The organism is Actinoallomurus iriomotensis (assembly GCF_030269445.1).
In the GTDB taxonomy this organism is placed as follows: Bacteria; Actinomycetota; Actinomycetes; order Streptosporangiales; family Streptosporangiaceae; genus Actinoallomurus; species Actinoallomurus iriomotensis.
In genome coordinates this window covers 453,237-509,855 of sequence record NZ_BSTJ01000008.1, presented here as the reverse complement: position 1 = coordinate 509,855, position 56,619 = coordinate 453,237, and the positions used below count along the sequence as shown (strand labels likewise).

General features: G+C 71.5%; 53 protein-coding genes (2 of these 53 running past the window's edge). 18 read left to right on the top strand and 35 right to left on the bottom strand.

The features are described from left to right. Together QSK37_RS31960 and QSK37_RS31955 are read left to right on the top strand one after the other, a co-directional pair. On the top strand, nt 1-505 hold the end of the coding sequence (locus QSK37_RS31960; protein WP_285628716.1) for a class I SAM-dependent RNA methyltransferase. Its footprint begins 749 nt before the window's first position; only the last 505 of its 1,254 coding nucleotides appear in the window; its start codon lies beyond the left edge, outside the window; its stop codon occupies nt 503-505. 193 nt (nt 506-698) lie between these two features. Continuing rightward, complete coding sequence (locus tag QSK37_RS31955; RefSeq protein ID WP_285628713.1) at nt 699-1,277, top strand: hypothetical protein; 579 nt, start codon at nt 699-701, stop codon at nt 1,275-1,277. 16 nt (nt 1,278-1,293) lie between these two features. Here QSK37_RS31955 and QSK37_RS31950 read toward each other — a convergent pair whose 3' ends face one another. The 11 genes from QSK37_RS31950 to QSK37_RS31900 form a co-directional block, all read right to left on the bottom strand. Then, the gene (locus tag QSK37_RS31950; RefSeq protein ID WP_285628710.1) at nt 1,294-2,046 is read right to left on the bottom strand and encodes a cellulase family glycosylhydrolase; all 753 of its coding nucleotides are present in this window, start codon (nt 2,044-2,046) and stop codon (nt 1,294-1,296) included. Nucleotides 2,047-2,178: 132 nt separating this feature from the next. After that, nucleotides 2,179-2,637, bottom strand: a complete 459-nt coding sequence (locus tag QSK37_RS31945) for a type II toxin-antitoxin system VapC family toxin (protein WP_285628707.1) — start codon at nt 2,635-2,637, stop codon at nt 2,179-2,181. Continuing rightward, nucleotides 2,627-2,896: a type II toxin-antitoxin system Phd/YefM family antitoxin gene (locus QSK37_RS31940; RefSeq protein ID WP_285628704.1), complete on the bottom strand. Its 270-nt coding sequence runs from the start codon at nt 2,894-2,896 to the stop codon at nt 2,627-2,629. The genes QSK37_RS31945 and QSK37_RS31940 overlap by 11 nt, the downstream gene beginning before the upstream one ends. A gap of 219 nt (nt 2,897-3,115) precedes the next feature. After that, on the bottom strand, nt 3,116-4,063 hold the full coding sequence (locus QSK37_RS31935; protein WP_285628701.1) for a glycoside hydrolase family 5 protein: 948 nt from the start codon (nt 4,061-4,063) through the stop codon (nt 3,116-3,118). 30 nt (nt 4,064-4,093) lie between these two features. Further along, on the bottom strand, nt 4,094-5,020 hold the full coding sequence (locus QSK37_RS31930) for an aldo/keto reductase (protein ID WP_285628698.1): 927 nt from the start codon (nt 5,018-5,020) through the stop codon (nt 4,094-4,096). Between the two features lie 149 nt (nt 5,021-5,169). Beyond that, a complete protein-coding gene (locus QSK37_RS31925; RefSeq protein WP_285628695.1) occupies nt 5,170-5,766 on the bottom strand; it encodes a superoxide dismutase family protein in 597 nt (198 codons plus the stop codon). 66 nt (nt 5,767-5,832) lie between these two features. Next, a complete protein-coding gene (locus QSK37_RS31920) occupies nt 5,833-6,543 on the bottom strand; it encodes a DUF3159 domain-containing protein (protein ID WP_432705620.1) in 711 nt (236 codons plus the stop codon). 32 nt (nt 6,544-6,575) lie between these two features. After that, the gene (locus tag QSK37_RS31915; protein WP_285628693.1) at nt 6,576-6,977 is read right to left on the bottom strand and encodes an OB-fold nucleic acid binding domain-containing protein; all 402 of its coding nucleotides are present in this window, start codon (nt 6,975-6,977) and stop codon (nt 6,576-6,578) included. A 54-nt stretch (nt 6,978-7,031) separates the two neighbouring features. Then, the gene (locus QSK37_RS31910) at nt 7,032-9,020 is read right to left on the bottom strand and encodes an APC family permease (protein WP_285628690.1); all 1,989 of its coding nucleotides are present in this window, start codon (nt 9,018-9,020) and stop codon (nt 7,032-7,034) included. Between the two features lie 120 nt (nt 9,021-9,140). Next, nucleotides 9,141-9,809, bottom strand: coding sequence for a response regulator (locus tag QSK37_RS31905; protein WP_285628688.1), 669 nt, complete (start codon nt 9,807-9,809; stop codon nt 9,141-9,143). After that, entirely contained in the window at nt 9,806-10,954 is a 1,149-nt protein-coding gene (locus tag QSK37_RS31900; protein WP_285628685.1) for a sensor histidine kinase, read from the bottom strand. Before QSK37_RS31900 ends, QSK37_RS31905 begins: the two co-directional genes overlap by 4 nt. 22 nt (nt 10,955-10,976) lie before the next feature. Between QSK37_RS31900 and QSK37_RS31895 the strand changes: the two genes are divergently transcribed. Beyond that, nucleotides 10,977-11,663 carry a hypothetical protein gene (locus tag QSK37_RS31895; protein WP_285628682.1) on the top strand — a complete coding sequence of 229 codons (687 nt, stop codon included), beginning with the start codon at nt 10,977-10,979 and terminating at the stop codon, nt 11,661-11,663. Here the strand turns inward: QSK37_RS31895 and QSK37_RS31890 are convergent. From QSK37_RS31890 to QSK37_RS31845, 10 genes are all read right to left on the bottom strand, one after another. Continuing rightward, on the bottom strand, nt 11,626-12,300 hold the full coding sequence (locus QSK37_RS31890) for a response regulator (protein ID WP_285581695.1): 675 nt from the start codon (nt 12,298-12,300) through the stop codon (nt 11,626-11,628). The two genes, QSK37_RS31895 and QSK37_RS31890, sit on opposite strands and share 38 nt — an antisense overlap. Continuing rightward, nucleotides 12,297-14,795: an ATP-binding protein gene (locus tag QSK37_RS31885; RefSeq protein WP_285628681.1), complete on the bottom strand. Its 2,499-nt coding sequence runs from the start codon at nt 14,793-14,795 to the stop codon at nt 12,297-12,299. The genes QSK37_RS31890 and QSK37_RS31885 overlap by 4 nt, the downstream gene beginning before the upstream one ends. Before the next feature lie 18 nt (nt 14,796-14,813). After that, on the bottom strand, nt 14,814-16,646 hold the full coding sequence (locus QSK37_RS31880) for an APC family permease (protein WP_285628679.1): 1,833 nt from the start codon (nt 16,644-16,646) through the stop codon (nt 14,814-14,816). Beyond that, nucleotides 16,643-17,308, bottom strand: coding sequence for a response regulator (locus QSK37_RS31875; protein WP_285628673.1), 666 nt, complete (start codon nt 17,306-17,308; stop codon nt 16,643-16,645). The genes QSK37_RS31880 and QSK37_RS31875 overlap by 4 nt, the downstream gene beginning before the upstream one ends. After that, on the bottom strand, nt 17,305-19,893 hold the full coding sequence (locus QSK37_RS31870; RefSeq protein WP_285628670.1) for a sensor histidine kinase: 2,589 nt from the start codon (nt 19,891-19,893) through the stop codon (nt 17,305-17,307). Before QSK37_RS31870 ends, QSK37_RS31875 begins: the two co-directional genes overlap by 4 nt. 61 nt (nt 19,894-19,954) lie before the next feature. Continuing rightward, the gene (locus QSK37_RS31865; protein ID WP_285628667.1) at nt 19,955-20,875 is read right to left on the bottom strand and encodes a potassium-transporting ATPase subunit C; all 921 of its coding nucleotides are present in this window, start codon (nt 20,873-20,875) and stop codon (nt 19,955-19,957) included. A gap of 2 nt (nt 20,876-20,877) precedes the next feature. Continuing rightward, nucleotides 20,878-23,052 carry a potassium-transporting ATPase subunit KdpB gene (gene kdpB / locus QSK37_RS31860; protein WP_285628660.1) on the bottom strand — a complete coding sequence of 725 codons (2,175 nt, stop codon included), beginning with the start codon at nt 23,050-23,052 and terminating at the stop codon, nt 20,878-20,880. Then, nucleotides 23,052-24,713, bottom strand: coding sequence for a potassium-transporting ATPase subunit KdpA (gene kdpA / locus QSK37_RS31855; RefSeq protein ID WP_285628657.1), 1,662 nt, complete (start codon nt 24,711-24,713; stop codon nt 23,052-23,054). Before kdpA ends, kdpB begins: the two co-directional genes overlap by 1 nt. After that, entirely contained in the window at nt 24,714-24,803 is a 90-nt protein-coding gene (gene kdpF, locus QSK37_RS31850; RefSeq protein ID WP_285581680.1) for a K(+)-transporting ATPase subunit F, read from the bottom strand. Nucleotides 24,804-24,941: 138 nt separating this feature from the next. Then, nucleotides 24,942-25,409 carry a hypothetical protein gene (locus QSK37_RS31845; protein ID WP_285628651.1) on the bottom strand — a complete coding sequence of 156 codons (468 nt, stop codon included), beginning with the start codon at nt 25,407-25,409 and terminating at the stop codon, nt 24,942-24,944. A 299-nt stretch (nt 25,410-25,708) separates the two neighbouring features. Between QSK37_RS31845 and QSK37_RS31840 the strand changes: the two genes are divergently transcribed. Together QSK37_RS31840 and QSK37_RS31835 are read left to right on the top strand one after the other, a co-directional pair. After that, complete coding sequence (locus QSK37_RS31840; protein ID WP_285628648.1) at nt 25,709-26,983, top strand: outer membrane protein assembly factor BamB family protein; 1,275 nt, start codon at nt 25,709-25,711, stop codon at nt 26,981-26,983. A 65-nt stretch (nt 26,984-27,048) separates the two neighbouring features. Beyond that, nucleotides 27,049-27,264: a hypothetical protein gene (locus QSK37_RS31835; protein WP_285628646.1), complete on the top strand. Its 216-nt coding sequence runs from the start codon at nt 27,049-27,051 to the stop codon at nt 27,262-27,264. A gap of 314 nt (nt 27,265-27,578) precedes the next feature. Here the strand turns inward: QSK37_RS31835 and QSK37_RS31830 are convergent, their stop codons facing one another. Next, the gene (locus QSK37_RS31830) at nt 27,579-30,704 is read right to left on the bottom strand and encodes a GH116 family glycosyl hydrolase (protein ID WP_285628643.1); all 3,126 of its coding nucleotides are present in this window, start codon (nt 30,702-30,704) and stop codon (nt 27,579-27,581) included. A 175-nt stretch (nt 30,705-30,879) separates the two neighbouring features. On the opposite strand from QSK37_RS31830, the gene QSK37_RS31825 reads away from it, so the two are divergent. Further along, a complete protein-coding gene (locus tag QSK37_RS31825) occupies nt 30,880-31,977 on the top strand; it encodes a GTP-binding protein (protein ID WP_285628639.1) in 1,098 nt (365 codons plus the stop codon). A 139-nt stretch (nt 31,978-32,116) separates the two neighbouring features. On the opposite strand, the gene QSK37_RS31820 is transcribed toward QSK37_RS31825, so the two are convergent. Beyond that, complete coding sequence (locus tag QSK37_RS31820) at nt 32,117-33,013, bottom strand: LysR family transcriptional regulator (protein WP_285628636.1); 897 nt, start codon at nt 33,011-33,013, stop codon at nt 32,117-32,119. Between the two features lie 71 nt (nt 33,014-33,084). On the opposite strand from QSK37_RS31820, the gene QSK37_RS31815 reads away from it, so the two are divergent. Beyond that, the gene (locus QSK37_RS31815; protein WP_285628634.1) at nt 33,085-34,137 is read left to right on the top strand and encodes a YeiH family protein; all 1,053 of its coding nucleotides are present in this window, start codon (nt 33,085-33,087) and stop codon (nt 34,135-34,137) included. Here QSK37_RS31815 and QSK37_RS31810 read toward each other — a convergent pair. The 4 genes from QSK37_RS31810 to QSK37_RS31795 form a co-directional block, all read right to left on the bottom strand. Then, nucleotides 34,126-34,707, bottom strand: a complete 582-nt coding sequence (locus QSK37_RS31810; protein ID WP_285628632.1) for a Uma2 family endonuclease — start codon at nt 34,705-34,707, stop codon at nt 34,126-34,128. The genes QSK37_RS31815 and QSK37_RS31810 overlap by 12 nt on opposite strands. Nucleotides 34,708-34,844: 137 nt before the next feature. Continuing rightward, nucleotides 34,845-35,648 (bottom strand): DUF3710 domain-containing protein, encoded by an 804-nt coding sequence (locus QSK37_RS31805; RefSeq protein ID WP_285628629.1) that lies wholly within the window; start codon nt 35,646-35,648, stop codon nt 34,845-34,847. 3 nt (nt 35,649-35,651) lie between these two features. Further along, nucleotides 35,652-36,152, bottom strand: a complete 501-nt coding sequence (dut, locus tag QSK37_RS31800) for a dUTP diphosphatase (RefSeq protein WP_432705619.1) — start codon at nt 36,150-36,152, stop codon at nt 35,652-35,654. A 123-nt stretch (nt 36,153-36,275) separates the two neighbouring features. Continuing rightward, nucleotides 36,276-37,499: an AI-2E family transporter gene (locus QSK37_RS31795; RefSeq protein ID WP_285628626.1), complete on the bottom strand. Its 1,224-nt coding sequence runs from the start codon at nt 37,497-37,499 to the stop codon at nt 36,276-36,278. Nucleotides 37,500-37,735: 236 nt separating this feature from the next. On the opposite strand from QSK37_RS31795, the gene QSK37_RS31790 reads away from it, so the two are divergent. From QSK37_RS31790 to QSK37_RS31765, 6 genes are read left to right on the top strand one after another with little or no spacing between them, the layout of a single operon-like run. Continuing rightward, entirely contained in the window at nt 37,736-38,443 is a 708-nt protein-coding gene (locus tag QSK37_RS31790; protein ID WP_285628623.1) for a hypothetical protein, read from the top strand. Beyond that, nucleotides 38,443-38,979 carry a MauE/DoxX family redox-associated membrane protein gene (locus QSK37_RS31785; protein WP_285628620.1) on the top strand — a complete coding sequence of 179 codons (537 nt, stop codon included), beginning with the start codon at nt 38,443-38,445 and terminating at the stop codon, nt 38,977-38,979. Before QSK37_RS31790 ends, QSK37_RS31785 begins: the two co-directional genes overlap by 1 nt. After that, the gene (locus QSK37_RS31780; RefSeq protein WP_285628617.1) at nt 38,976-39,491 is read left to right on the top strand and encodes a thioredoxin domain-containing protein; all 516 of its coding nucleotides are present in this window, start codon (nt 38,976-38,978) and stop codon (nt 39,489-39,491) included. The genes QSK37_RS31785 and QSK37_RS31780 overlap by 4 nt, the downstream gene beginning before the upstream one ends. Nucleotides 39,492-39,545: 54 nt before the next feature. Beyond that, a complete protein-coding gene (locus tag QSK37_RS31775) occupies nt 39,546-40,133 on the top strand; it encodes a hypothetical protein (protein ID WP_285581653.1) in 588 nt (195 codons plus the stop codon). Beyond that, the gene (locus QSK37_RS31770) at nt 40,120-40,296 is read left to right on the top strand and encodes a hypothetical protein (protein ID WP_285581651.1); all 177 of its coding nucleotides are present in this window, start codon (nt 40,120-40,122) and stop codon (nt 40,294-40,296) included. Before QSK37_RS31775 ends, QSK37_RS31770 begins: the two co-directional genes overlap by 14 nt. 18 nt (nt 40,297-40,314) lie before the next feature. Beyond that, nucleotides 40,315-40,878, top strand: coding sequence for a hypothetical protein (locus QSK37_RS31765; RefSeq protein WP_285628614.1), 564 nt, complete (start codon nt 40,315-40,317; stop codon nt 40,876-40,878). A gap of 21 nt (nt 40,879-40,899) precedes the next feature. Here QSK37_RS31765 and QSK37_RS31760 read toward each other — a convergent pair whose 3' ends face one another. Continuing rightward, nucleotides 40,900-42,105 (bottom strand): serine hydrolase domain-containing protein, encoded by a 1,206-nt coding sequence (locus tag QSK37_RS31760; protein ID WP_285628611.1) that lies wholly within the window; start codon nt 42,103-42,105, stop codon nt 40,900-40,902. Nucleotides 42,106-42,179: 74 nt separating this feature from the next. Further along, the gene (valS, locus tag QSK37_RS31755; protein WP_285628609.1) at nt 42,180-44,705 is read right to left on the bottom strand and encodes a valine--tRNA ligase; all 2,526 of its coding nucleotides are present in this window, start codon (nt 44,703-44,705) and stop codon (nt 42,180-42,182) included. 107 nt (nt 44,706-44,812) lie between these two features. On the opposite strand from valS, the gene QSK37_RS31750 reads away from it, so the two are divergent. Further along, nucleotides 44,813-45,124, top strand: coding sequence for a DUF4235 domain-containing protein (locus QSK37_RS31750; RefSeq protein ID WP_285581644.1), 312 nt, complete (start codon nt 44,813-44,815; stop codon nt 45,122-45,124). A gap of 62 nt (nt 45,125-45,186) precedes the next feature. Here QSK37_RS31750 and QSK37_RS31745 read toward each other — a convergent pair whose 3' ends face one another. Together QSK37_RS31745 and QSK37_RS31740 are read right to left on the bottom strand one after the other, a co-directional pair. Then, nucleotides 45,187-45,999 carry a hypothetical protein gene (locus QSK37_RS31745; protein WP_432705618.1) on the bottom strand — a complete coding sequence of 271 codons (813 nt, stop codon included), beginning with the start codon at nt 45,997-45,999 and terminating at the stop codon, nt 45,187-45,189. A gap of 14 nt (nt 46,000-46,013) precedes the next feature. Continuing rightward, the gene (locus tag QSK37_RS31740) at nt 46,014-46,310 is read right to left on the bottom strand and encodes a DUF4193 domain-containing protein (protein ID WP_252778476.1); all 297 of its coding nucleotides are present in this window, start codon (nt 46,308-46,310) and stop codon (nt 46,014-46,016) included. A 333-nt stretch (nt 46,311-46,643) separates the two neighbouring features. On the opposite strand from QSK37_RS31740, the gene QSK37_RS31735 reads away from it, so the two are divergent. The 3 genes from QSK37_RS31735 (at nt 46,644) to QSK37_RS31725 (ending at nt 52,877) form a co-directional block, all read left to right on the top strand. After that, on the top strand, nt 46,644-48,206 hold the full coding sequence (locus QSK37_RS31735; protein ID WP_285628605.1) for a serine/threonine protein kinase: 1,563 nt from the start codon (nt 46,644-46,646) through the stop codon (nt 48,204-48,206). Between the two features lie 18 nt (nt 48,207-48,224). Continuing rightward, nucleotides 48,225-51,041 carry an ABC transporter substrate-binding protein gene (locus QSK37_RS31730; RefSeq protein ID WP_285628602.1) on the top strand — a complete coding sequence of 939 codons (2,817 nt, stop codon included), beginning with the start codon at nt 48,225-48,227 and terminating at the stop codon, nt 51,039-51,041. A gap of 741 nt (nt 51,042-51,782) precedes the next feature. Then, nucleotides 51,783-52,877 carry a chitinase gene (locus QSK37_RS31725; RefSeq protein ID WP_285628599.1) on the top strand — a complete coding sequence of 365 codons (1,095 nt, stop codon included), beginning with the start codon at nt 51,783-51,785 and terminating at the stop codon, nt 52,875-52,877. A 77-nt stretch (nt 52,878-52,954) separates the two neighbouring features. Here the strand turns inward: QSK37_RS31725 and QSK37_RS31720 are convergent, their stop codons facing one another. Next, the gene (locus QSK37_RS31720; protein ID WP_285628596.1) at nt 52,955-54,052 is read right to left on the bottom strand and encodes a sensor histidine kinase; all 1,098 of its coding nucleotides are present in this window, start codon (nt 54,050-54,052) and stop codon (nt 52,955-52,957) included. A 29-nt stretch (nt 54,053-54,081) separates the two neighbouring features. Further along, nucleotides 54,082-54,735 (bottom strand): response regulator transcription factor, encoded by a 654-nt coding sequence (locus QSK37_RS31715; protein ID WP_285628594.1) that lies wholly within the window; start codon nt 54,733-54,735, stop codon nt 54,082-54,084. A 161-nt stretch (nt 54,736-54,896) separates the two neighbouring features. Here QSK37_RS31715 and QSK37_RS31710 point away from each other — a divergent pair, with 161 nt between their 5' ends. Next, complete coding sequence (locus QSK37_RS31710; protein ID WP_285581632.1) at nt 54,897-55,067, top strand: hypothetical protein; 171 nt, start codon at nt 54,897-54,899, stop codon at nt 55,065-55,067. A gap of 151 nt (nt 55,068-55,218) precedes the next feature. Here the strand turns inward: QSK37_RS31710 and QSK37_RS31705 are convergent, their stop codons facing one another. Together QSK37_RS31705 and QSK37_RS31700 are read right to left on the bottom strand one after the other, a co-directional pair. Beyond that, nucleotides 55,219-56,019, bottom strand: coding sequence for an inositol monophosphatase family protein (locus QSK37_RS31705; RefSeq protein ID WP_285628592.1), 801 nt, complete (start codon nt 56,017-56,019; stop codon nt 55,219-55,221). Nucleotides 56,020-56,060: 41 nt separating this feature from the next. Then, nucleotides 56,061-56,619: the 3' portion of a ferrochelatase gene (locus QSK37_RS31700; protein WP_285628590.1), read on the bottom strand. It continues 437 nt past the right edge of the window; 559 of the gene's 996 nt are visible here — the last part of the coding sequence; its start codon lies beyond the right edge, outside the window — the gene reads right to left on this strand; it ends in the stop codon at nt 56,061-56,063.

The window sequence follows — 56,619 nt, the reverse complement described above, 5'->3', positions numbered from 1 at the left end:
GACGCTGGCCGACGCGGTCGTGGACACCCTGGAGCCCCGCCGCGGCGAGATCGCCGTCGACCTGTACTGCGGCGCGGGCCTGTTCGCGGGCGTCCTGGGCGAACGCGTCGGCTCCGACGGCCTGGTCGTCGGCATCGAGTCGGACGCCCAGTCCGTCCGCGACGCACGCTTCAACCTGCGGGACATGCCCCACGTGGCGGTGGAGCGCGGCGAGGTCGAGACCGTCCTGGACGAGATCAGTTTCGGCCGCGGCAAGAACCGGCTGAACCGCGCCGACCTGGTCGTCCTGGACCCACCCCGTACGGGCGCCGGCCCGGACGTGGTCAAGCGGGTCGCGACACTGGCCGGCCGCCGCATCGCGTACGTCTCGTGCGATCCGGCCACCCTGGCCCGCGACCTGGCCCTGTTCGGCGAACAGGGCTGGACGCTGTCCGCCCTGCGCGCCTTCGACGCCTTCCCGATGACCCAGCACGTGGAGCTCGTGGCCACGTTGGTCCGGGGGTAGTTCATCCCGGTCCGCGGCCGATTCGATCACGGCCGCGGCCGCTGGCGTTGATGTCCGCCCTGACTCGTTCTCGGCCCGTTGATGGCAGGAAAATAGGATAGGCATGGAATTCCCGTACGGCCGGGGTTGACCTCGGCGCATAATGCGTCGATTATCCGCTCCAGACCGGAATGCATCGAGCGGGAGTCGAGTCATGCCCAAGTTCCTCACGCGCCGTCCTCTGTTACCGGCGACCATCGCCGGGATCGCCGTCGCGGCGCCGGTCGCGAGCCTCCTGGTGTTCGGTTCCGGCTCCGCGCCGGCGGCCGTCGCCGAGACCGCCCGGTACAGCCCTATCGGCACCACCGCCAACGGCGTGACCGGTCCGGCCACGGCGAAATTCACCGCCGGGCCCTATTCCGGTCCGAGTACCGCGGTCGTTCTGACGCCCACTTCCGTGTCCACCGACAGCGACTCCCAATGGGCGTACCTCTCACTTCCGTGGGACAACACCTCGGTCAGTTCGGTCCAGGTCTGTTACTCCATCACCACAACGGTCGTCGGCCGCACGTACATCAGCGGGACGCGGATCAGCGACATGACGACACCGGACGCGGCGCTGGTCCGGCTCGACGACGGAACGGACCGGACCGCGGTCGGACCGACCTGCTACACGGTGCCGGCCGCGTTCACGCCCACCGGCTCGATGTCCTTGGAGTTGAAGGTGGTCTTCGGCAGCACCAGCGACCGCATCCTCCTCGGCATGACCGCCCTCAGCGGCCAATCGGCCTAGGCCGCCGAGGACGCGCCTACGGGATCAGGCCGACCCAGGACCGCCAGGCGTCATTCGCGTCGACCATGCTGAACGGGCCGTCGCCGCCGTCGGAGTAGTACTCCCACCAGGCGTAGTCGATGCTCTTGGACTTGTAGAGCGCGACCTTGTCCTTGACGTACTGGTCGTGGCCGGTGGCGCCGTTGCCGATGCCGAACTCCCCGATCCAGACCGGCATGCCCTGCGCCGAGGCCGTGTCGATCTGTACCCGCAGGTGCGTGGCGAGCGCGGCCTTGTCCGCCGCGTTGTAACCGGCGGTCCCGTCGGAGGGGTTCGGGTCCATGCCCAGACCGGTGCCGTCGTCGTAGCCAGCCGTGTAGCCGCTCTTCGAGGCGCCGTTGAAGTAGTCGTGGACCGACCAGATGAGGTTGGCACGGCTCATCGGAGTGAGGGAGGAGAACGACGAGGCGGGCACCTTCGCGTCACCGTACGACGACTCCAGCATGATGCTGGTGACGCCGTCCTCGGCACGGATCGCGTTCACGATCCGCGTGTAGTCCGACAGCGGAACCATCACCTGCGAGATCGACGTCGATGGCAAGAAGGTCAAGGCCGCGAAATCCGCGGGTGCGTACGCGATCGCGTCCTGCGACCACACGCTCGGATTCTGACGCTCCGGCCGGTCCTCCGGCGGGGTGACGTACGTTACGCGCTGCGGCACGGTGTAGACGAGCTCAAGCTCCCGCAGGTGCTCCCCACTCGTGGCCACCCTGGTCCGGGGGTAGTTCATCCCGGTCCGCGGCCGGTTCGATCACGGCCGCGGCCGCTGGCGTTGATGTTCGCCCTGGTGCCAGTGCCGCCTACGCGCGGTGGCGGATCACCCGCGACCCCCGTCCAGGCCCTCCCCCGGCAGGGCCGGCCATCACCGATCGTGGGGCGTTCTCGGCCGGGTGACGGGGACAACGGTCAGGATGTCCTCAAGGCCCTTGAAGTCATCAGGGTTGGTGGTGAACAAGGGCAGCTCTTCGGCGATCGCGATGGCAGCGATCATCAAGTCGGCCACCCGGCGTCTCGGCTTCCGGCCAGCGCCGATCACGGCTGCGCAGACCCTGCCATAACTACGCGCCGCCTCCACGTCGAACGGGATGGGATCGAACTCGTTCTCGGCCCGTTGAAGCACATCCAGCCGCCGGGCGCGCTCAGCGTGTTCGTCGTAGCCCGCTTGATCCTGGTCTCTACGAACCTCATGCGGTCCCGCGGAAAGCTCCGCCAGCGTGATGGCGCTGATGGCCACCTCCGCAGGAAGCTCTTCGGGGTTCACCCACTTACGCAGGATCATGATGTTGGTGTCGAGCAGCCCCCGCTCGTGTTCAACGGTCATAGGGGTCGCTCAGCTCCTGATCGGCCGTGGCGTCCTGGTCGGCGCGGAAGGCGTCGAGGGAGATATCGGGTGCGCCGCGGGACATCGCCGCGAACTCGCCTCGAGGGACGAACCGCCTCCGTCGCCGCAAAGGAATCAGCTCACCGATCTCATGTCCGTCCCGGGTGACCGTGAACGCCTGCCCGCCCTGGACAGCATCCATGATCTCTTTGGACCGATTACGCAGATCGCGTTGTGTGATCTCGGGCTGTGCCGCCATGGATCTATCGTATCTGGACGGTGCACGCCGTGCTACTGGGTAGCACATCATGCGCGATTATCCGTTCCAGACCGGAATGCAACACGGTGCCGGCCGCGTTCACGCCCACCGGCTCGATGTCCTTGGAGTTGAAGGTGGTCTTCGGCAGCACCAGCGACCGCATCCTCCTCGGCATGACCGCACTCAGCGGCCAATCGGCCTAGGCCGCCGAGGACGCGCCTACGGGATCAGGCCGACCCAGGACCGCCAGGCGTCATTCGCGTCGACCATGCTGAACGGGCCGTCGCCGCCGTCGGAGTAGTACTCCCACCAGGCGTAGTCGATGCTCTTGGACTTGTAGAGCGCGACCTTGTCCTTGACGTACTGGTCGTGGCCGGTGGCGCCGTTGCCGATGCCGAACTCCCCGATCCAGACCGGCATGCCCTGCGCCGAGGCCGTGTCGATCTGTACCCGCAGGTGCGTGGCGAGCGCGGCCTTGTCCGCCGCGTTGTAACCGGTGGTCCCGTCGGAGGGGTTCGGGTCCATGCCCAGACCGGTGCCGTCGTCGTAGCCGGCCGTGTAGCCGCTCTTCGAGGCGCCGTTGAAGTAGTCGTGGACCGACCAGATGAGGTTGGCGCGGCTCGTCGGAGTGAGGGAGGAGAACGACGAGGCGGGCACCTTCGCGTCACCGTACGACGGCTCCAGCATGATGCTGGTGACGCCGTCCTCGGCACGGATCGCGTTCACGATCCGCGTGTAGTCCGACATCAGCCGCGCCGACCGGGTGGAGGTGCGGAACGGCTCGTTGACCGGGTCGTACGCCGCGATCGCCGGTTCGTCCTTGTACCGGTCGGCGATGGTCTGCAGGAAGCCCAGGCCGTTCTCCACGACCGCGTCCAGGCCCTCGGTCGTGGCGTCCGGGTCCACCCGCGCCCAGGCCGGGACGTGCTCCTGGCCATCCGGGTCACCGGACATGTGGACGCAGTCGAGGATGACGTACAGGCCGGCGGCCTTCGCCCGCTCGACCGCCGTGGACAGAGTGTCGAACGCCGTCTCGTTCCACTCCTCCTCGGTCGGCTGGAACATGTCCCAGAACAGGACCATGCGGACCGCGGCCTGCGCGGGCGTCGCGGAGGCACCGATCGTCAGGAGAAGTGCGGCGAGGGCGAGTCCGGCAGATCGGCGCATGAACGTCTTTCCCGTCCGGAGAGACCAAGATCAGCAGGATCCTAGATCAGCTCCGGACCGCCGGTGGTGGGACGAGAGGCGCGCCATTTCGTCGTCGGAGAGGCGCAGTGCGCCCGCGGCCACGTTCTCGGCGAGGTGGCCCGGATCGCGGGTCCCCGGAATGACCAGCACGTGCGCCCCCTGCCGCAGCGTCCACGCCAGTCGCACCTGGGCGGCCGTCGCGCCGTGCGCCCGCGCGACCGAGAGGATTTGCGAGCCGTCACCGGCGCCGGCGCCGGCTTCGCGTCCTTCACCGGCGATGGTGAAGAAGGGCACGAACGCCACGTCCTGCTCGCCGCAGGCGCGCAGGACGGCCCCCGCCTCGGGCGGCGCGCCGATGCCGTAGGGGTTCTGAACGCAGGCCACCGGCGCGATGGACCGCGCCTCGGCGAGGTGTTCGAGGGTGGCGTTGGAGACGCCCAGGTGCCGGATGAGGCCGGCGTCGCGCAGCTCGGCCAGCGCCCCGAAGTGCTCGGCGATCGAGCTCGCCTGCCGGCTCGGAGGGATGCGCAGGTTCACCAGGTCGAGGTGGTCACGGCCGAGCTGCCGAAGGTTCTCCTCGACCTGGCCGCGCAGCTGCCCGGGTGTGGCCCACCACCACTCGCCCGAGGGATCCCGGCCCGGCCAGACCTTGGTGGCGATCAGCAGGTCGTCGGGGTACGGCGCCAACGCCCGGTTGATCAGCTCGTTGGCCGAGCGGAGCGAGGAGAAGTAGAAGGCGGCCGTGTCGATGTGGTTGACGCCCAGCTCGACCGCGCGCCGGAGCACCCTGATCGACCGTTCGCGGTCGCTCGGCGTGCCGAGGTCGAAGGGGGCGCTGCCCGTGAGGCGCATCGCGCCGAAGCCGATGCGGTTGACCGTCAGGTCACCGAGCCTCCAGGTACCCGCGCCCGCCGCGCCGCCGGTGTGCAAGGTCATGATCAGCAGTCCTCTCTCGCCGGAACGGCGAACGAAGTGCGGTCCCGGGCATGAAAAAAGCCTTCCCGACGGATCGGGAAGGCCTAAGCGATGACGAGATCATAGCGGGCCTCGGCACTGAGGCCTGAGCTCGGACCGGCGACCCGGCCCTACCCGCGCCCGGACTGACGCTTCGTGATGACGCCGCAGGCGATGCGGGCGCCGGAGTCGCCGGTCTTGAGGGTCTCGGCGTCCGGGCCGGACGCCGCGTAGCGCTTGGGGATGTTGGCCTGGTTGTCCGGTGCCGCGTGGATGACGATCGCGCTGCCGTCCCGATCGAACAGCTGCGCGGACTGGAAGCGGTCGGTCTTCACCGTCGCGCTGCCCGTGCCGTCCCCGTTGACCAGCAGAGGCGGCAGGTCGCCCGAGTGCGCCGGGTGGGAGTGGGCGTCCAGGTCGAAGTGGGGGCCCGCGCTGAAGAACGGGCTGCCCGTCGCCGGATCCTTCGACCTCGGGTCGCAGACGCCCTTCGCGTGGATGTGGAAGCCGTGGTAGCCCGGCGGCAGGTCCTGCGCCGTGATGGTGATCTTGGTCTTGCCGCCCGAGGTCGCGACGCGCAGCATGCCGACCTGTTTGCCGGTGGCGTCCTTGATGACGGCGCTCCCCGACTCGGCGGCGCCGGTCATGCGTTCGGCCACCGCGGCGCCGAGCGCGGTGGCACCCGCGCCCAGGGCGACGACCGCGAACAGGTGGTACTTGCCGGGCATGCGAAGTCCCCCGAATGAGACGACAAGGCTTCCGTCCGCCTCATACCCGGTGACGACCACGGACAGTCACGAAGCCGGGCGGTCCAGGGGCGTACGGCCGCGGGCCAGCAGCCAGACCATCGCCGCCAGTCCGGCGACCTGCAGCGGCCAGCCCATGACGACCTTCGCCGCCCCCAGCCACGCCACGTGACCGGCCAGGTAGAGCGGGTACTGCACCGCGACGCGCACCAGGCACGGGATCAGCAGCAGCCAGGTGAGCCGGGAGCAGAGCCGGACGATCTCGCGGTCGCGGTGCCAGGCGGTCGGGTCGCCCGTGACCGAGCCGATGATGAAGCCGACGAGCGGCCAGCGCACGACGATCGACAGGAGCAGCGCGGCGGCGTAGCCGGCGTTGTAGATGATGCCCGGCAGGAACGCGTCCTGCGCCTTGCCGGACCGCAGCGCGAACAGGGCCGCGATCGCGATGCCGAAGATGCTGTTGAGCACGAACTGCACGGTGGAGCGCTGCGCGAGGCGTACGAGCAGCAGGACCACGGCGAGTGCCGCGCCGATGCCGAGGGAGAGCTTCAGCTCCTTGGTCACGATCCAGGAGACGGTGAAGCCGATCGTCGGGATGGCCGCCTCGACGACACCGCGCGCACCGCCGAGGGCCTTGGAGAGCTGGGCCCGGACGGCCTCTTCGACCGTGTCGTACGCGGCCTTCTCCGGCACCTCGGGTGCCGTCTCCTCGGGCGCCGGGTCCGCGGACCCCGAGTCGCGCCGGGCCGGGTCGTTCACCTGACCTCCTCGGGGGGCGCCCGCGTCATCGATCACGCGCTGCCCCGCAGCTCGTATCGCGGGTTGAACATGACCTTACGGCCGTCCTGGACGCTGACGAGACCCTCGGCGCGTACGAGACGGCCCGGCTCGATGCCGGCGATGCGCCGGCGGCCGAGCCAGACGAGGTCGATCACGTCGGACCCGTCGTAGAGCTCGGCCTCCAGCGCGGGGGCTCCGCCCCGCGGCCGCAGTGTCACAGTCCGTAGCGTACCCGCTACGCAGGCACGCCGACGAGCGGCGCACGCCTTGATGGGAGTGGCGCCCTCGGATCCGCTGGTCTTCTGGAGTTCCTGGGCCTCGAGTTCGGCCTTGCTCGACGTCAGCCGGCGCAGGAACCCGCGCAGACCCCGTGACCCTGAGTCCTCGTCGCCCGTGTCGGGCACGTCATCCATGTTTGGCAAGACTAAGCCATCCATCCGAGATTCAAAGCGGGGGAAAAGGTGACATCACGCCGCACCTGAGCGCACCCTCCGCCGGGCCGCGAAACCCGTGTCCTCCGGGCGCCGGGCCAGGGCCGCCTTGGCCGATCCGAGCTGCCACGGCACGCTCGTGACCATGACGCCCGGCCGGAACAGCAGCCGCGCCTTCAGCCGGAACGCGCTCTGGTTGTGCAGCAGTTGCTCCCACCAGCGCCCGACGACGTACTCCGGGATGAACACGCACACCACGTCGCGCGGGCTCTTGGTCCGTACCCGCCCGACGTAGTCGAGCACCGGCCCGGTGATGTCCCGGTACGGGGAGTCGAGGATCTTCAACGGCACCGGAAGGTCGCGTTCGCTCCACTCGCGTTCCAGCGTCGCCGCCTCCTCCTCGCTCGTCGCCACCGACAGGGCGGTCAGCGTGCTCGGCCGGGTCGCGCGCGCGAACGCCAGCGCCCGCAGCGTCGGCGTGTGCAGCTTGGAGACCAGCACGATCGCGTGGATGCGGCTGGGCAGCGGCACGCCCTCCTCCTTCGGCTCGAGTTCGGCGGCCACCCGCCGGTAGTGCCGGTTGATCGCCTTCATCATCAGGAAGACCAGCGGCAGCGTGACGACCACGATCCAGGCGCCGTGCAGGAACTTGGTGAGCAGCACGATCACCAGGACCAGGCCGGTGAGGACCGCGCCGACGAGGTTGATCGCCCGGGACCGGTGGATCGCGCGTCTCCCCGCCGGATCGGTCGTACGGCGCAGCTCGTCGCCCCAGTGCTTGACCATCCCGCTCTGGCTCAGCGTGAACGACACGAACACGCCGATGATGTAGAGCTGGATGAGGCGCGTGGTGCTGGCGTCGAACGCCCAGATCAGCGCGCCGGCGAGCAGCGACAGGATCACGATGCCGTTGCTGAAGACCAGCCGGTCGCCGCGCCGGGCGAACTGGCGCGGCAGGTACCCGTCGCCGCCGAGGATCGAGGCCAGGATCGGGAAGCCGTTGAAAGCCGTGTTGGCCGCCAGCACCAGGATCGCGGCGGTGAACGCCTGGATCAGGAAGAACGGCAACGACCCGTGGCCGAACACCGCGCCGCTGAGCTGGGCGACCACCGTCTTCTGCTCGTAGCCGCGCGGCGCGCCGACGAGCTGCGCCGGGTCCTCGGCGATGTGCACGTGGGCGATGGAGGCGAGCGCGGTGATGCCGCCGAACATCGTCACGGCGAGCAGGCCCATGATCGTCAGAGTGGTGGCGGCGTTCCTGCTCTTGGGCGGCTTGAAGTTCGGCACGCCGTTGCTGACCGCCTCGACGCCGGTCAGCGCCGTACAGCCCTGGGCGAAGGCGCGCAGCGCCAGCAGCACCGCGGCGGCCCCGGCCGTCCCGTGCGAGGCGTGGACGGTCAGCGACGCCGACTCGGCGGACGGCGCGTGCCCGAACGCCGCGCGTACGAACCCGGCGGCCACCATGACGAACACGCTGGCCACGAAGCCGTACGTGGGGATCGCGAAGGCGCGGCCGGACTCCTTGACGCCGCGCAGGTTCATCACCGCGATGATCGCGATGAGGCTGAGCGCGATGCCCACCGCGTGCGGCCCCAGCGCCGGGATGGCCGACACGACGTTGGCGACGCCCGCGGCGACCGACACGGCGACGGTCATCACGTAGTCGATGAGCAGCGCGCTCGCCGCGATCAGCGAGGCGTTCTCGCCCAGGTTGGCCCGGCTGACCGCGTACGCCCCGCCGCCGCCCGGGTAGGCGTGGCACGTCTGCCGGTACGACGCCACGACGACGAGCAGCAGGAAGACGACGCCGGCGCCCACCCACCAGGACAGGGTGAGCATGGCGAGCCCGCCGAGGCTGAGCGCGAGCAGGATCTCCTCCGTCGCGTACGCCACGGACGACAGGGGGTCGCTGCAGAAGACCGGCAGGGCCAGCTTCTTGGGCAGGAGTGTCTCCCCCATCTGCCCGGTCCGGAGCGGACGGCCGACGAGGACACGCTTGGGGGCGTGGAGGACGGCTTGCTTCACAATCGCCAGCAAATACGGCGAAGGGGCCCTGTCCGGGCGTCGCTAACGGTGCCTTAACGCCGCCTCGGGCGTTCTTAACGCGTTCCTAACGCACGCCTTTTTAACGCCCGGCTTGGTGGCTCAGCCGGCGGTCTCGCCGGGCCGGACGAAGCCGTGGTCGTACGCGTAGCGGACGGCGGCGGCGCGGTCGGGCGAGCGGGTCTTGGCGAAGATGTGGTTGATGTGCGTCTTCACCGTCGCCTCGCTGATGAACAACCTCCGGGCGATGGCGCGGTTGGAGCCGCCCGTGGCCAGCAGCCGCAGCACCTCGATCTCGCGGGCGGTGAGCTCGCCGGAGTCCGCGGGCCGCGACGCACGGGAGGCGGCCGCGACGAGCCGCCGCTGCACCGCGGGATCCAGCACCGCCTGGCCGTGCGCGGCGGCGTGCAGGGCGTGGCGGATCTCCTCCCGGCCGGCGTCCTTGGTGAGGTAGCCCAGCGCGCCGGCCCGCAGCGCGCCCAGGATGCTGTCGTCGTCGGCGTAGGTGGTCAGCACCACGACCTGGGTCGCCGGGTGCCGCTCCCGGATGCGGCGAGTGGCCTCGATGCCGTCACAGCCGGGCATGTGCAGGTCGAGGAGGGCGACGTCGGGCTCGGTACGGGCCACCGCCTCCACCGCGGCGTCGCCGTCCGCCGCTGCCGCCGCCACGGCGATGCCGGGCAGCGTCTCCAGCAGCAACTCCAGCCCTTCACGCACGGCCGCCTGGTCGTCGGCCAGGACGACGCGGACCGGCGCGTCCACGCCGCTCACGGGGAGATCCTCAGGCAGACGCGCCAGCCACCGTCATCCTCCACACCCGCCTCCAAGACGCCGCCGGCCACGGCGGCGCGTTCGGCCAGCCCGGTCAGGCCGTGGCCGGTGCCGGAGTCGGCGAGCGGCCGGGCCACGCCGGCCTCGGGCGGGGCGTTGCGCACGGTCAGCTCGATGACGTCGGCGCGGTGGTCCAGCCGGATGCGCACCGCGGCGCCCGGAGCGTGCTTGCGCGCGTTGGTCAGCGCCTCCTGCGCGGTACGGAACGCCACCAGGCCGGCGGCCGGGGACGGCTCCACCGGTGAGCCGGTGACCTCCACGGCGGCGCCGTGGGTCTCGGCGAGTTCGGCCAGCGCCTCGGTCAGCGGACGGAGGTCCTCGCGCAGCGCCAGTACGGCCTGGCGGGTCTCGGCCATTCCCTCCCGGGCGAGGCGACCGGCGCGGCGTACGCACTCCTGGGCCTTGACCAGTTCGCGCTGTCCGGCGGGGAGCCGTTCGTCGGCCAGGAACCCCTCGGCGGCACTGAGGTTCACCGAGAGAGCGGACAGCGAGTGCGCCAGGATGTCGTGGATCTCCCGGGCGATGCGGGCGCGCTCCTCCAGCGCCGCGGCGTGCTTCTCGGCGGCGACGGCACGGCGCTCCTGGGCGAGGGCGTGCTCGGCCTCTTCGGCCCGCAGCCCGTACGAACGCCGCACGCCGCCGATGACCCAGCAGCCCAGGAACGTCCCGGCGCAGCCCAGCCACGTCGCCGGGGGCGTACCGGCGGCGACGGCGGCGATCACGGTGCCCAGGATCGCGACCCCCAGCACCGCGAGCGAGGACTCCGGCCGCCGTCCGGTGGCCGCGATCGCGAGCGCCGTCGCACCCGCCGCGGTGCCCGGACCGCTGGTGGCGACCATGGCGAGCACCCCACCGGAGACGGCGAAGAGCACCAGCGCGCCGAGCTGCCCGGCGGGCCGCCGGGACGACCACACCCAGACGCACCAGCCGAGTACCAGCAGCGCCACACAGACATCGGCCGCCGGCGGCCGGCCGTGCCGGCTGAGGCTCTCGTCCAGCAGCGCCCACACCAGCGCGGCCGTCAGGACCAGCGGCTGCGTGCTCTCGAGCACACGGCGTGGCGTCGGCATCACACGCGGAGACACGCGGCAATCCTAAGAGGACCGCGTGGCATCCACCCGCCGACGCCGGGTGGAGATCGGGTGGAGAACCCGCGTCTCCACCCTGCTCGGCCTCGGGGTCGACGACGGGCGGGCGGCCGCGTTCCTAGGTTCTTCGCCGTCGGAACGCGTCTGCAGGAAGGCCACGGCCATGGATGCCAGTGTCTGGATCGTCAATCTCGCCGTACTCGCGGTGGTGCTGGAGTCGGACCTCGGACGCCGGAGGGTCCGCCGGTTCCGGGTGCTGCGTCCGGTGATCACCGCTGCCGCGGTGGTGCCGTTCTTCCTCGGAAATGCCGCGAGCGGCGGCTACGGCCTGATGCTGGAGATCGGCGGGGCGGCCGCGGGCCTGCTGTTCGGCCTGGTGGTCAGCGCTCTCATGCCGGTGTACGCCGAGGTCGTCGAGGAGCGGCGCCGCGCGATGACTCGTGCGGGTGTGCCGTACGCGCTGGCCTGGATCGGCGTGGTCGCCGCGCGGATGTTCTTCTCCTACGGCAGCGCGCACCTCTGGAGCGCCCGGCTGGGCGAGTGGATGGCCGCCCACCGGGTGTCGGAGGGCGCGCTCACCGATGCGCTGATCTTCATGGCCATGGCGATGACGCTCACCCGGTCGGGGCTCCTGTACGCACGGGCGCGCGCCGTGCTGACCGCGCCGGTCAGCGCTCGAAGCGGTAGCCCATCCCCGGCTCGGTGATCAGGTGCCGGGGGCGGGACGGGTCGGCCTCCAGCTTGCGGCGCAGCTGGGCGAGGTACACCCGCAGGTACCCGGTCTCGTTCGCGTACGACGGACCCCACACCTCGCGGAGAAGCTGCTGCTGGCTCACCAGGCGGCCCGCGTTGCGGACCAGCACCTCCAGGACGTGCCACTCGGTCGGCGTCAGGCGTACGTCCGAGCCGTCGCGGGTGGCCTTCTTGGCCGCCAGGTCGACGGTGAAGTCGTCGGTGACGACCACGGCGTCCTCCTCGGGCGGCTGCGATCGGCGTACGGCGGCGCGCAGCCGGGCCAGCAGCTCGTCCATGCCGAACGGCTTGGTCACGTAGTCGTCCGCGCCGACGTCGAGGATCTCGACCTTCTCCTCCGAGGCGTGCCGCGCGGTCAGCACGATGATCGGCACGCTGGTCCAGCCGCGCAGGCCCTTGATCACCTCGGCCCCCTCCATGTCGGGCAGTCCGAGGTCCAGCACGATCACGTCGGGGTGCCGGCGCGCGGCCAGGTCCAGGGCGGTGCGGCCGTCCGGCGCGGCGTCCACCTCGTAGCCGCGGGCGCGCAGGTTGATGCGCAGCGCACGCACGATCTGCGGCTCGTCGTCGACCACCAGCACCCTCGTCACAGGCCCTCCTCGGAGTCACGCGCCTCCACCGGGAGGGTGAAGATCATGGTCAGCCCGCCGCCGGGGGTGTCCTCGGCGTGCAGGTCGCCGCCGATCGCCTCGGCGAAGCCACGCGCCACGGCGAGGCCCAGGCCGACGCCGTCGCCGCGCGGGCGGTCGCCGAGCCGCTGGAACGGCTCGAACATCTGGATCTTGGCCGAGTCGGGCACGCCCGGCCCGCGGTCGGTGACCCGCAGCTCCACCACGCCGCCGTGTTCACTCGCCGAGATCCGCACGGGTTCGTCGCCGCCGTGCCGTACGGCGTTCTCCACGACGTTGGCCAGGGCCCGCTCCAGCAGGCCCGGGTCGGTCAGGACCGGCGAGAGGTCCTCGGGGACCTCGATCTTCACCTGGTCGCCCGGCACGTTGGCCAGTGAGGGCGCGAGGACCTCGTCGATCGACATCGGGCGGGTGAGCGGGTTCACCGCGCCGGTCTGCAGGCGGCTCATGTCGAGCAGGTTGGCGACCAGCCGGTCGAGCCGGTCGGCCGACTCCTCGATCGTGGCGAGCAGCTCGGCCTCGTCGGCGGGGTCCCACTGGACCTCATCCGAGCGCAGGCTGCCGACACTGGCCTTGATCGAGGCGAGCGGCGTGCGCAGGTCGTGGGAGACCGCGGCGAGCAGGGCCGTACGGATCTTGTTGCCCTCGGCGAGGCTACGGGCCTGGCGCGCCTGCTCGGCGAGCCGCTGCCGGTCCAGCGCCGCGGCGGCCTGGTAGGCGAAGGCGGCCAGTACGCGGCGGTCCGCGGCGGGCAGCACCCGGCCGCGCAGCGCCAGCGTCAGGGTGTCGCTGACCTGCACGCGGACGTCGGCGTCGTCCGGCCGTCCGCACGGGTCGGCGCCGGCGGAGGCGATCCGCTCCCAGGTGTCGCCGGTCCGCTCCAGGAGGGACACCGAGGCCAGCCCGAACGTCTCCCGTACGCGTTCGAGCAGCTCGGGCAGGGCGTCCTCGCCCCGCAGGACGCTCGTCGCGAGCAGGCTGAGCGTGGTCGCCTCCGAGCGCGCCCGCGCGGCCTGCGAGCTGCGGCGCGCGGCGAGGTCGACCACGGTGGCCACCGCGACGGCCACCGCCACGAAGACGAACAGCGCGAAGCCGTTCTCCAGCTCGGCGACCGTCAGGGTGTGCAGCGGCGGGGTGAAGTACCAGTTGAGGAGCAGGAAGCCCGCCACGGCCGCCACGACGGCCGGCCACAGCCCGCCGACCAGGGCCACCCCGACGGTCAGGGCGAGGAAGAACAGCAGTTCGGTGGGCAGGCCCAGCCGCGCCCCCGGGATCGACAGGACCCCGGTGAGGGCCGGCGGGCCGCACACGGCGAGCAGCCAGCCGGCGGTCAGCCGCCGGTGCCCCAGCGAGGTGCGGGCGACCGTCGCCAGGCCACGGCCCTTGCCGGCGTAGTCGTGCGTGACGATGTGCACGTCGACGTCGCCGGACCGGCCGGCGACGGTCGCGCCCACGCCGGGACCGGAGAGGTACTGGTGCCATCGGCCGCGGCGGCTGGATCCGAGCACGATCTGGGTGGCGTTCACCGCCTGCGCGAACTCGATCAGCGCCCCGGACACGTCGTCCCCGGTCACCTGGTGGTACGAACCGCCCATGCCCTCGACCAGGGCGCGCTGGCGCGCCAGGGCCTCGGGCGAGCCGTCGGCGAGCCGGGCCGGCCGGCCGGTCAGCCGGGCGACGTGCACCGCGACCAGGTCACCGCGGCCGGCGCGGGCGGCGATCCGCGCGGCGCGCCGGATCAACGTGTCGCCCTCCGGACCGCCGGTCAGCGCGACGACGATCCGCTCACGCGCCTCCCAGGTGCGGGTGATGCCCTTCTCGTCGCGGTAGCGCGCGAGGGCGTCGTCGACGCGGTCGGCGACCCACAGCAGGGCCAGCTCGCGCAGCGCGGTCAGGTTGCCGACGCGGAAGTAGTCCGCCAGCGCCGCGTCGACCCGCTCGGACGGGTAGACGTCGCCGTGCGCGAGACGGCGGCGCAGCGACTCCGGCGACATGTCGACCAGCTCGATCTGGTCGGCCCGGCGGACGACCTCGTCGGGCACCGTCTCGCGCCGGCGCACGCCCGTGATCCGCTCGACCACGTCGGCCAGCGACTCCAGGTGCTCGACGTTGACGGTCGAGACGACATCGATGCCGGCGGCGAGGATCTCCTCGACGTCCTGCCAGCGCTTGTCGTTGCGGGCGCCGGGCGCGTTGGTGTGCGCGATCTCGTCGACGAAGGCGACCTGCGGAGCCCGCGCGATCACCGCGTCGACGTCCATCTCGCCGTGCCGTGGCGGCACGGTCTCCAGGCCGTCCAGCAGCGCGGCGGTGCGGGGGCGGCCGTGGGGGTCGGCGAAGCCGACGACCAGGTCGGTGCCGCGCTCACGGCGCCGTGCCGCCTCGCCGAGCATCGCGTACGTCTTGCCGACGCCCGGCGCCGAACCGAAGTAGATCTTCAGCCTGCCTCGCGGCATCCTCACATCACCCCCCCACTACGCATTGTGTCCCGGCGCGCGGACCGGGCGCTCATCGAGGCGGAAGCGCAGGCGGCAGACCACGGCGTCGGTGTCGCGGCGGAGGGCGTGGGCGAGCAGGGCCCCGCGCTGGTTCTGCAGGATCCGCTGCCAGACGTGAGCGGGTTCGACCTCCGGGATCAGCACGAAGACGTGCGGCTCGCCGACGCCTCGCACGTACTCCACGATCGGGTCCACGAGCCGGCGGTGCCGGTCGTTCACCAGGGCGAGGCTGACGTCCGGGGCCCAGCGCTCCCAGGCACGGATGAAGCCCGTGGTCTCCTCCGGATCGTCCGGGTGGACCACCCGCAGCGCGACGACCCGGTCACCGAGGGACAGCGCGGTCGAGATCGCCTCCTGGGTCAGCCGGTTCACGTCGCCGACCGGGACGATCGCCAGGGACCTGCGGGGCCGTGGGTGTGCGGGGACCCGGTCCAGCTCCAGCCGCCGCCCGATCCGCCCGTACGCCCGGTTCACCACCGACATCAGGCACACCAGGAGCGGCATGGCCACCACGATCAACCAGCCGCCCTCGGGGAACTTGGTCACGGAGATGACGATCGCGGCGACGCCGGTCATCAGCGCGCCGAGACCGTTGAGGGCCGCACGCGGGCGCCAGCCGGGCGGCCGCCCGGTCCACCAGTGCCGCACCATGCCCGCCTGGGAGAGGGTGAAGCCGACGAACACCCCGATGGCGAACAACGGCACGAGGGTGTTCATGGCGCCACGCGTGCCGACGAGCAGAAGGGCGGCGGTGGCGGTCAGGAAGAAGATGCCGTAGCGGTGCACCTGGCGTTCGCCCCGCAGCGCGAACAGGTGCGGCAGGTTGTGGTCCTTGGCGAGCAGGTGCGTCAGGACCGGCATGCCGCCGAAGGAGGTGTTGGCGGCCAGCGCCAGCAGCACGACGGTGGCGAACTGGACGACGTAGTAGCCGATCCCGTGCCCGAGCGAGCCCTCGGTGACCTGCGAGAGCACCGTGACACCCCGCACCGGCCGGATGTGGAAGCGGACGATCAGCACCGAGATGCCGATCAGCATGACACCGAGCAGCGCGCCGAGCGCGACCTCCGCCCGCTGCGCCCGCCGTACGCGGGGCCGCCGGAAGGAGGGCACCGCGTTGGCGATCGCCTCGACGCCGGTCAGCGCCGCGCACCCGTTCGCGAAGGCCCGCAGCAGCAGGAGCACGCCGACCGCCCGCAGATCCTGCGCCTGCGCGACCGGATGGGCGATGACGACGGGCCGGTCGCGCGGCAGGCCGACGGCGATGACGGCGAGGACGGACAGCACGAAGATCGCGGTCGGCACGATGAACATCCGGGCGCTGTGCGCGATGCCGCGCAGGTTCACCGCGGTGACCAGGCCGAGCACCGCGATACACAGCCAGACCGTGTACGGCAGCAGGCCCGGCACCGCCGAGGTGAGCGCGGCTACGCCCGCCGCGATCGACACCGCGACGTTGAGCACGTAGTCGACGACCAGCGACGCGGCGGCGACCAGGGAGGCACGCCGGCCGAGGTAGGCCTTGGCCACCCCGTACGCGCCGCCGCCCTGCGGGAAGGCGGCGATCACCTGCCGGTACGACAGCGTGAGCACGCCGAGCAGCGCCGCGATGGCGAGTGTGACCGGGACCGTGTAGCCGAGGGCCGCTCCCCCACCGGCGGCCAGCACGATGACGACGGCCTCCGGACCGTACGCGACGGAGGCCATGGCGTCGAGGGAGAGCGCGGCGAGGCCGCCCGGGACCGACAGGCGGTGCCGTTCCCCGGTCTCCTCTCCCGCCTTCGCGAACCGTGCGGGCAGGACCCGCGTCATGGCTGGAACCGGTAGCCCATGCCGGGCTCGGTCAGCAGGTGGCGTGGATGACCGGGGTCGGCCTCCAGCTTGCGGCGGAGCTGGGCCATGTACTGGCGCAGGTAGTGCGACTGCCGCGCGTACGAGGGCCCCCAGACCTCGGTGAGCAGGCGCCGCTGGCTCACGAGCCGGCCGGGGTTGGCCAGCAGGATCTCCAGCATCCGCCACTGGGTCGGCGTGAGGTGCACCGGCGGGGTCACCCGTTTGTCCTCCAGGTCCACGACGTGATCGCCGATCTTGACCACCGGCGCCGGGCCGGGCCCGGGGGCGCGGCGGCCGGCGGCGCGGATGCGGGCGAGCAGCTCGCCGAGGCCGTAGGGCTTGGTCACGTAGTCGTCGGCGCCGGCGTCCAGCGCGGCGATCTTGTCCTCGGCGCGGGTACGGCCGGACAGCACGATGATCGGCACCTGGCTCCAGCCGCGCAGCCCGTGGATCACCTCGACGCCGTCGATGTCGGGCAGGCCGAGGTCCAGGACGACGACGTCCGGATGCCAGTCCACGGCCCGCCGGAGGGCCTCGTTCCCGTCGCGCGCGACGCTGACCTCGTACCGGCGGGCCCGCAGGTTGAGGCCCAGTGTCCGCGCGGTGAGGGGCTCGTCGTCGACCACCAGGACCCGGGTCACCGTCCTCGCCTCTCTCGTACGGCGTCCAGGTGGGACGTCAGGACCGGGTCGGCGAGGTCCGGCGTGTACACGGGCAGGGTGACGATCATGGTCAGGCCGCCGCCCGGCGTGTCGTCGGGATCGAGCGTGCCGCCCATGGCCTCCACCAGGCCGCGCGACAGGGCCAGGCCCAGTCCGACGCCGGTGGCGTTGTCGTGGTCGCCGAGGCGCTGGAAGGGCAGGAAGACCCGGTCGCGGTCGGCCTCGGGAATGCCCGGCCCGCGGTCGATCACCCGCAGCTCGACGCGGTCGGCGAGCGCGCTGGCCGTGACGAGGACGGGTTCTTCCGCCGATCCGTACCGGATCGCGTTGGAGACCAGGTTCGTCAGGACCCGTTCGAGCAGCGCGGGGTCGGCGAGAACGTCGGGCAGCCCGGCGGGGATCCGCACCCGTACGCCGTCGCCGGCCGGGCCCAGGTCGGCGACGACGCGCGGCACGACCTCCTCGGCGGCGAGCGGCTGGGCCGTGACGTCGAGCAGGCCGGCCTGCAGGCGGCTCATGTCGAGCAGGTTGGCCACGAGCCGGGCGAGGCGTTCCAGTGACTCGTCCGCGGTGGCGAGCAGTTCGTCGCGTTCCCCCGCGGTCCAGGCCACGTCGCCGGTGCGCAGGCTCTCCACCGCGGCCTTGGCCGACGACAGGGGCGAGCGCAGGTCGTGGCTGACGGCGGCCAGCAGGGCGGTGCGCATCCGGTCGGCGGCGGCGAGCGGGCGCGCCTGCTCGGCCTCCTCGGCGAGCCGGTGCTGGCGCAGCGCGAGCCCGGCCTGCGCCGCGAACGCCTCCAGCACGCGCTGGTCGGCGGCCGACGGCGTACGGCCGCGCAGCACGAGCGTGAGGTCGTCGTCCACGGCGATCTCCGCGGCGCCCTCGTCGGGGCTGCAGCAGGGTTCGCCGCCGACGGTCGCCGCGATCCGCCAGCAGCCCGGATCGCCCTGGCGGCCCGGCGTCAGCGGGGCGTCGGGACGGCGTTCGAGCAGCGTCACCGAGTCCAGCCCGAACGCCACGCGTAGACGTTCGAGCAGGTCACCCGGGGTACTCTCGCCGCGCAGCACGCTACCCGCGAGGTTGGAGACCATCTCGGCGTCCGCGCTGGCGCGGGCGGCCTCGCGGGTGCGCCGGGCGGCGGAGTCCACCACCACGCTCACCGCGGCCCCCACGACGACGAACGCGGCGAGCGCGAGCGCGTTCTCCCACTCGCTGATGGTGAACTCATGGATCGGCGGGGTGAAGAAGTAGTTGAGCAGCAGGGAGCCGGCGACGGCGGCGAACAGCGCCGCGTACAGGCCGCCGGCCAGGGCGACCGCGACCACCGCCACGAGGAACAGCAGGATGTCGCTGGCGAGGGAGAGCTGTCCGCGCAGGTTCGCCAGCAGCAGGGTGAGCAGCGGCAGCCCGGCCACGGCCAGCCCGAACCCGACGCCCCGCCGGGTCCACGTCAGGCCGCCGGCGCGCGCGGACCGGCGCCCACGGCTGGCCTCCTCGTGCGTGACCATGTGCACGTCGATCGCGCCGGACATCGCGGTCGTGGTCATCCCGACACCGCGCGAGAAGATCTGCGCGAACCGGCCCCGCCGGGAGGCGCCGAGCACGAGCTGGGTCGCGTTCACGCCGCGCGCGAAGTCGAGCAGCGCCTGCGGGATGTCGTCGCCGACGACCTGGTGGTACGTGCCGCCCAGGCTCTCCACCAGGGCACGCTGGCGGGCGAGTTCGGCCGGGCGGGCACCGGTGAGCCCGTCCGCGGCGGTCACGTGCACGGCGAACAGGTCTGAGCCCTTGGCGCGGTCGGCGATCCGCGCCGCGCGGCGGATGAGCGTGTCGCCCTCCGGCCCGCCGGTCAGCGCGACGACGACGCGCTCGCGGGCCTCCCAGGTCTGGCTGATGCGGTGGTCGGCGCGGTAGCGGTCGAGCTGGTCGTCGACCTTGTCGGCCAGCCAGAGCAGGGCCAGCTCGCGCAGCGCGGTGAGGTTGCCGACACGGAAGTAGTTCGACAGCGCGGCGTCGATCTTCTCGGCCTGGTAGACGTTGCCGTGCGCCATCCGGCGGCGCAGCGCCTCCGGCGTCATGTCGACGAGCTCGACCTGGTCGGCCCGGCGCACGACCTCGTCGGGCACGGTCTCGCGCTGCGCCACGCCGGTGATCTGCTCGACGACGTCGTTCAGCGAGTCGAGGTGCTGGATGTTCACCGTGGTGATCACGGTGATGCCGGCCTCCAGGATCTGCTCGATGTCCTGCCAGCGCTTGGTGTTGCGCGAGCCGGGGATGTTGGTGTGCGCCAGCTCGTCGATCAGCGCCACCTGCGGCGCGCGGGCGATGACGGCGTCGACGTCGAGCTCGGTGAAGCTCGTGCCGCGGTACTCCATGGTCTTGCGGGGCACCGTCTCCAGCCCCTCCAGGAGCTCGATCGTCCGGGGACGGCCGTGGCACTCCACGAATCCGATGACCACGTCGGTGCCGCGCTCGTGCCGCCGCCGGCCCTCGCCGAGCATGGCGTAGGTCTTGCCCACGCCGGGGGCGGCCCCCAGGTACACGCGCAGCCGCCCGCGTGCCATGACCATCACTCCTCCGGTGGGACGCGGCGCGCTCCGGTGAAAGGCACGCCGCGTCCCGGTCTCATCCGCGGTACGGGTACTTCTCGTCGAGCTCGATGTTGAGCGTGAGGACGTTGACGCGCGGCTCGCCGGCGAAGCCGAGCACCCGGCCGTCCTCGTTGTCCTTGATGGCGGCCAGCACCCGCTGCTCGGAGACGCCGCGCGTCCGGGCGATCCGCGGGGCCTGGAGCCGCGCGTACGCCGGTGAGATGTGCGGGTCGAGGCCGCTGCCGCTCGCGGTCACCGCGTCGGCCGGCACGACCGGGTGGGCCGGCGCGCCGCCGCGGACCGGCACGACCTCACCCTTCGCGTAGTCCTCACCGTACTTCGCGCACTCGACGGGCACCCCGTCGTACGTGGCGACGAACGGCCTGGCGACCACGCCGCACTCCTCATTGAGGCTGACGACCCGGGTCGGGTGCGTCACGTGCCCCTGACCGTCGCGCGGGCCCATGACGGCGAGGACCGCGCCGATGCCGCCGGGGGTGCAGAACGGCCGGGCGCCGCTGACGCCCTCCAGCTCGCCCACCTTCTTGCTGCGGGTGCAGACCTGGGTGAGCAGGCTGGTCTTGGCGTTCGCGTCCTCCTTGCCGGCCTTGACGAGCGCCGGATCCGGGAGGGTGTCGACGATGCTCTCCGGGCCCAGGTTGCTCGCGCTGGTCGACGTCGGGTCGTAGCCGTCGCCCGCGTTCGAGGGACGGCTCTGGACGTACTGCTTCAGCGGGTCGCCGTCCTTGTCCGTGAACGACTGGCCGATGATCCGGCTGCCGACGATCCTGCCGTCGGCGGTCCTGACCATCGAGCCCTGCGCCCGGTGGTGCAGGCCCGGGATGAAGGCCACGGCCCAGATGGCGACCGGGTAGGCGATCCCGAGGATCACGGTGAGGACGAGGAGGGCCCGGAGGGCCGCCAGGTGCCGACGTATCTGGCTTGAGAGTCGCATGGTCACATTCCCGGCAGGAACTGGATGAGCAGGTCGATGAGCTTGATGCCGATGAACGGCGCGACGATGCCGCCCAGGCCGTAGACGTAGAGGTTGCGGGACAGCAGCTTGGAGGCGCTCGACGGCCGGTACTTCACGCCGCGCAGCGCGAGCGGGATCAGCGCGACGATGATGATCGCGTTGAAGATGACCGCGGACAGGATCGCCGACTGCGGGCTGGAGAGCCGCATGATGTTGAGCTTGTCCAGGCCCGGGTAGACCGCCGCGAACATCGCCGGGATGATCGCGAAGTACTTGGCGATGTCGTTGGCGATCGAGAACGTCGTCAGCGCGCCCCGGGTGATCAGCAGCTGCTTGCCGATCTCCACGATCTCGATGAGCTTCGTCGGGTTGGAGTCGAGGTCGACCATGTTGCCGGCCTCCTTGGCGGCCGACGTGCCGGTGTTCATCGCGACGCCGACGTCGGCCTGCGCGAGGGCGGGGGCGTCGTTCGTGCCGTCACCGGTCATGGCGACGAGCTTTCCGCCCTCCTGCTCGCGCTTGATCAGCGCCATCTTGTCCTCGGGCTTGGCCTCGGCGAGGAAGTCGTCGACGCCGGCCTCGTCCGCGATCGCCTTGGCGGTCAGCGGGTTGTCGCCCGTGATCATCACGGTGCGGATGCCCATGCTGCGCATCTCGTCGAAGCGCTCGCGCATGCCGGCCTTGACGACGTCCTTGAGGTGGATGACGCCGAGCACGTGCGCGGTCGTCCCCTCGTTCTCCGTGACGACCTCGCCGACCACCAGCGGTGTTCCGCCACTGGCCGAGATGCCGTCGACGATGTGGCCGACCTCGTCGGTGGGGTGCCCGCCGTTGTCGCGGACCCACTTCATCACCGCGGTGGCGGCGCCCTTGCGCAGGCACCGGCGGCCGCCGTCGTCGGTCGCCAGGTCGACGCCGGACATCCGGGTCTGGGCGGTGAACTCGATCCAGCTCGCGTGACCGAGCTCGCCCGGCGTGCGCTCCCGCAGGCCGTACTCGGTCTTGGCGAACACCACGATCGAGCGGCCCTCGGGCGTCTCGTCCGCGAGGCTGGACAGCTGGGCCGCGTCGGCGATCCGCGCCTCGGTCACGCCGTCGACCGGGGTGAACTCCGCGGCCTGCCGGTTGCCGAGCGTGATGGTGCCGGTCTTGTCCAGCAGCAGGGTGTTCACGTCGCCGGCCGCCTCGACCGCCCGGCCGCTCATCGCGAGGACGTTCCGCTGGACCAGCCGGTCCATGCCGGCGATGCCGATCGCGCTCAGCAGCGCGCCGATGGTCGTCGGGATCAGGCAGACCAGCAGCGAGACCATGACGATGCCGGTCACGCCGTGGGCGTTCAGGGCCAGGGAGTCCGGCACGCCCGGCTGGTTCGCCTTACTGAAGATCGCCAGCGGCTGCAGCGTGGCCACCGCCATCACGAAGATGATCGTCAGCGAGGCGAGCAGGATGTTGAGGGCGATCTCGTTCGGCGTCTTCTGCCGGTTCGCGCCCTCGACCAGCGCGATCATCTTGTCGATGAAGCTCTCCCCCGGCTTCTGGGTGATCTTCACGACGATCCGGTCGGACAGCACCTTCGTGCCGCCGGTGACCGCGCTGCGGTCGCCGCCCGACTCGCGGATGACCGGCGCCGACTCACCGGTGATGGCCGACTCGTCGACGCTGGCGATGCCCTCGACGACGTCGCCGTCACCGGGGATGATCTGGCCCGCCTCGACCACCACGTGGTCGCCCTGCCGAAGGTCGGGCGCGGGCACCGGCTCCTCCTCGGCCGTACGGCCCGGCGCCCAGCCGGTCAGACGGCGCGCCATCGTGTCGGTCTTGGCCCGGCGCAGCGTGTCGGCCTGGGCTTTTCCCCGCCCCTCCGCGACGGCCTCGGCGAGGTTCGCGAAGATCACCGTCAGCCAGAGCCAGACGACGATCAGCCAGCCGAACCAGGTGGGTTCGGCGATCGCCAGGACGGTGCTCCAGACCGCGCCGATCTCGACGATGAACATGACGGGGTTGCGCCACATGGTGCGCGGGTCGAGCTTGCGCACCGCGTTCGGCAGCGACCGGATGAGCTGCTTGGGGTCCAGCAGCCCGCCCTGCACCCGGCTCGGCTGTGCCTTCGGGGGCTCGGGCGCTGAGGTCTGCGGTTCCATGACTTGGGTGGACATCAGTGGATTCCTTCGGCCAACGGCCCGAGCGCGAGCGCCGGGAGGAAGGTGAGAGCGACGAGGACGACCGTGACGCCCGCGACCATGACCACGAACTGCGGCCGGTGCGTGGGCAGCGTGCCCTCCGACGCGGGAGTCAGGCCCTGCTTCGCCAGCGATCCGGCCAGCGCCAGGACGAAGATCATTGGCAGGAACCGCCCGAAGACCATCGCCAGGCCGAGCGCGGTGTCGTACCAGGGCGTGTTGACGGTGATGCCGGCGAACGCCGAGCCGTTGTTGTTCGAGGCGGAGGTGAAGGCGTACAGCACCTCGGACAGGCCGTGCGGGCCGCTGTTCAGCATCCCGGCCCGCTGGCCCGGTAGCGCCATCGCGAAGGCGGTGCCGACGAGCACACAGATCGGGGTGACGAGGAAGTACGTGGCGGCGAACTTGATCTCACGGCTGCTGATCTTCTTGCCGAGGTACTCCGGCGTGCGGCCGACCATCAGGCCGGCGACGAACACCGTGATGACGGCGAGGATGAGCATGCCGTACAGGCCCGAGCCCGTACCGCCGGGCGCGACCTCGCCCAGCATCATGTTGAACATCGTCATCATGCCGCCGAGGCTCGTGTACGAGTCGTGGAAGGAGTCGACGGCTCCGGTGGAGGTCAGCGTCGTCGCGTCGGCGAACGTCGCCGAGTTCGCCACGCCGAACCTCGTCTCGACGCCCTCCATGGACGAGCCGATCGCGGTCGGCACCGTGCCGTGGTGGGCGAGCTGGAACCACATGATCAGCGTCATGCTGAGGACGGCGAGGGTCGCCATCACGGAGACGATCGCGTAGCCCTGCTTGTCGCTGCCGACCATCCGGCCGAACGTCCGGGGCAGGCTGAAGCTGATGACCAGGAGCAGGAAGATCTCGAACCAGTTGGTCCAGGTCGTCGGGTTCTCGAACGGATGGGCGGAGTTGGCGTTGTAGAAGCCGCCGCCGTTCGTGCCGAGTTCCTTGATGACCTCCTGCGACGCCACCGGCCCACCGGTGATCGTCTGCTTGGCGCCGGTGAGGGTCTGGATCGTGTGCGGGTCGTGGAAGTTCTGCACGGCGCCGCCCGCGATCAGCACGATCGCGCCGACGACCGCGATCGGCAGCAGGATGCGCAGGTTGGCCCGTACGAGGTCCACCCAGAAGTTGCCGAGGTGCTCGGTCCGCCTGCGGGCGAACCCGCGGACGAGGGCGATCGCGACGGCGATGCCGACGGCGGCGGAGACGAAGTTCTGCACCGCGAGCCCGGCCATCTGCACCAGGTGGCCCATGGTCGACTCGCCGGAGTAGGACTGCCAGTTGGTGTTGGTGGTGAAGCTGATCGCGGTGTTCCAGGCCTGGTGCGTCATGACCGGCTTGAAGCCGAGGCTCAGCAGCAGGTGGTTCTGCAGGCGCTGCAGGCCGTACAGGAACAGGACGGAGACCACCGAGAAGGCCAGCACGCTGCGGGCGTACACGCCCCAGGTCTGCTCGGCGTCCGGCCGCACGCCGATCAGCCGGTAGATCACCTTTTCGGCGCGCGCGTGCCTGGTGCCGGTGAACACCCGGTACATGTAGTCGCCCAGCGGCCGGTACACGACGGCCAGCGCCAGGACGAGGGATCCGGCGAAGCAGATCCCCGCGGTCGTTGTGCTCATCTAGAAGCGCTCCGGGAACAGTAGGGCGACGATCATGAAGACGAACAGCACGACGGAGAGGATGAGCCCGATCAGGTTCTCCGCGTTCATCGCGCCCTCCCCGCGTCGTCCTTCGCCGGCCGGCCACACGGGGTTCGCTCGCGGCTCACAGCCGCTCCACCGCCTTCACGACCAGGGCGAACAGCGCGAAGATCGCCACTGTCAGCAGGACATAGACCAGGTCAGCCATCACTCGGTTCCTCTGTCGGATGTACGGGGGGCGGCCTCTTCGAGCCCGGCCCCGCCACCGGGGCGGGGCGCCGGGACGCCCACCTGCGTGGGTCCAGGAGTGGTCGCGTGGAACGCCGCCCAGACCGGATCCGCGCGCCGGCGGAGGCCGCGCGCCTCGGCGAGCGCGTGCACCGCGGCCACCAGAACACCGGCGAGCACGAGGACCGCGGCACGCGCGGCGTCGTCCCGCCCGGTGATCTCGATGACGCCGAAGCGGTGCACGTCGAAGCCGGTGACGCACAGCCAGGCGACCCCGCCGACACCGGCACCCGCGACCGGCGGGCTCGGCCACGCCCAGGCCGCGACGGCCAGGGTCACCACGCCGAACGCCGCCTGCCACGGCAGCCGGTCCAGCACGACGGCGATCGCGAACACGCTCGCACTACCACCCGCGAGCGGCCACGCGGAAGCTTCGAGGCGCGTCATCGCACCCTCCTAGACGTGTCGATGGACATGCCGTCCATCGGCCCCCTCACCAGGGGCTACGCCAGGAGTTAACTCCCGAAATAAGGCGTTAAGGCGGTCGTTGACGCCCTCTTAGCGCCGCCTCTCGGGCCCTTAACGCCTTTTTAACGGCGTGCGCGTGGGCCCCGCGGCTACCGGCCCCCGCTGCGAGCACGGGCACGACCTGCGGTCGTCCACAGGAACACCGACCGCCTTCTCACGCCAGGACGGCCACTGGACAATGGAAGTGGAGTGGACCCCGAGCGCATGAGGTGCGGAGAATGTGGTCATGGCGCAGGTCGGCGGCGATCGTCGCGGTCACGGCGACGGCTGTCGTGGTGAGTGCCGGTGCCATGTGGTTACGTGAAGGAACGCCGTATGACCTGACTCCAGGAAAAGCTGCCGCTCCGGCGTTGGCCGGTGACCTTCCCGAAAAGCTGCGGATCGCATGGACGCGCGGGCGGCTCGTGGCCGGTCTGACGGACCCGCGGCGTGTGGTGATCGGGGATGGCGTCGCCGTCGTTCCCGATGAGGATCATGACGTCGTCGAGGGCGTGGCGGTCGCCACCGGCACGACCGTCTGGAAACTCGCCTTCCAGAAGGACGATCGTTTGTGCGCCCACGGCGGTGACGACATGACCGTGGTGCTCCTTTATGGAGATCATTCTTGTGATCACCTGATCGCACTGCACGTGGGAACCGGCCGGGTACGGTGGAAGAAGACGTTGCCCGGAGAGCCGTATTCCGATGCGGAGAAAAGCGTCACCGTGGCGAACGGGCGATTCTTCCTCCGGCGATCATCGGCGGTGGAGGCTTATCGTCTGGACACCGGCGTCCGGATCTGGCACCGCGACAGACAAGACCTATGCCCCGACTCGCTGGAGGCGGCAGGCTCCTTTGTCATGCTCGGCTGGGGCCATGACTGCGACCCGATCACCGGGGCGACACATTCCAACGAACTGGTCGCCGCGACCAACGGGCAGCCGCTGACGGGCTTTCCCACCCAGAACGCCGGCGGGCATACTCTGCTGGCGGCCGATGCGGAACGAGCCGTCGACCTGACGCACTCTTCGCCTGATGACTCGCCCGGCAGCGAGCACGTGAACATTCTGGACGCCACGGGCCGGAAAGTCTCCACGACCAGGATCCGCGACGTCATCAGTGACGCACAGACCCGCGGCATGATCGGAAACCGCCGCCCTATCGGCATCGTCTCCCCCACCGGGATGTACATCGCCGTGCCCACCTCGGGCCAGTACCTGTACCGGACCGTCGCACTCGACCGCACCGACGGCAAGCCGCGATGGGTCAAGCCCGGTGTCGTGCTGACAGCCCCAAGCACCGGCGAGGTGAGCCTGCACCTCTACCACGAGCGGGAAGACGGCGACTCGGATTGGGAGGTTCGGATACGCGCGGCGAGAACGGGTGCCCAGCTGCGTGTGCTTCGTCCGGTGGCGAGCGATGATGTGACGGGGAATACCTCCCAGGCGCCACGCCAGATCGGTGGTTGGCTGGTCGGATATCAGTTCGGACTGTACTACGCGATCGGACCTTAGCCACCCTCCGCGGCCGACGCCGGAAATCGACGCCATCACATCGGACCATTGCGACAGAACGGCGTTTGCGGGGATTCGGGCGGGCGAACGACCGCGTGCGGCGGCGGGTGCTGAAGCGCCACATCCGCACGCCGTGGGGCACCTCGCACCGTCCGCGCGGGCGGCTGGAGATGCGGCCGGCCGGGGCCGACCTCGATCCCGGGCCGGCCGAGGCGATCGGGTGGCTGTCTCATACGGAACCCATCGCGTACGTCCTGCGACGGGTGGAGGGGAGACTGTAGCGGAGCGGCGACGTCTGCTCGTGTCCGACCGGAGAGGCGTACGACTCCGTCGCGCGGTAAGGCCTCCGGGAGGTGCCCCAGCCCCGGCCGGGGCCGGGCTCCCTCGTCGTGCTGTTCGCGACACCCGCCCGGCCTCTGTGGATGTCGACGCCGAGACCAGGTCCGGTGAACCGGGGATACCGGAGTGACGGGTTCGCAGGCGCCCGGCCGGACCTGACGGAGACCACCGGGCTTCCGGTTCTCGCCGTCGGCGCTGGTCTCCCGGCCGTCGTCGATCGTGTTCAACGGCGGCCGGGACGGCCATTGCCCGGCGGCTACCGGGCGGCGGTGACCTCGACGCGGAGGCGGTGCCCCGCGCCGATCGTCGTGGGAGTCGTGAAGGCGACCTCCACGGTCGTGCTCTCGGCGTGGACCGACGCGACGTGCACGCCGCCGTGCGGGCCGTGGGCGGTGACCTTCAGGTGCGCGGGGTCCGGTGGGGCGGCCAGTTCGAGCGTGAAGGTCCGGACGGTGATCTCGCCGTGCCGTACCTCGACCTCGCACGTCTGCCGGTGCGCGTCGCGGCGCTGCCGGTAGAGGCCCCAGCCTCCGGCGGCGGTGAAGGCCGCGGCGAAGTCCTCCGGCCGCACCTTCGGCGCGAAGCCGAGGCGGCCCGCCGGGCCGTGGTGGGAGTAGCCGCACGCGGCCAGGTACACGCCGTAGCCCGCCATCGCCCGCGCGTAGTGCTCGCTGCACTCGATCTCGTTGTACGGGTTCCGCTTCCCCGCGGCGTACCGGTCGTGGACCGCACGCGTGATCGTCAGCCCCTCGTCGACGAGTCCCTCGTAGACCATCTGCGTGGCGACCTGGTACTCCTGGCCGGTCCACGACTCGTTGAAGTAGGTCGCCGACCACGTCGGCGGGTCGCCGTTCGCCTGGTCGGCGCCGCCGTGCGGGAAGGTCGTCATCACCACGGCGGGCTCGTGCGCCGTCGCGAACCACCGGCCGCCCTGGATCTGCGGATGGTCCGTACGGTACGCCGCCGGGTCGGGCACGTAGTTGTACCGGTAGATGCTGGCCAGGGCGGTCTTGGCCTTGTCCTCGGGGAACACGCGGGGCAGGCCGAGCTGGAGCGCCAGGCTCTGGCCGAACATCTGGTCGATGTGGCAGCCGATGTTGGTGTTGGCCGCCTCGGGATGGTGCTGGTCGACGAGCTGGATGAAGTACTCCCCCGTCCACAGGTCGGTGGCGATCGAGCGGCAACCGGAGTCGGCGAGCGTACGGCACCGCTTGGCGAACGCCGTGTCACCCATCTCGTCGGCCATCTCCGCCCCGGCGTACAGTGCCGCGGCGTACATGCCGGTCATCCAGGCGATCTCGCCGTACCAGACGGCGTCGAGCGTGTTGGGCTGCGGCCCTTCGAGCGTGCCGTCCTGCCGGTCGTCGCGGCTCATCACCCAGCCCAGCGCCTGCTTGGCACGTGGCCAGACCCGGCGCAGGAACGCCGTGTCCCGCGTCATCTGGTGTTCGCGGTAGATCCGCAGGATCGTGCCGCACTGGCCGTCCGTCGCCCAGCCCATGTCGGCCTCGGCCCGGTTGCCGATCTCCCCGGTGCCGGTGTGGAAGCCGATGCCCAGGTCGACGCGTTCGCGTGTGTCGCGCTCGATCGAGGGGAACAGGCGGCCGATCGCCTGCGCGTAGTTCCACACGTGTTCGCAGGTGCCCGCGCAGCAGCCGACGCCCTCCCACGCGTAGAACCGGCCGCCGGCGAACTTCAGGCAGGTGGAGGTGGCCAGCGTCGACGCCGTGGCGAGCGTGCGCTCGAGGAACCAGTGCGGCAGTGTCGCGTCGGTGTACCAGGTGTCCACCCACTTCCGGGTGACCGTCTCCAGCCGTTCGATCTCCCGGGCGAGATGGCGCATGACATCGGACGCCGAGTCGAACCGCTCGGCGTAGTGGCGGCGCAACGTGGCACTTCCGGACAGGAACGACAGGGCGGCACGGTCGGGCACCGGGAAGTACCACGCGTAGGCGAACCGTACGGTGCGGCTCTGCCCCGGGCCGAGCCGGACGGGCACCGTGACCGCGCCGGCGATCGTGCCCAGGCCGCCGTCGATCTGACCGGGTCCGGCGCCCGCCTCGGCGATCTCCTCGGGTGTGCTCCACTTCGCGAGCGACGGGCGGACGCGGGCGTCCGGCTCGAGCGCCGCGAGCGTGACCGTGCCACCGTCGGTGAGCGTGTCGATCGGCTGTTTGGAGGGCGGAACGTCGGTGAAGACGATCCGGTCGACGTTCACGTGGCCCCAGCCGCCGGTGGCCTCGTCGACGATCTCGATGTGAGCCGTCCTGCCCTGATGCCGGATCAGGTCCATGCCGCGTACGGTGAGCGGCTCGGTGTTGTCACCGGTGACCGAGGCGACGACGGCGCCGTCCACGACGACACGGGCGCAGGTGTGCGCCGCGTCGGCTCCGCCCCCGACCCGCACGGTGACGTAGCGGCGCTCGATGGTGAAGTTCTGGCTGGTCAGCTTGCCGGTGTACGCGTCGGCCCGCCCGGCGTCGCCGTTCGCGGCCTGGAAGTTGTGCGAGGTGACGAACCGCTGCCCGGAGACGCGCAGGTCGCCGAAGCGCTTCATGTAGTCCGGCACCTGGTCGGCGAGAACCGGTCCGGCGCCGAACGCGTCGCCCGCCACGCTCCAGCCCTCATAGGTGGTGCGCTCCCAGTCCTCGAACACGATGTCCGGCCGGGGCTGGCCGGCCTCGCCCGCGGCGGCGGTGAACTCCACGCCCGCGAACCCCGCGCCGCCGACCCGCTCGCCGGACAGCAGGACCGGCTGCTGCGAGCGGGCACGCAGGCAGACGGGGTTCTCGGCCCAGGCGGTGAGCTCGGCGCGCACGGGACGCGAGGACGTGTTGGTGACGGTGTAGGCGAGGACGGTGACCGGCAGCGTCGAGTCGTCGGCCTCCCCCGGGACGAACGGCGAGTAGGCCTCCAGCCGGACCCGGACCGGGCACTCCGGGGCGCGGTAGTCGACGCGGCCGATCGGGTACTGGCCGGTGAAGGCCACGTCGTCGAACCCGTCGCCGTCGACGCGGCGGGCCCGGTCGCCGGTGGTCTTGATCACGACGCCCTGGCCGAACGGGAAGAACGGGTCGCGCGGCGCCGCGTAGGTGCTGCCGCCGCCCTCGGCGCCGGGCGCGACCGGGCCGTTGTCGACGTCCCAGTACCAGAGCCGCCCGTCGCCGCCGAGGTAGACCTGACCGCAGCAGCCGCCGCCCACCGGCATGCCGATGTAGCGCAGGTCGGAGCCGGTGTAACGGGTCGGCACGCCGCGTTCGCGCAGCCCGGAGGGTACGGGCTTGGCGGCGGGCACGAGCGACTGGTCCGGCAGCGTGCCCGCGGCGAGCGCGTCGCGGGCGTGCGCGGCGAGCAGGGCCGCGCTCGCCGCGGCGGCCGACATGCCGAGGAATCCTCGGCGGCTGACCGGTCCGCCGTGGCCGCCGCATCTGCCGCCGCAACAGTCCGTGTGGTGCTCGTTCATGTTCCGCCCCTCCCAAGAAATCGATTTCTGAAATCGATTTCTCGGGAAAAATAAGTTAGCCTCGGCGCGCTGTCAACGACTCCTGGAGCGTGACATGGCGACCTTCGCCCCCTTCGGCGGCTTTCTCGGTGCCGGCAAGACGACCACGTTGCTCGCGGCGGCCCGGCGGTTCTCCGCCGAGGGCCGCCGGGTCGCGGTGGTCACCAACGACCAGGGACGCGACCTCGTGGACACCCGGCTCGCCCGCGCCGAGGTGGCGCGCGTGTCCGAGGTGACCGACGGGTGCTTCTGCTGCCGGTTCGAAGACCTGGCGGCGGTCGTGACCTCCCTGCTGGACGACGACGTGGACGTCGTCCTGGCCGAGGCCGTCGGCAGCTGCACCGACCTGCGAGCCACGGTGGTCCGCCCGCTCCGCCGCGACCACGGCGACCGGCTCCGCGTCGCACCCCTGACCGCGGTCGTCGACCCGGACCGCTACCGGCTCTTCGCCCGCGCCTGGGACGTCGGCGCGGAGTCCGACCTGGCGTACCTGTACGCCCACCAGCTCGCCGAGGCGGACGTCATCGCCGTGAACAAGATCGACACCGTGCCGGAGGATCGGCTGCCCGCCCTCCTGGCCGACGTCGGCCGGCGCTACCCGGCCGCACGCGTGGTGCCGTACACGGCCGCGCGCGGCGAGGTCACCGAGCTGCTGGCGGCCCTGGCGGATCCGGTCGCCGACACCGCCGAGGACCCGGAGCTGGACTATGACCGGTACGCCGCGGCGGAAGCGGCGCTGGCCTGGCTCAACCACGCGGTGACGCTGACCGCGCCGAGGTCGGGCTTCCACCCGGCGCGGTGGGCGACCACGGCGCTGGCGACGCTGTCGTCGGCCTGCGCGTCCGCCGGTGCGCTGGTCGGGCACGCCAAGCTCAGCCTGGACACGCCCGGCGGCCTGGTGAAGGCGAGCCTCACGGAGGCCGGCGGGGAGCCCCGGCTGGACGTGACCGGCCCGGCGCGCGCGTCCAGTGGCCGTGCGGCGTTCAACCTGCGGATCGCGTGGACGCCGGAGGACCTGGACCGGGCGACCGCCGACGCCGTACGCGCCGCCGACCTGACCTGCGGAACGCAGGCCGCCCACGAGCCGGGCACCCCCGCCTTCCGCCCCGCCTACCCGCGCCCGACCCACCGCATCACGGCCAGCCACGGGTGACGTGAAGAAGACGCACCCCGGCGCCGGACAGTCCGCAGCCCCACGACCAGACGATACACAGGACCGCCGTACGCGCCGCCGACCTGACCCGCGGAACGCAGGCCGCCCACGAACCGGGCCCCCCCGCCTACCCACCGCATCACGACCGGCCACGCGTGACGTGGAGAAGACGTACCGCGGCGTCGGGCAGCTCGCGGCCGCGGGGCCAGACGGCGCGCAGGACGCGGTCGAGGTTCAGCTCGCTGGGGACCTCGACCAGGCGGCCCGCCGCGATCTCGTCCGCGACGGCCAGCGCGCTCAGCACGGCCGGGGCCGTACCGGAGATCGCCGCGATGCGCAGCGGAGCGGTGCCGCCCAGTTCGAGCGCGGGCTCGGTCACTCCCCCGTAAGCGGCCAGGGCCGCCTCCAGGGTCTCGCGCGTGCCCGAGCCCGCCTCCCGCAGCAGCAGCGGCGTCGTGGCGAGCTCCACCGGGCGCAGCGGACGGCGTTTGCGTGACCACGCGTGGGCCGGGGCGACCACCACGACGAGCCGGTCGCGGGCCACCGCACGGCTGTGCAGGTCGCGCGGTGCCCCGCGGCCCTCGATGAACCCCAGGTCGGCCTCGCCGCCGCGAAGACGCTCGATCACATGGGCGCTGTTGGCGACGTTCAGCTCGACGTGCACGCCCGGGTCGACGTCGCGCAGCGTGACGAGCCAGCCCGGCATCAGGTGCTCGGCGATGGTCAGGCTCGCGGCCACGCGCAACCGGCCGTGCTGGCGGGCGCGAAGGGCGGAGACGCCCTCGACCAGCGCGTACGCCGGTTCGAGCACGGTCCTCGCCCAGTCGGTGACCACGAGCCCGGCGGAGGTGAGCCGGGAACCGCTGGGCGAGCGTACGAGCAGGCGGACGCCCAGCCGGCGTTCGAGCGTGCGCATCCGGGCGCTGGCGGACGGCTGGCTGATCCGCTGCCGCGCCGCCGCCTGCCCGAGGCTGCCCGTCTCGGCGACGGCGACGAGCAGTTCGAGCGCCTCCAGGTCCGGCAGACGTTGAGCCATAGAGGAACTCTATGACCTGCCAGCGGAACACCTGCTAGTGCGTCCTCCGTACGGGCCCGATCCTGAGGATCATGACCACCTCGCTGACGCGCCCCCACACCCCCCGCACCTCACCGGCGATCGGGTCGCGTCGCGCACGGAGCGTCGCGCCGGGTCTCGCGGTGTGCGCGGCCGGCGTCGTGGTGGCCTGGTGCGTGCACCGGCTGGCGGGGCCGGTGCCGATGCTGACGGCCGCCCTGCTGCTCGGCATCGTCGCGGTCAACGCCGGGGTCCTCCCCGAGGCGACGCGGGCGGGAACGCGGTTCGCCGCGAGAACGCTGATGCGGGCGGGCGTGGTGCTGCTCGGGCTCCAGGTGTCGGTGAGCGACATCGCGGGTCTGGGCTGGGGGACGATCGCGATGACCCTGGCCGTACTGCTCGCGACCCTGCTCGGCACCACGTGGCTGGGGCGGCTGATGGGCCTGCCGCACCGGTTGTCGCTGCTGGTCGCCGCCGGTTGTGCCATCTGCGGCGCGTCCGCCGTCGCCGCCGTCGACGGCGTGCTCGGCTCGCGCGGCGGCGCGGACGGCGACCGGGAGGGCGACGCCGCGACGGCGGTCGCGGTGGTCATGCTGTGCGGCACCCTGGCGATCGCGGTGCTGCCGCTGCTGGGCCCGCTGCTCGGCCTGTCCCCGTACGACCAGGGCCGCTGGGTGGGCGCGAGCGTGCACGACGTCGGGCAGGTCGTCGCGACGGCCACGGCCCTGGGCCCGGCGGCCGTCGTCCCGGCGATCGCGGTCAAGCTGATCCGGGTCGCCACGCTCGCCCCGGTGACGACCGCGATCGGCCTGCGCGCCCGCCGCGGCGACGCGTCCGGAGTCCGCCGCCCTCCGGTGGTGCCGATCTTCCTGATCGCCTTCGTGGCGATGGTCGTGATCCGCTCGGTCGGCGCGGTGCCCGCGCACGTCCTGGATGACGTGAGCACCGGGAAGGACCTGCTGTTCGCCGCGGCCCTGTTCGGCCTGGGCACCGCCGTACGCGTCCGCCTCCTGGTACGGACGGGCCACCGCGCCCTGCTGCTGGGCCTGACGTCCTGGGTACTGATCGCCGGCGTCTCCTACGCCGGCGTCCTGCTAACCCGCTGACCGCCGCGGCCCGACCAGCTCCCCCGGATCGAAACTCAACGGGAAAGGCCTGCTGACCTCCAACCGCTCACCGGACTTCGCCTCGGCGACCTTGACATAGTCCCGGCCCTGTCGCCGAAGAAACGTGACCTGTGGCTCAACTGACAGGTCGACCTCGACGTAGAAAAGGATCCCGGCCTCTGCGTAACGCTGCGGTTTCCAGGCACGTTCGAACTTGGAATTCCCCGGGCTGAGTATCTCTGCCACGAGGACGACGTCAGCGGACTCCACGAACTGTCCCGGACCACCGAGAACCTCTGCCGTGGCCACCATGACGTCGGGAACCAGAAGATCCGCTCCGACCTGGAGATTAACCTCGCGATTCGCCTCCAGTTCAGGAGGCGCGGCGGCGTCCAGAAACTTCTCCAACCGCTTGCTGGCCATCTGATGCGGTTTGGCGGGCACGGGGGATACCACCAGTCTTCCCTCGACGAGCTCATACCGCGAGCCGTTTTCCGGCATCGCGACGACTTCGTCGATCGTCCAAGGTCCTGAGTGAAGGTCCTGCGGCATGGCGAGCACCTCGGTCATCGGCGGGTCACCTCCGTACACGTCGCCAGTGTCACACGCCGAACGGTGATTACCCTACGCGCTTGAACGATTACGGGAATACAGGCTCGAGAAACCCGCCACCGGTGGTTTCGCCGGTGGCGGGGTTCTGGTCGGGCTCAGCGGACCTCGGTGATCTCCGGGCCGCGCTCGAACGGGTTGAGCGGCGGGCGATCGCCCTCACCCTCGCCGCCCTGCTCGGCGTTCATCGCCTGCTGGGCCTCGGCCGGCAGGCTGAGTTCGAGCAGCTCCCGCGGTGGCATCGGGGCGTCACCCCGGACGACGACGATGTGCTGGAACACCTGCTCCATGATCGCCGCCTGCTCCGGGTCCTCCAGGGCGGCGCCGCTCAGTACGCCGCGCAGGAACCAGCGAGGGCCGTCGACGCCGATGAAGCGGACCGGCTGCCAGCCGAAGCCCTGTTCGGCGATCTCGGCCGGGACCTGGTCGCGCATCTCCTCCGGGATGGCCACCGGCACCATGCCGTGCAGCTCCTTGCCGAACGGGCCCTCGGCCTCCTGGGCCTCGCCCTCGGCCTGCTTGATCTCGTCGGCGGTCTCCTTGCGGACCTCGTCCCAGATCCCGTTCTTCTTCGGCGCGGCGAAGGGCTGCACCTGCAGGCCGCTCTCCCCGTGCACGATCGTGATCGCGACGATGCGGCCGCCGACGGGGTTGCCCTGGGCGTCCTGCTCGACGGCCTCGACGTTCACCTGGATCTCGATGCCCTCTCCGATGGGCACCTGGATCGCACCGAAGTCGACGCGTTCCATCTCCGGAACCTTGTCGGCCTCGGAGTCCCACGGGCCGCCGTGCGGCAGGGCCGCGGGCTCTTCGTCGGGCTCGGCCGGCTCGTCCGCGACGGTCTCCTCGTCGGTCGGCTCGACGTTCTCGGGCTCATCGTCCCGACGACGGCGTCGAAACACGACTCACGCTCCTTCACTGCTGTGCTGAACGGACGCGCCGGCGACGCGACCTTGGACTGTCCCCGCGTACCCGCCGGTGGATCCGAACCCACCGTCTCCGCGGGCGGACCCCGGCAGGGTCTCGACCTCATGGAAGACCGCCCGCTCCACGCGCTGGATGACCAGCTGCGCGATGCGGTCGCCGCGGTTCAGGCGGACGGTGTTCCGGATGTCGGTGTTCAGCAGGGTGACCTTGATCTCTCCCCGGTAACCCGCGTCGACGGTGCCCGGGGCGTTGACGATCGTCACTCCCAATCTAGCCCCCAGTCCGGACCGCGGGTGCACGAAGGCCGCGTAGCCGTCGGGCAACGCGATCGCGATCCCCGTCGGCACCACCTGGCGCTCGCCGGGCGCGAGCTCGACGTCCTCCGCCGCGCACAGGTCCGCCCCGGCGTCGCCGGGGTGCGCGTACGCGGGCGCGGGCAGGCCCGGGTCGAGTCGCTTGATCAGTACGTCCACGGTCAACGTCTCACCTCGTCGTCATGGGCCCCTCGGCACGTCACAGGGCGTGACACTACCGTCTGAACGGCCTGTTTCCGGTGACCACCGTGCGCTGCGTACGGCATCGGGCCCGTGAGAGCGCACCTCTCAGGTGGACCGCGGCCCGTCCGGGCGCGGCTCCTCCGCCGGTGACTCTTCGGTCCGCGTCTCCTCGGGCTTCTCCGCCGGCGCATCCTCGGAGCTCGACCCGCCCCGGCGCGTGGCCATCGGACGCAGCCGTCCGCCGGCGAGAGACGGCGGCTTGGCGGGGGCGTCGGCGGGTGTGGGCTCGGAGGAGTCGCGCAGCGCCGGCACCGCGCGGTAGAGGACGGCGGCCGTGGGCACCGCGACGGCGGCGCCCGGGATGCCGCCGACCACTCCGCCGATCGTGATCGCGAGGATGATCGCGAGCGGGTGGAAGCGCACCCACCGGCCGACCACGAGCGGCTGCAGGACGTGCCCTTCCAACTGCTGTTCGAGGACCAGGATGCCGAGGAAGACGAGCGCGGCGATGCCGCCCTTGACGCTGAAGACGACGAGGACCGCCAGCGCCCCGGCGACCAGGATCCCGACGATCGGGATGAAGCTGCCGAAGAAGATGATCACCGCGAGCGGTGCGACGAGCGGCACGCCCATGATGATCAGCACGACCGCGATGACCACCGAGTGGATGAGCGCCACGATCACCGTGCCGTGGACGTACTGCGACAGCGTCTCCCACGCCGCGCGGCCGGCCCGGTCGAAGCGGTCGCGGTACTGGCCGAAGCCGCGGATGAGCCAGTTCCAGATGCCGCGTCCGTCCTTGAGCAGGAAGAACGTGACGAAGAACAGGAACACGATGGACGCGATCACCTCACCGGCGACGGTGGCGCCGGTGAAGACGGTGTTCACGACCCTGCCGCGCTGCTGCTGGAGCTGTTTGAGCAGCTCGTCGATGGCCGACTGCAGCTGGGAGTTCTTCAGGTGGAGCGGCCCGGTGACCAGCCAGTGCTGCCCCTGCTTGACGGTGTGCTGGATGCGGTCGACGAGATGCGGGAACTGGTCGTTGGCCTGGATGCCGACGAACGTGCCGACGCCGCCGAGCACGGCGAGCGCCAGCAGCATGGTCAGCCAGGTGGCGGCCAGGGAGGGCATCCGGCGGCGCAGCCGGTCGGTCAACGGCTGCAGCAGGGCGCACAGCAGCAGGGCGATCGCGCAGGGCAGGACAACGAGCCGCAGCCGATCGATGACATTGACGACCGCGTACACCACGACGCCGATCACGATGAGCCGCCAGCACCATGCCGCGGCCGCGGCCAAGACCGGCGGCACCTGCGGATCCCGTTGCGTCACGTGTCTCCTCCGACGCTGGCCCTACCCGAACTCCCCATGTCCACTCAGGCGGCCCCATCGTGTCACGCCCGCCCGTCCGGGACGACGTCTTGACGGCCCCGGGTGTTCACCCGGCGACGGCATTGGCCACAAACGGGCACCCGTGATTCGGCTCTCACGCGGCCGGGGACCAGACGTACACGGGCGTATGCCCGGTTTCCCCTCGTCTCCGGCACCCTTCACGGGAGGCGTCACCCATGGCCGCGACCAGTTCCTTGAGCGTCGTACACCGCTCCATCGACGGATACCGGTACCGCATCTCCGGGAAGTTCGACCTCGGCGAGCCGTTCACCTCCGTGGGCCGGTACGCCGTCGACGGCGGACTGTACGAGCTGACCTCCGGAGAGCATTCCGTGGCCACGGGATGGACCCGTGACCTGGGCGTTCAGCGGTTCGACGATGAGTTCTCCCTGCCGAACGGACGGCTGCGCACCGTACGGGTCACCGACTACGACAAGCGCTCCGGGCTGGAGGACCAGCTGCTCGCCGTGGTCTGGCAGGGCACCCGGTTCTCGCTGTTCGTCCCGATGTACAACGCCAAGCCCGCCGACGCCGTCCATCTCTTCCAGCTCCTCGGCGTGACCGAGCACGCCGACGGCCTCACCGTCGCCTCGCACAATCCCAAGCGCGCCGGCATCGCCGAACCGGGCGAGATGGTCAAGGAGGTGCCCGGCCTCGGCCTGCTGCAGGTGACCGCGCTCAACAAGACGACCGCGCGGCGGCTCCCCTCGTGGCGTGGCGCGCGGCTGCCGCACGGCGAGCTGTTCCGCGACACGCTCGACGACGACAGCACCTACTTCCTGCTCGCCACCCCGTCCGCGATGGTCACCGTGCTACCGCACGAGGGCGAGACCGCCAAGGTCCCGGGGCGGATGGCCGCGCTCAAGGTCGAGACCGTCGCCTGATGGCGGAGATGCTCACGGGCGTCTGCGCCGGCACCGTCGCGCTCGTCCTGCTGCTGGCGTTCGCCGGGCACCTGCGCGCCCCGCGTACGCTGCCGGCCGCGCTGGCCGCCCACCGCGTCCTGCCCGGCCCGCTGCGGTGGCCGGTCGCGGTCGCCGTCATCGCGCTCGAAGGGGCGCTCGGGGCGGCCACGGGATACGCCGTGGCGGCCGGCCGCACGCACGCCCTCACGCTCGCGGCGGGCGGCGCCGCTGTCCTGTTCTCCGGCTACGCGGGCTACGGCTGGTACGTCCTGCGCACCCGGCCGAGCGTGCCGTGCGGCTGTGCGACCGGGCCGGGCGGGGACACGCCGATGAGCGGCTGGGTGGCCGGACGCGCCGCCGCGCTCGCGCTCGCGTCCCTCGTGGCGGTCACCGGGACGACGCCGGCGCACGGCACCCACACCGCGATCGCGGTCCTGGCCTCCGTCGTGTTCGCGGTGCTGCTGTCGCTGCTGCCGCAGGCCATGTTCGACCCCGAAAGGCAGGCCGCCCCATGAGTTTTGAGACCACCGCGCTCTTGTTGACGTGGGTGGCGCTGGTACTGCTCGCGCTGGTCGTCGCCGGGCTGGTGCGCCAGGTGCACCATCTCACGCAGGGACCGCGCGCCCGCGACCTCGGCCTGCGGACCGGCACGCCCGCGCCCGCCCTGGACCGCGTACGGGCCGAGCCGGAACGCGCGACCCTCCTGCTGTTCCTGAGCGACGACTGCCCGGTCTGTCACGACGTGTTCCACGAGGCGCTCGGCCTCCGCGGCGCCCCGGCGATCAGGGCGATCTTCGCCGAGGAGGCGATCGGCGGGGACCCGCCGGCGAACATGACGGTCCTGCCGCGCCAGGCCGAACTCTTCACGGCGTACCGCGTCCCGGCCACGCCGTACGGGGTGATCATCGGCGCGGACGGGCGGGTGCGCACGGCGGAGCCGGTCGGGTCGATCCGCGGCCTGCACGCTCTGGTCACCGACGCCGGTGGACTGCACGACGACGCGGAACTGGACCCCAGCACACGGTGAGACCCGGGCGGCCGTGAGCGGCCGCCGGGAAGAGGACCGGAAAGAGGAATGGCCATGCTCGATCTCGACAGCATCCCCCCGCTGCGCGGCCCCCGTCCGGAGGGCGCCCAGCGCGTACGCCGCCACGCGCCCGCGGCGACCGCCGAAGGCGTCGGCCGCCGGTCGCTTCTCGGCGGAGTGATCGCCGCCGGCACCACGGCCGGGCTGGTCGCCGTCGGGGTGTTCACCCCGGCGCGCAAGGCCCTGGCGGCCTCGGGGCCCGGCACCAACGGCTGGGTGCCGGGCACCTACACGCATGGCCTGACGCCGGGCTACTACGACATCTACGCCAAATGCCCGTCGTACGCGTCCTCGCACAACTGCTCGCCCGGCTGCGGGCCCAGCACCGTCGTGTCCACCGCGTGCCGGACCAGCGGAAAGTACAAGGGCTATCACAAGTCCGGCGTATCGGATCCGGGCCAGTACAAGCTGCGGCCGAACGAGTGCTACGGCTCCAAGTACGACGGCTGGATCTGGCACTACGCGAACCCCTGCGGCAACTGCCCGACGTCGGTGACCTGGCGCTGCCACGACGGCTGGACGAAGAGCTCCGCCGGCACCTGGTACAAGTCGATCTGCCGGTATGCGTATGCCTGCAGCTGAGGCCGTGCCCGCGGGACGCCTGCGCCGCGGGCTGACCGAGCCGCTGCTGCCGTTCGCCGCGCTGGCGCTTCTGGCCGTCGCGGCGGCCGCCGCCGACCACGCGGTGCTGTGCTGGGCCTCGGTCGGGGCGCTCGCGGGCTACTCGCTGTCCGGCTCGGTTTGAACGCGTAACAGCGATTTCGTGCTGTTCTCGCCAGGTTGGCGGGCGCCCGTACGGCAGGGCCAGGTCCTCGCCGTCTTCTCCGCCGGGCTGCTGCTCGGCGGCACGCTCACCGCGACCGTGCTGTGGCTGCTGTCCGGCCTGACGGCGCCCCTCCCGGGTGTGGCGCGCGCTGGGCTCATCATCGCCGTTGCGGTCCTGGGCGTCGCGCGTGAGGCGGGGTGGGTACGGATCCCGATGCCGCAGAACGCCCGGCAGATCCCGCAGGAGGTGCTGCGCGCCCGGATCCGGCGGGGCGCGCTGCGTTTCGGGTTCGAGCTGGGCACCGGCGTGCGCACCTACGTCTCCGCGAGCGCCCCGTACGTCGTGGCGCTCGGGCTGCTGCTCGCCCATCAGGGCCCGGTGCCGACGATCCTGACCGGCACCGGCTTCGGCATCGGCCGCGCCGCGACGGCGGCGACCCGCTACGCCAGCCGCCACGACGAGTGGGACGACCGCCGCGTGACCCGGATGCCGCTCCTGAAGAACGCGATCGCGCTGACGGTGCTGGTCGCCCTGGTGCTGCTGGTCGTCCGCGGCAGGTGAACCCGTCCCGCGTTCTCGGGCTCAGTCGTCGATGGCCGCGTACGCCGTGGTCCAGAAGTCCTGGAAGACGTTCGGCGGGCGTGGTGAGGTCATCGCGGCCTGGGTGAACAGGACGCCCACGAGCTCCTCGGACGGGTCGGTGCAGGCCGTCGTGCCCAGTCCCCCGGTCCAGCCGAACCGGCCCGGCCTCGTGGCCAGGTCGTCACGGCCGCCGTTGACCGCGAGGCCGAAGCCCCAGCCGCCCGAGCCGAGGAACATCTCGTTGCCCGCCTTCTGCGCCGGCGTGAGGTGGTCGGTGGTCATCAGCTCCACCGCGGACCGGGACAGGATGCGGCCGCCCTCGTACCGGCCCTTGTTCAGCAGCATCCGGCAGAACGTCGCGTAGTCGTCCACGGTCGACAGCAGGCCCGGCCCGCCGCCGCCGGACGGGAAGGCGGGCGGACGGTCCCACGCGCTCTCCCGTACGCCCGGCCGGGGGGCCAGCACGCCCGTCTCCGGGTCGGCCGCGTAGCTCGTCGCCAGCCGGCCGAGCCGCTCGGCGGGCAGGTGGTAGCCGGTGTCGTCCATGCCGAGCGGCGCGAAGACGCGCTCCCGCAGGAACTCCTCCAGCGGCCGGCCGGCGGCGCGCGCGATCAGCACCCCGAGCACGTCGGCCGACGTGTGGTACATCCACGCCGTGCCCGGCTGGTACACGAGCGGCAGCGTGCCGAGCCGCTTGATCCACTCGTCGGGGCCCACCGACGGGCCCTCCGGGCCGTTGTCCACGCCGGTCTCGGCGAGGGCGCGCTGGATCGGGTACGTGCCCGGCGGCACGAAGAACTGCCCGAGCCCGAGCCGGAACGTCATCAGGTCGCGTACGGTGATCGGCCGTTCGGCCGGCACGGTGTCGTCCAGCGGCCCGTCGAAGCGCCGCAGGACGCGGCGGTCGGCCAGCTCCGGCAGCAGGTCGTCGACCGGGTCGTCCAGGCGCAGCCGGCACTCCTCGATCAGGATCAGCCCGGCCACGGCGGTGATCGCCTTGGTCAGTGACGCGATGCGGAAGATCGTGTCGCGGCTCATCGGCGTGTCGCCGCCGACCTCGGTCGTGCCGAGCGCGATCAGATGCGTCTCGCCGCGCCGGTGCACCAGAGCGACCAGTCCGGGCACCTCACCGCGCTCGACCGCGCGCCCGAGCACCTCCCGCATGCGGTCCAGCCCCGTACGGGACAGCCCTGACGAAATACCCATCTCGCTTCCTCCTCATTCCGGCCTTGGCCCGTACAGACCTCCCGGCGGGCCGGAAATCATCGGGATTCGGAGAATCAGCCGGCGGGGGCCAGGGTGACGTCGACGGAGAAGCCCTCCTCCGGTGCCGCCTCCAGGCGCAGGTCCGCGATGCGGCCGGCGGCGCGCAGGTCGGCCTGGGCCAGCTCCCCCACGCCGGCGCCCCGGACCGCGGCGCGTTCGACCTCGGCCCGCATGGAGACCTTCGCCGCGGACTTGGCCCGCCGGACCTGCCGGAGGACGTCGGAGGTGGCGGCCAGCACCGCGGGGTCACCGCCCTGGGGCAGCTCGTCGACGGCGGGCCACAGGGCGCGGTGCACCGAGCCGTCCCGCCACCACGACCAGACCTCCTCGGTGACGAAGGGCAGGATCGGGGCGAACAGCCGGAGCACGACCGACAGGGCGGTGCGCAGCGCCGCGCGGGCCGACGCCGCCGCGGCCGGGTCGCCGCTCTCCTCGCCGTACGCGCGGGCCTTGACGAGCTCCAGGTAGTCGTCGCAGAGGTTCCAGAAGAACCGCTCGGTGCGCTCCAGCGCGCGGGTGTAGTCGTTGGCCTCGAGTGCGGCCGTCGCCTCGCGGACGACCTCGGCGAGGGTGGCGAGCATCGACAGGTCGAGCGGCTCGGTGACCGGCGTGCCGGCCGGGACGTCCCCCAGCCCCAGCACGAACTTGGAGGCGTTGAGGATCTTGATGGCCAGCCGCCGGCCGACCTTGATCTGGCCGGTGTCGAAGGCGGTGTCGGTGCCGAGCCGCCCGCTGGCCGCCCAGTAGCGCACCGCGTCGGAGCCGTGCTGGGTCAGCAGGTCCATCGGCGTGACGACGTTGCCCTTGGACTTGGACATCTTCTTGCGGTCCGGGTCGAGGATCCAGCCGGACAGCGCCGCGCCGGCCCACGGCAGCGAGTCGTGTTCGAGGTGGGCCCGCACGACGGTGGAGAAGAGCCAGGTGCGGATGATGTCGTGCGCCTGGGGCCGCAGGTCGTACGGGAAGACGGCGGCGAACAGGTCGGGGTCGCGCTCCCAGCCGCCGGCGATCTGCGGGGTCAGCGAGGAGGTGGCCCAGGTGTCCATGACGTCCGGGTCGCCGACGAAGCCCTCCGGCTTGCCGCGCTGGTCCTCGGTGTAGCCGGGCGGCACGTCGGAGGACGGGTCGACGGGCAGGGTGTCCTCCGCCGGGATGATCGGCGCGGAGTGGACCGGCTCGCCGTCGGCGTCGACCGGGTACCAGACGGGGATCGGCACCCCGAAGAACCGCTGGCGCGAGATCAGCCAGTCGCCCGCCAGGCCTTCGACCCAGTTGTCGTAGCGGGCCTTCATGTACTGCGGGTACCAGGTCAGCTCGGCGCCCCGGGCCAGCAGCCGCTCCCGCAGCGACGCGTCGCGCCCGCCGTTGCGGATGTACCACTGACGCGTGGTGACGATCTCGAGCGGCTTGGTGCCCTTCTCGTAGAACTTGACCGGCCGGCTGATCGCCCGGGGCTCGCCGTCCAGGTCGCCGGACTCGCGCAGCAGCTCGACCACCCGCTCACGGGCCGAGTGGACCGTCTTGCCCGCCAGTTCGGCGTACGGGCCGGCGGCGACGCCCTCGGGCGGCTCGGGCTGGAGCCGGCCGTTCCAGTCGAGGATCGCCCGGGTCGGCAGGTCGAGCTCGCGCCACCAGGTAACGTCGGTCAGGTCGCCGAAGGTGCAGATCATGGCGATGCCCGAGCCCTTGTCGGGCTCGGCGAGGTGGTGGGCGACGACGGGCACCTCGACGCCGAAGAGCGGGGTGCGCACGGTGGTGCCGACCAGCTCGCGGTAGCGCTCGTCGTCGGGGTGGGCCACCAGCGCGACGCAGGCGGGCAGCAGCTCGGGCCGGGTGGTCTCGATGTGGACCGGGCGGTCGCCGGCGTGGAAGCGGATGCGGTGGAACGCGCCCGGCTGCTCGCGGTCCTCCAGCTCGGCCTGGGCGACCGCGGTGCGGAACGTGACGTCCCACAGGGTCGGCGCCTCGGAGACGTACGCCTCGCCCCGCGCGAGGTTGCGCAGGAAGGCCCGCTGCGCCGTCGCGCGGGCCTCGTCACCGATCGTGGTGTAGAGCAGGGACCAGTCCACCGAAAGCCCGACACGGCGCCAGACGTCCTCGAACGCCTTCTCGTCGATCTCGGTGAGCCGGTTGCACAGCTCGACGAAGTTGCGCCGCGAGACCGGGATCTGCTTTCCGGGCTTGTCCGGCGGCTCGAACGACGGGTCGTACGGCAGCGAGGGGTCGCAGCGGACGCCGAAGTAGTTCTGCACCCGGCGCTCGGTCGGCAGGCCGTTGTCGTCCCAGCCGATCGGGTAGAAGACCGCACGCCCGCGCATGCGCTGGAAGCGCGCGATCGCGTCGGTGTGGGTGTAGGAGAACACGTGACCGACGTGCAGTGAGCCGCTGACCGTCGGCGGCGGGGTGTCGATCGAGTAGATCTCCGCACGCCGCTTCGAGCGGTCGAAGCGGTAGACGCCGCTCTCGTCCCAGAGGGCTGCCCACTTGGCCTCGAGTCCGTCGAGGGTGGGTTTCTCCGGTGGACGCGGCTTTTCTGTCATGCCGCCAATGGTATTGGCCGACCACGGCAGGTCCGACGTCATTATGTTGATCGTCTGTGAGAGGCTCGAAGCCGGCACCGGCCGGTGGAACACTGAGAGGGACGGGTATGGCGGACAAAGGCGATCTGGGCTGGCGGCTGCTGGCCGGCGCGGCGGCTTTCGGCGCGGGCTTCGTGGCGCGGAAGACGATCACGATCGGCTGGAAGCAGATCACCGGCAAGGAGCCGCCGACCAACCCCGAGTCGCCGGAGGTCGCGCTGGCGGAGGCGATCGGGTGGGCCGTCGTCACCGGCGTCGGCATGGAGGTCGCGCGGCTGCTGGCGACGCGCGCCGCGGCCAAGCGCTGGCACAGCAGCACGGGTGAGCTGCCCGCCGCTCTGCGAAGCGCCGCCGACAAGGTCAAGAACGCCGGTTCCTGATCCGGCACGCCGCACCGGACCGTGAGTGCGACGGAAGGCGGGGCCCGCCTCGGCAGGGCGGGTCAGCCGCCGCCCTCGATGGACGGCGGACGGCGGAGCTCCTCGACGTGCTGGCCCCGCAGGTCGTCGCGGACCTTCTCGGCCAGCCGCCTGGTCGCCGCGTTGTTGAGCGCCCCACCCGCGACGGCCCCGGTCAGGAACGGGCCCAAAGTCGTGAAGTGACGGCCGAAGGTCCGGAGCAGGCGTTTGCGCAGCCCGGCCTTTGCCGCCACGCCGAGGGCGGCCGTCACGCTGCCCGGCTGCAGGGGGTCGAATCCTCGCTGCCCCGCCCACAGCTGCAGGAAGACCATGCCGCGCGCGGTGCCGCTGCCGGGAACCTGTACGCCGTAGACCTCGTGCAGCTCCGCGATCAGCTTGACCTCGATCGTCCCGACGACCACGGTCTCGGCCAGGATCTGCGCCGGCGCGGTCAGCAGTAGCGGAGGCGCGGTGAACTGGATCGCGGCGAGCGCTCCGCCCGCGGCGCCCACACCGGTCGTGGCGCGCTGCGCCGCGCGTACGAGCGAGTCGGCCAGGGCCTCGCCCCGCAGGCCGTCGTGGTGGCGGCTCAGCGTCTCGAGATCGCGCACGGGAACATGGGGAGCGATCTCCATGAAGGTGTCGGTGAGCCAGCGTCCCCGTCCGACGCCCGCGGCCCCGGCTCGGCGCGCGCTCGCGGCCAGCAGGCGCGCGAAACGTCCGAGCAGGCGGCCGCGGGTCTCGCGGTCCATGTCGTCCTCGGCGGACAACCGGCCGACCAGCTCCGCCATCTCATGGCCGAGCCGGTCGTCTCCGTCCCCCCAGCGGGCGACCTCCCTCTCCGGTTCTTCCGACACCACCGCTCCCGGCCTCAGGCCGCGCACTCACGGCAGATCAACTGGCCGTTCTTCTCCTCGGCCAGTTGGCTGCGGTGGTGCACGAGGAAGCAGCGCGCGCACGTGAACTCATCGGCCTGCCGAGGCAGAACGCGAAGGCTGAGCTCCTCGTTCGAAAGGTCGGCGCCCGGCAGTTCGGTGACCTCACCGGCGTCGAGATCCTCATCGATGACACCGGTGCTCTTGTCAGCCCGGCGGGCCTGCAGCTCCTGCAGGCTGTCCTCGCTGAGGTCGTCGTCGGTCTTACGTGGACTGTCGTAGTCGGTGGCCATCTTCTATCTCCATCCCCCTCGGTCCATAGTTATGCGCCCCGTCGCGCGGGTCTAACGCTTGGGAAGCCCATCTTGTGCCCGATCCGGGCGGGAAATTCTGTCACGGGATTTGCCCTGCTACACGCAAGCCACGTCGCGTCACACGGCGTCTTCCCGCACCCGCGCCGGGGATGTCCGATGTGTCCGACATCACAGCAGCAGGCGGGCGACAAGTCACCTCCTCACAACCATGAACCGGATAAGCACGACGTGCGTCACAGGTAACGCGATATCGTTCCCGCCGGGATAGACCTGGCGGGTGCAAAGAATAAGGGTTGTTGGAGGGGGTCACACATGCCGGATGCCGCTCCCCTGGAGCCGGGCGATCCGACCTCGCTGGGGCAGTACCAAGTCGTCGGAAGGCTCGGAGCGGGTGGCCAGGGGGCCGTCTATCTCGGCCGGTCGCCCTCCGGTGACCATGTCGCGATCAAGCTTCTGCACGAGCAGATGAACGCCGACTCGTCTGCCCGTACGAGGTTCGCTCGCGAGGTCGAATCGGCGCAGAAGGTGTCACCCTTCTGTACCGCCCAGGTCCTGGACTCCAATCTCGACGGCCGGCCGCCGTACATCATCAGCGAGTTCATCGACGGCCCTCCCCTGTACGACGTGGTCCTGCAGGAGGGTGCCTTCCGCGGCGCCGCCCTCGAACGCCTCGCGATCGGCACCGCGACCGCGCTCGCCGCGATCCACGAGGCCGGCATCGTCCACCGCGACTTCAAGCCCAACAACGTGCTCCTCGCCTCCGACGGCCCCCGGGTCGTGGACTTCGGCATCGCACGCTCGGTCAACTCCCAGCAGAGCTCCGTCACCGCCACCGGAATGGTGGTCGGGACGCCCGGTTACCTCGCGCCCGAGCAGCTCACGGGCGAGCCTCTGACGGCCGCCGTGGACATCTTCGCCTGGGGCGCCACCATGATGTTCGCCGCGACCGGCCACTCGCCGTTCGAGGCCGAGACCCTGCCGGTGATCATCAACCGGATCCTCAACGAGGAGCCGGACCTCTCCCGCCTCACCGGCACCATGCGCGAGCTGGTCGGCGCGGCGCTGGACAAGAACCCCCGGCGCAGGCCGGCCGCGCACCAGCTCCTGCTGCGCCTCCTCGGTCAGGTCGGCGCGACGCCCGGTCCCTCGGCCGACCGCGCGGACCTGCTGGACAAGGGCACCCAGGTCGCGGCCGAGCTGCCGCCTCCGCCGCCGATCATCCACACGCCACCGCCACCGCCGATGGTGAACACGCCGCCCCCGATGATGCCGGGGCCGGCGACGCCGAACCCGCCGATGATGATGCCGGGGCCGCAGACTCCGCCGCCGTGGCAGCAGCAGCAGCGGCCGATGCCGCCGCAGTTCACACCCCCGCCGCCACAGCGCAAGAACAAGAACGTCCCGATCTTCATCGGCATCGGCTGCGTGGTGTTCCTGCTGCTCGTGGTGGGCCTGCCGATCGCGCTCGCCGCCGGCTTCCTGTCCAAGACCAAGCACGACCTGTCCACCCTGCCGACCTACAGCCCGTCGCACTACGGCGTGCCCGACACGTACGTCGGCACGTGGAAGGGCACCGGGACCAACACCGACTCCGGCGCGGACAAGCGGCCGTTCAACATCACGATCACGCTGAACTCCGACTCGCGGATCGGCAAGGCCGACTACGGCAACTGCTCCGGTTCGATGTTCGAGGAGCCCGACAGCTCGACCGACACCAAGGTCGTCTTCAGCCAGACCCTGTTCAACCAGTCCGGCGGCACCTGCCCGACGTCCTCATACGTGACGATGACGCTGAACGGCTCCTCCATGAACTGGCAGATCAGCAAGACCGAACTCGGAACCTCGTTCGCGAACGGGACGCTCACCAAGCAGTGACCCGCGGGAGGGACGCCCATGCCGGAGATCGCTCCTCTCCGGGTGAACGACCCTGAGCGGCTCGGCTCCTACCGCCTGACCGGGCGGATCGGAGAGGGCGGTCAGGGGACCGTCTACCTCGCGGAGGACCCGGACGGCGAGCAGGTGGCCGTCAAGCTCCTGCACGCGCAGTTCAGCGGCGATGTGAAGGCGCGGGCCAGGTTCGCCGCGGAACTGGCCAACGCCAAGCGGGTCGCGCCTTTCTGCACGGCGCGCATCATCGACTCCGACGTCGAGGGCGACACCCCGTACCTGGTGAGCGAGTACATCGAGGGCCCGTCGCTGCGCGAGGTCGTGGACGAGCACGGCCCGCGGACGGGCGGCGTGCTGCAGCGGCTGGCGATCGGCACGGCGACCGCGCTCGCGGCCATCCACGAGGCCGGCGTGGTCCACCGCGACTTCAAGCCGACGAACGTCCTGCTCGCGGAGGACGGCCCGCGAGTGATCGACTTCGGCATCGCGCGCGCCCTGGACGCCGGCGGCACGCTGACGAGCACGACCGTGGGCACGCCGTCGTACATGTCGCCCGAGCAGATCGCCGGCGAGGTCGCCGGGCCGCCCACCGACGTGTTCGCCTGGGCCGGCACGATCGTGTACGCCGCGACGGGCAGCCCCCCGTTCGGCCAGGACTCCATTCCGGCCGTGATGAACCGGATCGTCCACCAGGAGCCGGCGCTCGGCATGCTCATGGGCCCGCTGCGCGAGGTCGTGGCATCGTGCCTGGCCAAGGACCCGCGGCGGCGGCCGACCGCCCAGCAGGTGCTGCTCCGGCTGCTCAGCAACGACGGCGTCTCGCTCCCGGGCGCCCACCCGGCGCCCGCCACCGAGGTCCTCAACCAGGGCGCGCAGGTCGCGGCCCAGAACACCGACCCGCCGCCGTGGACACCGCCGGCCGGGCCGTACGCCGCGTACCAGCCCGGCGGGTACCCGCCCGGCCGGGACACGCCGCCGCCGTACGGACCGGGCGCCAACACCCCGCCGCCGTACGGGCCGGGCCCGAACACGCCGCCGCCGTACGGGCCGGGTCCGAACACCCCGCCGCCGTACGGATCGGGGGTCAACACGCCACCGCCGTACGGGCAGAACGCCGACACGCAGCCCGCTGATCGTCCGTCCGGGAGTCATCCCGACCCTGGGGGCGGCCCGCGCCGCCGGACCCGGCCCGGAGTACTGGCCGGCGCGGCCGCCGCGCTGGTCCTGCTCGCGGCGGCCGGCACGTTCGCGGCGGTCCAGCTCGCCGACGGCGGTCACCGGCCGAACCCCACGCCCACGACGGCCGGGAAGGCCGGCGGAACGTTCCGAATGGCGCTGGCGGCGCCGGAGTACATCGACCCGTCGAACGCCATCACCACGGCCGACTTCTTCGTGGTGGAGAACCTCTACACCGGGCTGAGCCGGATCAGGCCGGACGGCTCGACCGCCCGAGCGCTCGCCACCCAGGTCACCGCCGATCCGACGTGCGAGCAGTGGCGGTTCACCGTCCGCGCCGGCACGACGTTCAGCAACGGCGAGCCCGTCGACGCCGCCGCCTTCGCCCGGAGCTGGAACCGCACCGCCCGCAACAAGACCGGCGGCGAGGGCTACCTGATGGACGACGTCCAGGGCTACGACGACGTGCTCTCGGGCAAGGCACAGACGATGTCGGGCGTCACGGCGAGCGGGAACTCGCTCCAGGTGACGCTGACCAAGCCGGACTGCGACTTCGAGAAGCGGGTCGCGGCCCCGGTCTTCGCCCCGATGCCGTCGGCGGCCGGCGACGCGTCCAACGACGGCTACAACCGGATGCCGGTCGGGAACGGTCCCTTCAAGATCAGCGGCTACACGCCCGGCGCGCGTCTCACCCTCGTACGGAACGACGCGTACGCGTTCACCAAGCCCAGGCTCGACCGGGTCGACGCCACCTTCGTCTCCGACCTCAGCGCGGCGCTGAGCGGCTTCGACGCCGGCCAGTACGACTGGGCGGAACTGCAGTCGGCGTCCATCCCGGCCGCCGTCGCCCGCCACTCCTCCGACGGTGAACTGGTCAAGGGCGCGATCGGCGGCATGACGTTCCTGCTGCCGATCGGCGACAAGGGCGCGATGAAGTCCAAGGAGGCACGCCAGGCGGTGTCGTACGCACTGGACCGCCAGGCGATCGTCGCCACCGCCTACCAGGGGATCTATCCGGTCGCGACCTCGATGGTGCCGCCGGCCATCCCGGGCGCGCTGACCAACGGCTGCACGGCGTGCGTCCACGACCCGGGGAAGGCCAAGACCCTGGCTGAGCAGGCGGGCCTGGGCCCCGGCTCGTCGGTGACGCTGACCCTCGGCGACAGCAGCTCCTACACCCAGCTCGCCGAGCTGGTGCGGCAGCAGCTGGAGTCGGAACTGGGCTGGAAGGTCAAGCTGCGGAAACTCGCGATCAAGAAGTTCTACCAGGACGAGGCGAGCGCCAAGGCCGAGGACCTGTACCCGTTCTCGTGGGTCGCCGACTACCCGTCGGCGGAGAACTTCCTGTACTCGCTGCTGTCGAGCGACTCGATCCAGCGCCGCGACGACGGGTCGGTGGGCGGTAGCAATTACGCGCGCTACACCAGCCCGGCCTTCGACAACGCGATGAAGGCCGCCCGCTCCACGGCCGACGCGGGCCAGCGGGCGAAGCAGCTCCAGGCAGCGGAGAAGATCGCCCTGGACGACATGGCCCTGATCCCGCTGTACTCCCACACGCAGTACCGAGTGGCCAACACGAAGGCGTTCGTGGGCATGACAATGGACTCGATCGGCTACCCGAACCTGACGACCACGGCCCGCAAGTAGCCGGCCTCCGGGGCCCACGACCCGCGGTAGCCACGCCCCCTGCGAGCCGGGGTACGTGCTGCGGTAGCCGCGTTCGTCCGCCGATCCCCGGCCTCCGGTGCAGACGCCCGCCCCAACGAGATCTGCCCCGGACACGGCCCGTACCACCCCTGAACAAGCCTCTGAAACAAGACGGGGCCCTTTGGTCGCCGCCGGTGCCCCGGACATGCCCCGCCCGCCCCGGGGAGGGCTTCGGCGAAGTTTTCAGGCGTGGGCTCTGGTGGTCGGGGTGGCCATGGTGGGGTGTAGGCGCTGATCGTGTGGTCGAACGCATCACCGTCGACGGCGGTCGGCACCGGCCGTCTGATGGACTTCCCCGCAGGCCTCGCAATGGCCCGACACCCGCAGCGACGGATCGTCCGGCAGGCAGGGCACCGCCGCGACCGAGCGGGCGGCGCCGCCCGGCGCATGCGTGCGGCGGCGCGCTCACCGAACACTGATTCCCTTCATCCCGATCCCCGGCCGGGCCGGGTTCCGCTGCGGTGCTTCGGCCGCCACGATCCCCGATCGCCACTGTGACCCGGTGCCGCCTCACTGCCGCCGGCGCGGGAGCGAACCCGGCGCGCGGCCAGGCCGCGGGGCCGCCGCCCACTGGGCGTTCGGCTTGACTCACTCGGTCAAGGCGCGATAGGAACCAATAGGAAAGCTTCCTAATAGCTTTCTCGGGGGCCCGTCCATCCCTCTCCCCGCCAGGAGTGTGACGTGAGACGCCTGTTCGCCAAGTCCGCCGCCACCTCGTCCGCCGCCACCCCCTCCACCACAACCTCGTCCGCCGTCACCCGGTTCGCGCTCTCGCGCAGGCCCCGTCCCCGTGCGGCCTTCGGCAAGGGCGTCGTCGCCAGGCTCGCCGCGATCGCCCTTCCCGCCGGGCTGCTGGCCGGTCTCGCCGTCGCTCCGTCCGCCTCCGCCGCCACGGCCAACTGGCCGTACGTCTCCCCCTACGTCGACATGGGCTCCTGGCCCACGCCCTCCCTCAGCCAGATGTCGCAGGCGTCCGGGATCAAGGGGTTCACCCTCGGCTTCGTGACCGGGGCGGGCTGCAAGGCCAGCTGGTTCAACGCCTATGATCCGCGTACGGCCTGGCAGAAGGACGAGATCGCCGCGCTCCGCTCGGCCGGCGGTGACGTGCGGATCTCCTTCGGCGGCGCGTCCGGGATCGAGCTCGCCCAGGCCTGTTCCAGCGTCGACTCGCTCTACACCGAGTACGCCGCGGTCGTGGACGCGTACGGCGCGAAGTACGCCGACTTCGACATCGAGGGCGCCGCCACGGCCGACCCCGCGTCGATCTCCCGGCGCTCGCAGGCGCTGGCGCGGCTCAAGCAGACCCACCCGAACCTGAAGATCTCCCTCACCCTGCCGGTGCTTCCCGAGGGGCTCACCGCCGATGGCCTCAACCTCGTGACCTCGGCCAAGAACGCCGGAGCCGGTCCCGACGCCGTGAACGTCATGGCGATGGACTACTACCGCAGCGGCACCGACGACGGCGACGCGGCGACGCAGGCCGCCCAGGCCACGCACGACCAGCTCAAGGCGATCTTCACCGGGAAGTCCGACGCGCAGATCTGGGCGATGGTCGGGGTCACGCCGATGCTCGGCAAGAACGACGACGGCAGCGTCTTCGACCAGAACGACGCGCGGCAGCTCGTGTCCTTCGCCAAACAGCACCACGTCGGCACGCTGGGGTTCTGGGAGGAGACCCGGGACCGTAACGCCTGCAACGGCGCGCTCTACCAGTGCACGAACATCTCTCAGCAGCCGTACGAGTTCTCGAAGATCTTCGCCGCCTACACCGGCTGACCCCCGTACTCCCGTGACCGCGTGGTGCCACTCGGGGGGCGTCACGCGGTCACGGGCCCTGAAACCCGAGAACGCCCTCAGGCCTTGGGCAGGCGTACGGTCACGATCAGGCCGCCACCCTCGCGCGGCGTCGCCACCACCGTGCCGCCGTGCGCGGTGGCCACCGAGCGGACGATCGACAGGCCCAGGCCGGCGCCCTTGGACGACTCGATCCGGTCGGTGTTGAGGCGGCGGAACGGCTCGAAGAGGTTCTGCACCTCGTACGCGGGCACCACCGGGCCGGTGTTCTCCACCTGGCAGGTGGCCCAGCCGTCGAGCACGCCGGTGCGGACGACGACCATGCCGTCGTCGGCGTTGTAGCGGACCGCGTTGTCGATCAGGTTCGAGACGAGGTGCTCGAGCAGGACCGGGTCTCCCACGGTGGGCCCGGAGGTGAGCTCGGTGATGATCTCGACGTCCGGCCGGTCCTCGCGCACGGCCGTCTTCAGCACCATCGTGGCGACGTCGCTCAGGTCGACGGCGGTGCGCGTGGTCAGCTCCCGCTCGCTGCGGGCCAGCAGGAGCAGACCCTCGATCAGCCGCTCGTGCCGCGCGTTGTTGGCGAGCAGCGTACGGCCCACGGTGCGCAGGTCGTCGGAGGCCTCCGGGTCGGTGAGCGCCACCTCGAGCAGGGTGCGGTTGATCGCCAGCGGGGTGCGCAGCTCGTGGGAGGCGTTGCCGACGAAGCGGCGTTGCGCGTCGAACGCCTCGTTGAGGCGCTCCAGCATCGCGTCGAAGGTGTCGGCCAGCTCCTTGATCTCGTCTTCGGGGCCCTCCAGGGCGATGCGCTCGTGCAGGGTGCTCTCGGACAGCTTGCGCGCGGTCGCGGTGACCTGCTGCAGCGGGGCGAGCGCCCGGTCCGCCACGAACCAGCCGAGTGCCAGCGCGATGAGCCCCACGCCGATCAGCGCGAACGCGGACTGCGTGATGAGCCGGTGCTGGGCGTTGTCGATGAAGCTCTGCCGGATCGCCTGCTGTTCCTGCTGGGAGATGCCGAACGGGTCGTTGGTGCGGACCTCGATCGGCAGCCCTTCCAGGATGTTGGTCACCAGCACGTACGCGACCGTCAGCAGCAGGAACCCAGCGGCGAAGAACAGGCCGCCGTAGAGCAACGTCAGCCGGAGACGCACCGTCATCCGGCGGGTCACGGCGTTCGGCGAGGGGCTCAAAGGCGGTACCCCGCGCCGGGCACGGTCTCGATGACCTGCGGGTCACCGAGTTTCTTGCGAAGCGTCATCATCGTCACCCGTACGACATTGGTGAACGGATCGATGTTCTCGTCCCAGGCCTTCTCCAGCAGGTGCTCGGCGCTGACCACGCTCCCCTGCCCGCGCATCAGCACCTCCAGGACGGCGAACTCCTTGGGCGTCAGGTCGATCGGCCGCCCCCCGCGGGTGACCACGCGACGCGCCGGATCGAGGCGTACGTCCGCGCGTTCGAGCACGGGCGGCAGCGGCGGCGCGGAGCGGCGGCCGAGGGCGCGGATGCGGGCGATCAGCTCCGCGAACGCGAACGGCTTCGCCAGGTAGTCGTCGGCGCCGATGGTGAGCCCCTCGACCTTGTCGTCGAGCTCCCCGGCGGCGGTGAGCATGAGCACGCGCGCGCTGGCGCCGTCGGCCACGAGGCGCCGGCACACCTCGTCGCCGTGCACCCGCGGCAGGTCGCGGTCGAGCACGACCACGTCGTAGTCGTTGACACTGGTCCGCTCCAGCGCGGCGGCGCCGTCGTACGCGACGTCCACGGCCATCGCCTCACGCCTCAGCCCGGTGGCGATGGTGTCCGCGAGCACGCGTTCGTCCTCGACGACCAGGACTCTCACCTGTATCCACCCCCTTGGACAGCCGCGCGCTGGAGGCGGCGGTATCTGTTATGTCACACCCGGCGTAAGTGTCCGATAAGCATGCCCAGGGTATTCGCAGGTTTAGCGGCGACCGCGACGTGGGTAGACCGCTCTTCACCTCTTTTTTGAAGGGAGACCGTGTGGGCGAGTTGTCGACGACGATCCACCAGCGTCTGAACGACGCGTACGAGTCGCTACGAGCGGCCCACGACACCGGCGACGATCTTCTGGTCGAGGCCCAGCGCGCCGAGATCGACGATCTTCACCGCACCGCCGCCAGCCACGGCATCGACGTTCCGCGCTGCGCCTGAGGCACCGCGAAGGGCGAGACGGAGACAGTCACGGCGAACGGTCATCCAACGACGGTCCCGCAGTGAAGGGACGCCGTCGGGCGTACTGATCGACGAACAGGAGCGGCCCCGCGTGATCGCGGGGCCGCTCTCGTCGTGGTCCGCGCCCGGCTCAGTCGCGCTCGGGCGCCAGCGGGACGAGCAGGTCGTGCAGTGCCTCGTACAGGCCGGGCCCGGCCGAGAGGGTCAGCTCCACGCTCGCGGGCCGGCCGTTCAGGCCGCCGATGGCGCCGCCCGCCTCCCGTACGATCAGCCCGCCGGCGGCGATGTCCCACTCGTGCGGGCCGCGTTCGAAGTAGCCGTCGACGCGCCCGGCGGCCACCGAGCACAAGTCGACGGCGGCCGAGCCGGCCCGCCGGATGTCGCGTACGCGTGGCAGCACGCCGAGCATCACCTCGGCCTGGTGGGCGCGACGCTGCGCGGAGTAGCCGAAGCCGGTCGCGATGAGCGCGCGTTCCAGCGGCACGCCCGCGTTGCACTGGAGCTTCTCGGTCGAGCCGTCGCGGCGGACGAGGTAGGCGCCCTCACCACGCGCCGCGGTGTAGAGCTCGCCGCGCGTCGGTACGGCGACGACCCCGGCCACGACCTCGCCGTCGACCTCGGCCGCGATGCTCACCGCCCAGTCGGGCAGGCCGTACAGGTAGTTGACGGTGCCGTCGATCGGATCGATGATCCAGCGCACGCCGCTGGCGCCGTCCTTGGCGCCGCCCTCCTCGCCGAGGAAGGCGTCGGCGGGACGTGAGGCGCGGATCCGGTCGATGATGAGCCGCTCGGCCGCCTGGTCCATCTCGGTGACCACGTCGGTCGGACTCGACTTGGTGTGCGCGACGCGGAGGTCGGCCGGGCGCTTGTCGATGAGCATGGTGCCCGCGGCGCCGGCCGTGGTGATCGCGAGTTCGAGCAGGTCGTGCACGTCTCCCCCTGATGGCCCGTGGTACGTGTTCGTCCGCGTGGTCACGCCGGCCTGCGGCAGCAGGTCTCGGCGCAGGTGTCCGGACGGGGTCCCAGCGTCCCAAGCGCCGGGCGTTCGGCGCCGTCGCGTTCGAGGAGGAGCTCGCGGACCATCGCGACGAACCGCGGATGGGTGCCGGCGGTGGCGGCCCGCTCGATCCGCAGCCCGATGCGCTCGGCCAGCTCGGCGGCCTCGACGTCGAGGTCGAACTTGACCTCCATGTGGTCGGAGACGAAGCCGATGGGCACGATCACCGCGGCGCGCGTGCCGCCGGCGCGGAGCTTCTCCAGGTGGTCGCCGACGTCGGGTTCGAGCCAGGGCACGGTGGGCGGCCCGCTGCGGCTCTGGTACACCAACGCCCACGGCCGGTCGGCCGCGACCGAGGCCGCGACGAGGGCGGACACGTCGTTCAGCTCCTCGACGTAGGCCGCCCGGCCGGGCTGGGCCATCGGGACGCTGTGGGCGGTGAAGACCAGGGACACCTCGTCGCGCAGGTCCTCGGGGATCCGCTCGTACGCGGCGCGGGCGTTCTCGATCACCGGCTCGACGAAGCCGGGGTGG

What these genes read in the sequence shown, in the direction of transcription:
- QSK37_RS31820 (WP_285628636.1), bottom strand. Translation starts at nt 33,013, where the DNA reads ATGGCTCAACGTCTGCCGGACCTGGAGGCGCTCGAACTGCTCGTCGCC.
- QSK37_RS31925 (WP_285628695.1), bottom strand. Translation starts at nt 5,766, where the DNA reads ATGCCCGGCAAGTACCACCTGTTCGCGGTCGTCGCCCTGGGCGCGGGT.
- QSK37_RS31865 (WP_285628667.1), bottom strand. Translation starts at nt 20,875, where the DNA reads ATGCGACTCTCAAGCCAGATACGTCGGCACCTGGCGGCCCTCCGGGCC.
- QSK37_RS31775 (WP_285581653.1), top strand. Translation starts at nt 39,546, where the DNA reads ATGCTCGATCTCGACAGCATCCCCCCGCTGCGCGGCCCCCGTCCGGAG.
- QSK37_RS31790 (WP_285628623.1), top strand. Translation starts at nt 37,736, where the DNA reads ATGGCCGCGACCAGTTCCTTGAGCGTCGTACACCGCTCCATCGACGGA.
- QSK37_RS31815 (WP_285628634.1), top strand. Translation starts at nt 33,085, where the DNA reads ATGACCACCTCGCTGACGCGCCCCCACACCCCCCGCACCTCACCGGCG.
- QSK37_RS31935 (WP_285628701.1), bottom strand. Translation starts at nt 4,063, where the DNA reads ATGCGCCGATCTGCCGGACTCGCCCTCGCCGCACTTCTCCTGACGATC.
- QSK37_RS31845 (WP_285628651.1), bottom strand. Translation starts at nt 25,409, where the DNA reads ATGACGCGCCTCGAAGCTTCCGCGTGGCCGCTCGCGGGTGGTAGTGCG.
- QSK37_RS31750 (WP_285581644.1), top strand. Translation starts at nt 44,813, where the DNA reads ATGGCGGACAAAGGCGATCTGGGCTGGCGGCTGCTGGCCGGCGCGGCG.
- QSK37_RS31740 (WP_252778476.1), bottom strand. Translation starts at nt 46,310, where the DNA reads ATGGCCACCGACTACGACAGTCCACGTAAGACCGACGACGACCTCAGC.
- QSK37_RS31885 (WP_285628681.1), bottom strand. Translation starts at nt 14,795, where the DNA reads ATGCCGCGAGGCAGGCTGAAGATCTACTTCGGTTCGGCGCCGGGCGTC.
- QSK37_RS31735 (WP_285628605.1), top strand. Translation starts at nt 46,644, where the DNA reads ATGCCGGATGCCGCTCCCCTGGAGCCGGGCGATCCGACCTCGCTGGGG.
- QSK37_RS31840 (WP_285628648.1), top strand. Translation starts at nt 25,709, where the DNA reads ATGTGGTCATGGCGCAGGTCGGCGGCGATCGTCGCGGTCACGGCGACG.
- QSK37_RS31955 (WP_285628713.1), top strand. Translation starts at nt 699, where the DNA reads ATGCCCAAGTTCCTCACGCGCCGTCCTCTGTTACCGGCGACCATCGCC.
- valS (WP_285628609.1), bottom strand. Translation starts at nt 44,705, where the DNA reads ATGACAGAAAAGCCGCGTCCACCGGAGAAACCCACCCTCGACGGACTC.
- QSK37_RS31870 (WP_285628670.1), bottom strand. Translation starts at nt 19,893, where the DNA reads ATGGCACGCGGGCGGCTGCGCGTGTACCTGGGGGCCGCCCCCGGCGTG.
- QSK37_RS31880 (WP_285628679.1), bottom strand. Translation starts at nt 16,646, where the DNA reads ATGACGCGGGTCCTGCCCGCACGGTTCGCGAAGGCGGGAGAGGAGACC.
- QSK37_RS31950 (WP_285628710.1), bottom strand. Translation starts at nt 2,046, where the DNA reads ATGAACTACCCCCGGACCAGGGTGGCCACGAGTGGGGAGCACCTGCGG.
- QSK37_RS31830 (WP_285628643.1), bottom strand. Translation starts at nt 30,704, where the DNA reads ATGTCGGCCGCCGCGGCGAGCGCGGCCCTGCTCGCCGCGCACGCCCGC.
- QSK37_RS31720 (WP_285628596.1), bottom strand. Translation starts at nt 54,052, where the DNA reads ATGACGGTGCGTCTCCGGCTGACGTTGCTCTACGGCGGCCTGTTCTTC.
- QSK37_RS31945 (WP_285628707.1), bottom strand. Translation starts at nt 2,637, where the DNA reads ATGACCGTTGAACACGAGCGGGGGCTGCTCGACACCAACATCATGATC.
- QSK37_RS31810 (WP_285628632.1), bottom strand. Translation starts at nt 34,707, where the DNA reads ATGACCGAGGTGCTCGCCATGCCGCAGGACCTTCACTCAGGACCTTGG.
- QSK37_RS31930 (WP_285628698.1), bottom strand. Translation starts at nt 5,020, where the DNA reads ATGACCTTGCACACCGGCGGCGCGGCGGGCGCGGGTACCTGGAGGCTC.
- QSK37_RS31825 (WP_285628639.1), top strand. Translation starts at nt 30,880, where the DNA reads ATGGCGACCTTCGCCCCCTTCGGCGGCTTTCTCGGTGCCGGCAAGACG.
- QSK37_RS31760 (WP_285628611.1), bottom strand. Translation starts at nt 42,105, where the DNA reads ATGGGTATTTCGTCAGGGCTGTCCCGTACGGGGCTGGACCGCATGCGG.
- kdpA (WP_285628657.1), bottom strand. Translation starts at nt 24,713, where the DNA reads ATGAGCACAACGACCGCGGGGATCTGCTTCGCCGGATCCCTCGTCCTG.
- QSK37_RS31940 (WP_285628704.1), bottom strand. Translation starts at nt 2,896, where the DNA reads ATGGCGGCACAGCCCGAGATCACACAACGCGATCTGCGTAATCGGTCC.
- QSK37_RS31770 (WP_285581651.1), top strand. Translation starts at nt 40,120, where the DNA reads ATGCCTGCAGCTGAGGCCGTGCCCGCGGGACGCCTGCGCCGCGGGCTG.
- kdpF (WP_285581680.1), bottom strand. Translation starts at nt 24,803, where the DNA reads ATGAACGCGGAGAACCTGATCGGGCTCATCCTCTCCGTCGTGCTGTTC.
- QSK37_RS31915 (WP_285628693.1), bottom strand. Translation starts at nt 6,977, where the DNA reads ATGGATGACGTGCCCGACACGGGCGACGAGGACTCAGGGTCACGGGGT.
- kdpB (WP_285628660.1), bottom strand. Translation starts at nt 23,052, where the DNA reads ATGTCCACCCAAGTCATGGAACCGCAGACCTCAGCGCCCGAGCCCCCG.
- QSK37_RS31730 (WP_285628602.1), top strand. Translation starts at nt 48,225, where the DNA reads ATGCCGGAGATCGCTCCTCTCCGGGTGAACGACCCTGAGCGGCTCGGC.
- QSK37_RS31785 (WP_285628620.1), top strand. Translation starts at nt 38,443, where the DNA reads ATGGCGGAGATGCTCACGGGCGTCTGCGCCGGCACCGTCGCGCTCGTC.
- QSK37_RS31780 (WP_285628617.1), top strand. Translation starts at nt 38,976, where the DNA reads ATGAGTTTTGAGACCACCGCGCTCTTGTTGACGTGGGTGGCGCTGGTA.